The sequence below is a fragment of the uncultured Pseudoalteromonas sp. genome (genome assembly GCF_963922945.1).
Taxonomy (GTDB): domain Bacteria; phylum Pseudomonadota; class Gammaproteobacteria; order Enterobacterales; family Alteromonadaceae; genus Pseudoalteromonas.
This window is the reverse complement of sequence record NZ_CAWUKC010000029.1, coordinates 1-40921: the sequence shown is the minus strand read 5'-3', so window position 1 is coordinate 40921 and position 40921 is coordinate 1. Positions and strand designations below refer to the sequence as shown.

General features: G+C 40.9%; 39 protein-coding genes. 17 read left to right on the top strand and 22 right to left on the bottom strand.

Annotated features, from left to right (window positions below):
- On the top strand, positions 1 to 572 hold a 572-nt coding region (locus tag AABI99_RS08470), incomplete at its 5' end, for a HAMP domain-containing sensor histidine kinase (RefSeq protein WP_338365215.1).
- A gap of 337 nt (positions 573 to 909) precedes the next feature.
- On the opposite strand, the gene AABI99_RS08465 is transcribed toward AABI99_RS08470, so the two are convergent.
- Positions 910 to 1779, bottom strand: coding sequence for a DMT family transporter (locus AABI99_RS08465; protein ID WP_338365214.1), 870 nt, complete (start codon positions 1777 to 1779; stop codon positions 910 to 912).
- Positions 1780 to 2032: 253 nt separating this feature from the next.
- Between AABI99_RS08465 and AABI99_RS08460 the strand changes: the two genes are divergently transcribed.
- Positions 2033 to 2416 carry an MAPEG family protein gene (locus tag AABI99_RS08460; protein WP_338365213.1) on the top strand — a complete coding sequence of 128 codons (384 nt, stop codon included), beginning with the start codon at positions 2033 to 2035 and terminating at the stop codon, positions 2414 to 2416.
- Positions 2417 to 2489: 73 nt separating this feature from the next.
- Here AABI99_RS08460 and AABI99_RS08455 read toward each other — a convergent pair whose 3' ends face one another.
- From AABI99_RS08455 to AABI99_RS08445, 3 genes are all read right to left on the bottom strand, one after another.
- Positions 2490 to 3701: a TonB family protein gene (locus AABI99_RS08455; protein ID WP_338365212.1), complete on the bottom strand. Its 1212-nt coding sequence runs from the start codon at positions 3699 to 3701 to the stop codon at positions 2490 to 2492.
- 9 nt (positions 3702 to 3710) lie between these two features.
- Positions 3711 to 4085, bottom strand: coding sequence for a BlaI/MecI/CopY family transcriptional regulator (locus AABI99_RS08450; RefSeq protein ID WP_338365211.1), 375 nt, complete (start codon positions 4083 to 4085; stop codon positions 3711 to 3713).
- Between the two features lie 99 nt (positions 4086 to 4184).
- Positions 4185 to 4877 carry a pseudouridine synthase gene (locus AABI99_RS08445; protein WP_338365210.1) on the bottom strand — a complete coding sequence of 231 codons (693 nt, stop codon included), beginning with the start codon at positions 4875 to 4877 and terminating at the stop codon, positions 4185 to 4187.
- Positions 4878 to 4968: 91 nt separating this feature from the next.
- Here AABI99_RS08445 and AABI99_RS08440 point away from each other — a divergent pair, with 91 nt between their 5' ends.
- Both AABI99_RS08440 and AABI99_RS08435 read left to right on the top strand, forming a co-directional pair.
- Positions 4969 to 5274: a DUF6482 family protein gene (locus AABI99_RS08440; protein ID WP_338365209.1), complete on the top strand. Its 306-nt coding sequence runs from the start codon at positions 4969 to 4971 to the stop codon at positions 5272 to 5274.
- A gap of 41 nt (positions 5275 to 5315) precedes the next feature.
- Positions 5316 to 5723 (top strand): GNAT family N-acetyltransferase, encoded by a 408-nt coding sequence (locus tag AABI99_RS08435; RefSeq protein ID WP_338365208.1) that lies wholly within the window; start codon positions 5316 to 5318, stop codon positions 5721 to 5723.
- Positions 5724 to 5738: 15 nt separating this feature from the next.
- On the opposite strand, the gene AABI99_RS08430 is transcribed toward AABI99_RS08435, so the two are convergent.
- From AABI99_RS08430 to AABI99_RS08395, 8 genes are all read right to left on the bottom strand, one after another.
- Positions 5739 to 6095: a HopJ type III effector protein gene (locus AABI99_RS08430; RefSeq protein ID WP_338365206.1), complete on the bottom strand. Its 357-nt coding sequence runs from the start codon at positions 6093 to 6095 to the stop codon at positions 5739 to 5741.
- A 19-nt stretch (positions 6096 to 6114) separates the two neighbouring features.
- Positions 6115 to 7221, bottom strand: a complete 1107-nt coding sequence (locus AABI99_RS08425; protein ID WP_338365205.1) for a retropepsin-like aspartic protease — start codon at positions 7219 to 7221, stop codon at positions 6115 to 6117.
- Between the two features lie 24 nt (positions 7222 to 7245).
- Complete coding sequence (locus AABI99_RS08420) at positions 7246 to 7953, bottom strand: HAD-IA family hydrolase (protein ID WP_338365203.1); 708 nt, start codon at positions 7951 to 7953, stop codon at positions 7246 to 7248.
- Between the two features lie 10 nt (positions 7954 to 7963).
- Positions 7964 to 8908, bottom strand: coding sequence for a tyrosine recombinase XerC (locus AABI99_RS08415; protein WP_338365202.1), 945 nt, complete (start codon positions 8906 to 8908; stop codon positions 7964 to 7966).
- Entirely contained in the window at positions 8905 to 9516 is a 612-nt protein-coding gene (locus tag AABI99_RS08410; RefSeq protein ID WP_338365201.1) for a DUF484 family protein, read from the bottom strand. The genes AABI99_RS08415 and AABI99_RS08410 overlap by 4 nt, the downstream gene beginning before the upstream one ends.
- A complete protein-coding gene (gene dapF / locus AABI99_RS08405; RefSeq protein WP_338365199.1) occupies positions 9513 to 10343 on the bottom strand; it encodes a diaminopimelate epimerase in 831 nt (276 codons plus the stop codon). Before dapF ends, AABI99_RS08410 begins: the two co-directional genes overlap by 4 nt.
- Before the next feature lie 64 nt (positions 10344 to 10407).
- On the bottom strand, positions 10408 to 11661 hold the full coding sequence (gene lysA / locus AABI99_RS08400) for a diaminopimelate decarboxylase (protein ID WP_338365198.1): 1254 nt from the start codon (positions 11659 to 11661) through the stop codon (positions 10408 to 10410).
- Positions 11662 to 11853 carry a lipoprotein gene (locus AABI99_RS08395; RefSeq protein ID WP_338365196.1) on the bottom strand — a complete coding sequence of 64 codons (192 nt, stop codon included), beginning with the start codon at positions 11851 to 11853 and terminating at the stop codon, positions 11662 to 11664.
- Between the two features lie 148 nt (positions 11854 to 12001).
- On the opposite strand from AABI99_RS08395, the gene cyaY reads away from it, so the two are divergent.
- The 8 genes from cyaY to add all read left to right on the top strand — a co-directional run bounded on the left by cyaY (position 12002) and on the right by add (position 21730).
- Positions 12002 to 12325 (top strand): iron donor protein CyaY, encoded by a 324-nt coding sequence (gene cyaY / locus AABI99_RS08390; protein WP_055015887.1) that lies wholly within the window; start codon positions 12002 to 12004, stop codon positions 12323 to 12325.
- Entirely contained in the window at positions 12322 to 12978 is a 657-nt protein-coding gene (locus AABI99_RS08385; RefSeq protein ID WP_338365194.1) for an alpha/beta fold hydrolase, read from the top strand. The genes cyaY and AABI99_RS08385 overlap by 4 nt, the downstream gene beginning before the upstream one ends.
- Before the next feature lie 21 nt (positions 12979 to 12999).
- A complete protein-coding gene (locus AABI99_RS08380) occupies positions 13000 to 13944 on the top strand; it encodes a DUF2914 domain-containing protein (protein ID WP_338365193.1) in 945 nt (314 codons plus the stop codon).
- Positions 13945 to 13978: 34 nt separating this feature from the next.
- Entirely contained in the window at positions 13979 to 14917 is a 939-nt protein-coding gene (gene hemC, locus AABI99_RS08375; RefSeq protein WP_338365192.1) for a hydroxymethylbilane synthase, read from the top strand.
- A complete protein-coding gene (locus AABI99_RS08370) occupies positions 14918 to 16747 on the top strand; it encodes a uroporphyrinogen-III synthase (RefSeq protein ID WP_338365191.1) in 1830 nt (609 codons plus the stop codon).
- Positions 16744 to 17853 carry a heme biosynthesis HemY N-terminal domain-containing protein gene (locus AABI99_RS08365; protein WP_338365190.1) on the top strand — a complete coding sequence of 370 codons (1110 nt, stop codon included), beginning with the start codon at positions 16744 to 16746 and terminating at the stop codon, positions 17851 to 17853. Before AABI99_RS08370 ends, AABI99_RS08365 begins: the two co-directional genes overlap by 4 nt.
- Positions 17854 to 17899: 46 nt before the next feature.
- Positions 17900 to 20590: a CHASE domain-containing protein gene (locus AABI99_RS08360; RefSeq protein ID WP_338365189.1), complete on the top strand. Its 2691-nt coding sequence runs from the start codon at positions 17900 to 17902 to the stop codon at positions 20588 to 20590.
- Between the two features lie 138 nt (positions 20591 to 20728).
- Complete coding sequence (gene add / locus AABI99_RS08355; RefSeq protein WP_338365188.1) at positions 20729 to 21730, top strand: adenosine deaminase; 1002 nt, start codon at positions 20729 to 20731, stop codon at positions 21728 to 21730.
- Between the two features lie 55 nt (positions 21731 to 21785).
- Here the strand turns inward: add and AABI99_RS08350 are convergent, their stop codons facing one another.
- The 4 genes from AABI99_RS08350 to AABI99_RS08335 form a co-directional block, all read right to left on the bottom strand.
- Positions 21786 to 22202, bottom strand: coding sequence for a CBS domain-containing protein (locus AABI99_RS08350; protein ID WP_338365187.1), 417 nt, complete (start codon positions 22200 to 22202; stop codon positions 21786 to 21788).
- A gap of 161 nt (positions 22203 to 22363) precedes the next feature.
- The gene (gene fre / locus AABI99_RS08345; protein WP_338365186.1) at positions 22364 to 23077 is read right to left on the bottom strand and encodes an NAD(P)H-flavin reductase; all 714 of its coding nucleotides are present in this window, start codon (positions 23075 to 23077) and stop codon (positions 22364 to 22366) included.
- 103 nt (positions 23078 to 23180) lie between these two features.
- Positions 23181 to 24647 carry a 4-hydroxy-3-polyprenylbenzoate decarboxylase gene (gene ubiD, locus AABI99_RS08340; protein ID WP_338365185.1) on the bottom strand — a complete coding sequence of 489 codons (1467 nt, stop codon included), beginning with the start codon at positions 24645 to 24647 and terminating at the stop codon, positions 23181 to 23183.
- A 146-nt stretch (positions 24648 to 24793) separates the two neighbouring features.
- The gene (locus tag AABI99_RS08335; protein WP_338365184.1) at positions 24794 to 25087 is read right to left on the bottom strand and encodes an MliC family protein; all 294 of its coding nucleotides are present in this window, start codon (positions 25085 to 25087) and stop codon (positions 24794 to 24796) included.
- 133 nt (positions 25088 to 25220) lie between these two features.
- Between AABI99_RS08335 and AABI99_RS08330 the strand changes: the two genes are divergently transcribed.
- Positions 25221 to 26126 (top strand): DUF808 domain-containing protein, encoded by a 906-nt coding sequence (locus AABI99_RS08330; protein WP_338365183.1) that lies wholly within the window; start codon positions 25221 to 25223, stop codon positions 26124 to 26126.
- A 74-nt stretch (positions 26127 to 26200) separates the two neighbouring features.
- On the opposite strand, the gene AABI99_RS08325 is transcribed toward AABI99_RS08330, so the two are convergent.
- From AABI99_RS08325 to AABI99_RS08315, 3 genes are all read right to left on the bottom strand, one after another.
- Positions 26201 to 27142: a tetratricopeptide repeat protein gene (locus AABI99_RS08325; RefSeq protein ID WP_338365182.1), complete on the bottom strand. Its 942-nt coding sequence runs from the start codon at positions 27140 to 27142 to the stop codon at positions 26201 to 26203.
- A gap of 88 nt (positions 27143 to 27230) precedes the next feature.
- On the bottom strand, positions 27231 to 28631 hold the full coding sequence (locus AABI99_RS08320; protein ID WP_338365181.1) for a M20/M25/M40 family metallo-hydrolase: 1401 nt from the start codon (positions 28629 to 28631) through the stop codon (positions 27231 to 27233).
- 150 nt (positions 28632 to 28781) lie between these two features.
- Positions 28782 to 30860, bottom strand: coding sequence for a TonB-dependent receptor (locus tag AABI99_RS08315; protein ID WP_338365180.1), 2079 nt, complete (start codon positions 30858 to 30860; stop codon positions 28782 to 28784).
- 206 nt (positions 30861 to 31066) lie between these two features.
- Here AABI99_RS08315 and dbpA point away from each other — a divergent pair, with 206 nt between their 5' ends.
- Complete coding sequence (dbpA, locus tag AABI99_RS08310; protein ID WP_338365179.1) at positions 31067 to 32455, top strand: ATP-dependent RNA helicase DbpA; 1389 nt, start codon at positions 31067 to 31069, stop codon at positions 32453 to 32455.
- Here the strand turns inward: dbpA and AABI99_RS08305 are convergent, their stop codons facing one another.
- A complete protein-coding gene (locus AABI99_RS08305) occupies positions 32456 to 33019 on the bottom strand; it encodes a DNA-J related domain-containing protein (protein WP_338365178.1) in 564 nt (187 codons plus the stop codon).
- Between the two features lie 75 nt (positions 33020 to 33094).
- Here AABI99_RS08305 and AABI99_RS08300 point away from each other — a divergent pair, with 75 nt between their 5' ends.
- The gene (locus AABI99_RS08300) at positions 33095 to 35911 is read left to right on the top strand and encodes an ATP-binding protein (protein ID WP_338365177.1); all 2817 of its coding nucleotides are present in this window, start codon (positions 33095 to 33097) and stop codon (positions 35909 to 35911) included.
- Between the two features lie 219 nt (positions 35912 to 36130).
- Here AABI99_RS08300 and rho read toward each other — a convergent pair whose 3' ends face one another.
- Positions 36131 to 37390: a transcription termination factor Rho gene (gene rho, locus AABI99_RS08295; protein ID WP_338365176.1), complete on the bottom strand. Its 1260-nt coding sequence runs from the start codon at positions 37388 to 37390 to the stop codon at positions 36131 to 36133.
- A gap of 183 nt (positions 37391 to 37573) precedes the next feature.
- A complete protein-coding gene (gene trxA, locus AABI99_RS08290) occupies positions 37574 to 37900 on the bottom strand; it encodes a thioredoxin TrxA (protein ID WP_055015906.1) in 327 nt (108 codons plus the stop codon).
- A gap of 91 nt (positions 37901 to 37991) precedes the next feature.
- Here trxA and rhlB point away from each other — a divergent pair, with 91 nt between their 5' ends.
- Positions 37992 to 39266 (top strand): ATP-dependent RNA helicase RhlB, encoded by a 1275-nt coding sequence (rhlB, locus tag AABI99_RS08285; RefSeq protein WP_338365175.1) that lies wholly within the window; start codon positions 37992 to 37994, stop codon positions 39264 to 39266.
- 45 nt (positions 39267 to 39311) lie between these two features.
- Complete coding sequence (gppA, locus tag AABI99_RS08280) at positions 39312 to 40805, top strand: guanosine-5'-triphosphate,3'-diphosphate diphosphatase (protein WP_338365174.1); 1494 nt, start codon at positions 39312 to 39314, stop codon at positions 40803 to 40805.
- Positions 40806 to 40921 lie beyond the last annotated feature (116 nt).

Below are 40921 nucleotides of genomic sequence, written 5' to 3'. Positions count from 1 at the left end.
AGCTATTAAGCAAAACAATAGATAAATCATCACAAGAGCATTTTAGTGGTTTAGAGAAACAGATTTTTGTTATGGAGGAAATGGTAGAAGAGTTACTGCAGTATGCTCAAATGGAAAGAGCAGAACTAAAGTTAGAACAAAAAACTATAGAGGTAGGGGGCTTTTTAGCATTAAATTGCGAAAAGTTTCAACAGGAGTGCAAGAGTAAAGTCCACCTCAAAGTTGAGTCGCCTTGTAATCTAATAGCGGATAGCTCTTTACTGTCAAGAGCAATAAGAAATCTAGTGATAAATGCCGACAAATATGGCAAAGATAATATATATATAACCGTCCAAAAACAAAATAAAAAGATTAATATCTTTATAGAAGATGATGGGCAGGGAATAAAAAAGGAAAATAGCGAACGAGTTTTTCAACCATATTTTCGACAAGAAGTTCATTCAGACAGGGCTGGATTTGGGCTCGGTTTGTCTATTGTGAAAGAAATAGTTGATCTTCACGGGGCGAATATTTCATTGTCGCATAGTATTTATGGCGGGGCTAAATTTACACTTATATTCGAATTGGAATAATACGCAGAAGTTTTGCAGTAGTATAATGATCAAGGTAGACAATAAGGTAGCGCTGGCCATCTCACCTTCATAAGGAAATATAATCTTGTATTTTCGATGAAGCCGTGCAGGGAGCTGTCGTGATAATGTGGGTGCTGAAAGCTTTTTTGCGATAATTATAAAACGAATAATTAAGCATAAAATATATTCGCCACGTGAATGTATGAAAGCTGAAATATTTTATAGAGATGTTTTACGGTACAAAAAAGTGCTAGCCACGCACAGACGGCGTTTCATTTGCTTAGTGTGAAGAGACTACTATCCTGAGTAAAAGCAGCCTGGTGAAGGCTTTGCAATTTCACATTACCAATATCGCGGCCACTGCAATCAATAATAGCCCTGCGCTGTCTTGGCGTTTTAGCGGTTGTTTTAACCATAAAACAGCGATTAGCATGGTAAAAAATACCTCTACCTGACCAAGCGTTTTAACATACGCCACGTGCTGTAAACTCATTGCACTAAACCAGCCAATAGAGCCTACACAGCTAAAAATACTAATTGCTGTTGTAATGCCCTTATATTGCCAAAGTTTACTAAGCGTTTGTGGCTCTTTAAGTAATAAATAGCCAAGTAATATAAGTGTTTGTAGGCTTATTACAAACAGTAAAACCCATGCAGCTGAGTGTGGGAACAATAGCCCTGAGTTTAAACTTGCTTCGCGTACCCACAGCGATGTAAGGGCAAAGCTGGTACCACAGGCAAGGCCAATCAATGCCGTTTTTGCATCAAAGCGTTTTACGCTGGTTATACCGCTCAGTAACAGTACTGCTATGGCGCCTAAAAATACACCCAGCCAACCAAGCAGGCTAAGCGCAGAGCCAAAAAACAATACCCCTAAAATAGCGGCTACTAGCGCCTCACTTTTAGCAAGGCCTGCACCTATGGCGTAATTATTCATTTTAAACAGTTTTACCATTAAGCCAGTGGCAAGTATTTGCATAACGCTTGCGCCAATAATAAAACCCCAAAAGGCATTATTAAAGCTAGGCATGGCTGTGTCTTGATATTGATAGAGGCCATATAAATACACTGCAGCAATAGGGCCGGCTAAAACAAAACGCGAAAGGGTTACGCCAGCTACACTTGCATGTGTGCTTAATTTACTTTGCAGGGCATTTCGCCAGGCTTGCATAAAGGCGGCTAAAAAAGTGAAAAAGATCCAAGTCATGGTATTAGTCGATAAAAAATAAAGTCTTTAAGTTAACAAGCTTTAGTGATTAATGCGATGCATTAAGGGTGATAGTGAATATTCATCACCTGCGACATTATGCCGCACGGCTTTATAGGTAAACTTAGCTATAGTCAATGTGATGTTATTGTTTAGCCGCCAGCGTAAGTCATAAAACGTTTGGGCGGCTTTTTTGTGTATGTGTGTTATATGTATTGGTCAAATAACTAGATTTATAAAAAGAGAATACATTATGACAATATTAGTAGTATGCGCATTACTTGCTGTATTAATGCCTTATTTTGCAAAAGTACCGGTGGCCATTGCGATGGCAAAGCTTGGCCAATACGATAATAAACATCCGCGTTCTCAACAGGCAAAATTAACGGGCTTTGGTGCGCGTGCGCTCGCTGCCCATCAAAATTGTTTTGAATCACTTGCAGTGTTTGCCGTTGCGATTGCGGTGGTATTGGGTACTAACTCGGTAAATGCAGTAACCGAAACCTTGGCGGTGACCCATATAGTTTCGCGTACTTTATACTGCACTTTTTATTGGCTGAACTTAGATATTATCCGTTCGCTAGTATGGTTTATTGGCTTAGGCACGGCCATTGCCATGATTGTAGTGAGTATTTAATTTTATTATTAAAACCACAAAGCAAGCGGCCTAAAAGGGCGCTTGCTTTGTGCTCTTGCATAGCTAAATAGTATTAATGTGATACTTTAATTCGCTCTATTAAATCAGTATTAGCAACCTCGCTGTTTATGGCAAAATCGAGCTGTACGAGCACATCATTAAAGCCTGTCTCAGAGATTTTATATTCCCATTTTGCTAGCGCTTCTTTAGCAGATTTATCAAAAATACCGGTCGGCTTTGATTGAATAACACTAATATTTTTTGTTCTGCCATTGGCAGCAATATCGTATTTTAATACCACTGAGCCACTTATACCTTGTTGGGCGGCTTTAGTAGGGTAGTGTGGCTCAATGCGAATTATGGGTGAAATATGATCTTGTTTGGCACCCTCTGTTTGCGGCTGCTTTGCAATAGCGAGCGTGCTTAACATACTTGCTGCAACAAGCAGTAAGCCACCTTTGGCCAGGGATGAGTGACTGCCACTGTACTTTATATTGGTAAGTCGTTGTAACATGGTTTTTTTATCTCCGTAGTGTGAATAAGCCATTAGGCCTGCGGGCGTTTTTGCCGCGCAGTTAACTAAGGCTTTGCTGTATAAAATATGTTGGTGTGTGGTTTTATTGGCAAGTACCCGTTTATCACAAGTCAGCTCCTGTAAGCGCCTACAACTTGCATATGCCATCCAAGCGAGCGGATTAAACCATAATAAAATAGTAGCCAGTAACAGCAGGGCATTTATTAAGTTATCTTTGCGTTTTATGTGCACAGTTTCATGCTCTAAAATAAGCGCTAAAGAGGCTTTATCAAACTGGGTTTTGTAATTACTAGGCAGTATGAGCTTGCTTTGCAAAATACCCACCACCATTGGCGTGGCTACATATTGGCTGGTATAGGTTTTAATACCAGTGGCAAGAGTGTGCTCTAGGTGCGTTAGCTCAGTTAGCTGCAGGCTTTTAACAAAACGAGTATGTGTAATAAAACTGGCTATTAATAACCCCATAGTAATAAGTACATACATGAGTGCCCAGCTAATCCCCATTTCATGAGAAAAGGGCTGGTTAGGGGTAATTAAGTAATGACTAATATTGCTATTTTGCAGCGGTTTTATTGCATTGGGTAAATTAGCGAAAACTAATGCGACAGGTATTAACCACGCTGACTTGTATACAAAGCCTGAGCCGAGGGTTTTTAAACCAAATCGCTCTAGTAAAATAAACCCACAAAACAAAATACTTAATAGAAGTTGTTGTTCAATCACCCAATTAAACCCAGTTTGAATAACCATGTTAATCCCTTACTTTTGGTTTTTTTCCCAATCATCAATAACTTTTTTAAGCTCGTTTATATCTTGCTGAGAAAGCTGCTCCGATTTAGCAAACCCGCTTACCAGTGGCGCTATACGGCCACTAAAAAAGCGCTCAATAAAGTTTTTACTCTCTTTTAATGTGTAGTCGGCGCGCTCCATACAAGGGGTATAAATATATTGGCGGCCGTCTTTTTCAAAGGTCAGAGCGCCTTTTTTTACTAATCGGCCCAGTAGGGTTTTAATGGTTTTTTCGTGCCATTTTTTGTCATCGCTTAAGCGCTCAATTATTTGACTGGCGGTTGCTGGGTAATTAATCCAGAGTGCATCAAGCACGTCGAATTCTGCTTTTGATAATTCAATCACTTTATTGCCTACAAATGTAATCTTTAAATTAAGACTACACCTGTAATCTATTTTTGCAAGGTTATTTTTTAACTTTTTTGTGTGCTATTTAAACTAAGGTTAGATTTTTGAAATATCAGTTTTACTAATTTTTATGTAGTGGTTTTCTGGTAGGTTTAGGTTTGAAAGAGCAAGTTCGCTAAATTGCACTCTAAATAAATCAATTACTTTAAAGCCGCAGTAATGCGCCATTTTACGTATTTGCCTGTTAAGCCCTTGCTTTAAAATAATACTAAATTGATAGTCAGTTATTTTAGTGACTTCACACGGTAAGGTTACTTGTTTATCAACAGGGACGCCTGCAGCCATTTTTTTACAAAACGCGTTGTTAATCGGTTTATCTACCGTGACTAAATAACGTTTAGGCTGGTGGAAGTCGGGGTGAATAAGCTGATTACAAAAATCACCGTCGTTGGTCAAAATAAGCAAGCCCCGAGAGTCTTTATCTAATCGGCCAATGGGGTAAACACGAGTAAACGTAGGCAAATGGTGAATAAGACTAGCAGGGTCATTTTTATTTAATTTACAGTCAATACCTACAGGTTTGTGGTACGCAAAATAAACTAAATCGGCTGCGCCTTTAACATGTTGGCCGTTAACTATTACCTCATCTTGCTCGTTAACGTGATCAATATGATTAGCAGGGCGACTATTTACCGTTACTCTCCCATCATCTATTAAGCGTGATGCTTGCTTGCGAGAGCACACACCAGCGTGAGCAATGTATTTAGCGAGTCGAATTTTATTGCTCATAAGATTAAAAAGGCAGTGATGTAATAATTTGATCGCGATTATAGCAAAGGCGCGTATTGATAAAGTTACTTTTTATTAAAAGGCGATTGTTATGGGTATGAAATTTTCAGAGTTAAAAAAACACGAACCATTACAAAAAGTGGTAGCCCACTCTCTTGAAATGGCGCTCTATCAGGTGTCTGTCATTATAAATAACGTAGAGTATTACGTTACTGAAGAAAATGGTGAATTTGTAAAAGCGCTCAGCCCGCTACATATTCAAAAACGGTTTGAAAACATAGCTTACGCCGAAATGGTACTGCGCCATACTAGCGCCTACGATGAAATGTGCGGCCAACCCGAAAAAACAACCAGTAATTTATTAGAAGTACCTTATGGAAAAAATAACCTGTTTTGATAAAGCCAGTTTGCTAGTATCTGCTCTTTTAAGGGCGGCACATGTATCAATTAAAAGCAGATAATACCGATGCGTTAAATTCAGCGCTTCGAACCAAAATAGTTGAATTTAACGCGCAACATTTTGATGCGCCTAAAGTACCCTTAGGCTATAAATTTGTAGATGAAAAAGGCGGCTTAATTGCCGGCGTGAGCGGTTACGTATTTGGTAATTGGCTAATGATTAATTGGCTTTGGTGCAGCGCTGAAGCGCGTGGCAAGGGGTTAGCTGGCAAGCTTTTAACTGCACTCGAGCTTGCTGCTATTAAACGCGGGGCTGCTACCGCACAGCTTGATACACTCGATTTTCAGGCCAAGCCATTTTACGAAAAACGCGGATATGTGGTTAAGTATCAGCTTAACAACTATCCGCGCTCTGGTACGCGTTATTTTATGGAAAAAACGCTTTAATTTAGCAGTTTAGTGCTATTTCGCTTTTAGTGGCTCGCCTTCAAAAGTAACGCCTAAAAATGGCGTTGCTTCTGGCGCTAACATAAACGTACGAATGTTCATGTGATCATCGCCTTTAGGGTTTTGTAGCACGTCTTCGCGGTAAAACTTACCAAAACAATCTAATGTATTTTGTTTGCTTAAATCGTTTAATTTAGCAAACGCAAAAATTTTACATGAGCCGTTGTTCTCACTTGCAGAGCTAAGTAACCCGTGGTTATTAAATCCACACGCGGTAAAATTATAATTAGCTTCTATTACCGCCATAGTGTCGCTAAATTGTATGCTTTTAGGGTTGTCTGCAAGTTGCTGTAAAAAAGCGTTTAAAGCCATGTACTTTCCTTTATTTTAGCTATTTAGCACTCAACTCTAACTCATCTGTTTGTTGATTTATATTGAATTTAAATCGTGATAAAAAATTCATCCCTAATAAGCCTTGGCCGCGGATGTTTTCAATACTGAGCACTTCAAAGTCATAAATAGTTTGCATCCCTACTTTAAACGACTCAATTTGGTAGCGTTTTACGCTAATTTGCCCGTTGGCGGTGTTTACGGTTACATCGCCTAAATACAGTGGTCTGGGTGAGAGTTGGTTAAGCACGTCACTCGAAAGAGAGGTAATACTTGCGCCAGTATCTAGCATGAGCTTTGTTTGGATTGACTCATTTAGCTCGGCGCTAATTGTGTAATGTGCGCCGTAGGGGGTAAGCGCAATAAAGTCATCTTGCGATTGAGCTTTCTTTATCATTGCATGTAAATCAGCGACTTTGTTTTGTAGTGGGTGATTTGATGGCATGCGTTCAATCGTTGTTAAGGCGCTAATAAAGTTTTCGAGCTGATAATAAGCATAAGCAAGTGCGTATAAAAAATGACTATTGTCGTTTTGATAATCGAGCCAAATTTGAGTTTGTTCAATAATTGTTTGCCAGTTTTTTTGCTCACTTAAACTATAAAGCTCGTTTTTAGTCAGATTTTCCAACCGCGCATTTGCTGCGCTTTGCTGTTGCTCATTTAACAACGGGTATAGTTCAAATAAAGCAATAATTGCATTTTGTATTTGCCCACTATTTATTAAGTAATCGACCTGCAGTGTAAGTAGCTCTGTATTGTAAGGGTCTTGATCTAATAGTGTGTTTAACAATGGCTCGCTAAGAGATAAGTTAGTATTTAGCCATGTTTTTAATTGCAAAACCCACGAAGAGTAAAGAGTGCGCGCAAGGGGAGGTGAGTGTTGCTTTAGTTGCTGGTAAGTATTAAACGCCTCGTCAAACTGGTGTTGCTCAAATTGTTGTTTAGCCTTAGTAAGCAGCTCATTATTAGGCGCTTTAATTGGTTTTTCAGAGGTTTTTTGAATTTCTTGCTTGTCAACAACCGCGACTTGTTCTGGCCATAGCAGGTAAGCATTGAGGCTAAGTGAGCCTATTAATAGCAAGGTTATTAGCTTGGTATAATGGCTCATTGCAACCTCTTAGGTGTATTTAGGCTATTTAATAAAATGCGCTAAGGCATGAATATTTGCAATTTCAACATCGGCTAGGCCTTTGTAGGCATAAGTAACGCCTTGGTCGTTTAACCAAACTGATTGGCAGCCAGCATTATTGGCGCCTTGTACGTCGGTATCTAAGCTATCACCAATGTGTAAAATTTCACTTTTAGCCACGTTTAAGTGCTCGGCGGCTTTATCAAACAGGGTGCCGTGGGGCTTGGCTTTACCGTGCATACCGGCTTGCAGTACTAGCTCAAATTTATCGCGTAAGTTAAAGCGCTCAATTTCAACATTGCCATTGGTTATTGCAATCAGCTTAAAGTGCTGGGCTAAATCATCTAGCAGCTTTAGTACGTCGTCGGTTACCACTATTTTACTGCGTGCATCGGCAAAGGCGTTATAGGCAGCATTGGCATGGTGTTCTACTTCTTGATCGCTTAAATCCAGCTTTGAAAGGGCTAAGCGTAGCGTATGTTGGCGCCATTTAGTTACATTATCAGCAAGCTCTGGTAACTGTATTACGGCCTCATTGCGGCATTGTTGCCAGTATTTCGGGCCTTGTTGTAAGTAGCTAGGAAGCGCGTTTAAATAATCTTGCTGGGCTTTAACCGCGGCTTTTATTATTGGGTGGTTGTTATACAGGGTGTCGTCTAAATCAAAGCTCATAACTGAAAAAGGGCGAGGAGCACGATTAAATCGGATCATAATTACATTCCTAATCGGTTTGTTTTTTAGCGCGTGGATGAGTGTTGTCGTACACTTTAGCTAAATGCTGAAAATCTAAATGGGTATATACTTGCGTAGCCGATAAACTGCTGTGCCCCAACAACTCTTGTACAGCACGTAAATCGCCAGATGATTCTAAAATATGAGAGGCAAACGAGTGACGCAGTTTATGCGGGTGTACCTGTGAGCTAATACCTTGTTTTATGCCCCACTCTTGCATGCGCAGGCGAACTTGGCGAACCGAAATACGATTTTTTTTACTACTTAAAAACACTGCCATTTCATCAGGCTTTGCAAATTGCCCTCGAATATTGAGCCAATTTTTTAGTGCTGTGAGCGCCTTACTGCCCACCGGAATAATGCGCTCTTTATTACCTTTACCTTTGACTAATATTTCACCGCTAACAGCGTTGATATCACGTAAGTTGGTGCCAACTAACTCGCTAATGCGCAACCCAGATGAGTACATAAGCTCCATCATTGCCTTGTCGCGAATGGCTAATGGGTCGTCATCGTTAATCTCAAGCAGGCTTGCCATCTGATCTACATCGAGATTTTTAGGCAGAGGTTTAGAAAATTTAGGGCCTTTAATACCCTGCGCTGGGTTATGATAATGCGCGTGCTGAGCAATATTCTTCGCTTTTAAAAATTTATATAAGCTACGAATGCAGCTTAACTTTAAGCTAATGGTACGCCCACTTAATTGTTTTGTACGAAGCGCCATACTGTAGCGACGAATATGCTCTCCTTGTACGCCAAACCAGTCGTCACATAGTTTACTAAAATACAGGGCGGCAAAGTTTAGCTGGCTGACATACTGATTTACCGTATGCTCTGAATACTGCCTTTCGTATTTTAAATAGTCACTAAATAAATAAATGGGTGTACGCCAATGCTCACTTAATTGCTCAGTGTTAGGCGTCTCGTCGCTCATGCCAATTCCAACAGCCTAAGTTGCAATGCATGCACAAAATCAAGCACAAACAGGTTATCTTGCGCGGGTTCAAAATGGTTTTCATCATGGCTGCCAAAGGCCAATATTGCGACGGGGTTTTCTGTCGAACCAATTAAGTAGATTGCAGAAGATTGCGTGTTTTCGCAAAATAATAGCTCGCGCTCTTGCTGATTAACGCGTCCTAAGTAGTGTCCAAATTGGCTTAGGCGATGCTCAATAAGCGCATCATACGTGCTGTGATATTTAACTAACCGACACTCGCTAATGTGCGGGCTGGTGCAAATAATATTGCGCAAATTTGCGGCAAGCGTATTAAAGTCGTAGTTTGTCCACAGTTGGCGATGGCACTGGCTAAATAAACGATATACCAGCTCGTTTTGCGTCGCGTGTTCGCTCATACGCTGTATTTGATTTTTTAATAACGTATTGTGCTCACGTAGCTGGCGCTGCTGAATATGGACCAGTGAAGTAGCACCTTGCTCTTTGTGTTGTAGCTCAAGCTTTGCAAGTAAGTGTGGCTGCTCTATTAAAAAATTGGGATGTTGCGTTAAATATTCAGCAACTTGTTCTTTTGTTAATTCACTCATAGCGCAACTTGTCCATCAAAAACATGCTCGGCTGGGCCGGTCATGCGAACAGGGTGACCTTCGCCGCTCCAACGTACTTGTAAAGTACCACCGGGTAAATCAACTTGTACTGTGTTGTTAAGCTTACTTTGCACATGGCCAATCACCATTGCTGCGCAAGCTCCCGTACCACAGGCGAGGGTTTCACTAACGCCGCGCTCCCACACTCTGAGCTTAATATGATCTTGCGATAACACTTGCATAAAACCAATATTGGCACGATTTGGAAAGCGTTCGTGGTTTTCAAGCAGTGGGCCAAGTACATCAACTTGTGCGGTTGCTATATCGTCAACTTCTAATACACAGTGCGGGTTACCCATCGACACCGCGCCACTAAACACCGTGTGCTCTTGCGCTCTTATTATATAGGTAAGTTCTCGCTTACTAGCTTTAAGCGGGATTTTAGCAGGCTCAAAATTAGGATGGCCCATGTTAACCGTCACTTGGCCATCTTTTTCTATGTATAGCGTGAGGTTGCCCGACTTAGTTGAAACACTAATTTTGTGTTTGTTAGTTAAGCCTTTCATACGCACAAAGCGAGCAAAACAACGGGCACCGTTTCCGCATTGTTCTACTTCATTGCCATCGGCGTTAAATATTCGATAATGGAAGTCGAGGTCGGGGGAGTAAGGGGCTTCAACCATAAGTAATTGGTCAAAGCCAATACCAAAGTGGCGATCAGCCAGTTTTTTTATTTGATCGCGAGACAAAAACACATTTTGTGTAATGTTATCAATTACAACAAAGTCGTTGCCTAAGCCGTGCATTTTGGAAAAATTAACTAACATAGCGCTCTAATTCGGGGTTGCTCTGCGCTAATCATGCCACAGAGCAGCGCCTTAACAAAAACGTTTATGGTAAAATTTTCTCACCTTGATAAAGGCTCTCGATTGTTTCACGTTCACGAATAAGGTGGTGTTGCTCACCATCTACCATTATTTCGGCCACGCGTGGGCGAGAGTTGTAGTTTGAACTCATTGTAAAACCATAGGCACCGGCACTTCGTTGTGCTAATAAGTCGCCTTGTTTAAGCGCAAGTTCGCGGTTTTTTCCTAAAAAGTCACCGGTTTCGCACACAGGACCCACAATATCAAAGTTATGTGTTGGGGTGTCGTCACTGCGCACCGATACCGGAATAATTTTTTGCCATGCCTGATAAAGCGAAGGGCGAAGCATGTCGTTCATGCCAGCATCAACAATAGCAAAAAATTTCTCTTGGTTTTGCTTAATAAACTCAACCTGCGTTACTAAAATGCCGGCGTTAGCAGCTATAGCGCGCCCAGGCTCAAAAATTAGCTCAAGGTGTTTGTAATTGGCTAAGCGCTCGGTAACTTGCGCAGCATATTCACTTGGGTGAGGCGGCTGTTCATTATTATAAGGAACGCCTAATCCACCACCAATGTCTAAATGCGTAAGCTCAATACCATTTGTTTTAAGCTCATCAATTAATGCCATTAGCTTATCAAGCGCTTCTAAAAAAGGCTTAACTTCTGTTAATTGCGAGCCTATGTGGCAATCTACGCCTGTTACTTTTAGGCCAGGCAAAGACGCCGCATGCTGATAAACACTCACAGCCGTTTGAATATCAATCCCAAACTTATTTTCTTTTAAGCCGGTAGAAATATACGGATGTGTTTTTGCATCTATATCGGGGTTAACGCGAATAGAAATAGGCGCTTCTAAATTTAGCTCACATGCTACCTCTGATATGCGTTCAAGCTCAGAAATTGATTCTACATTAAAGCATTTAATCCCTAATTTTAGTGCATACGCAATTTCGTCAGCGGTTTTAGCTACGCCCGAAAAGACCACTTTACTAGCGTCACCGCCGGCTTTTATTACACGTGCTAGTTCACCTTTCGATACTATGTCAAAACCGGCCCCCAAACGCGCTAAAATATTTAACACTGCAATATTTGAGTTAGCTTTAACCGCATAGCACACTAAGCTTTTATGGTTTTTGGTGGCGTTTGCAAAAGCTAAATAATGACGCTCAAACGTGGCTCTAGAGTACACGTAACACGGCGTACCATATTGCTGAGCAATAGCAGCAACACTCACATCTTCGGCAAATAATTGATTGTTTTGATAATTAAAATAATCCATTTATTGCTCCTGTACTTGTTCAGTATTGGCGTTTTCTACGGGGGTTGGCTGCACTGTATTTTGAGGTTTACTTTGCTCGCGTGGTTGCTCTGGCAAATACAAAGGCCCACTTTGGCCGCAGCCAGCTAATGCACTTAGCAGTAAAGTACTTATAAATAGTCGTTTTAATTGTGAGGTATGTGTCGCTTTCATTAGATTAATACGGTTGCTGGCTTTATAATCGCAGAGTAACAGAATATCTAAAAAATGCAGCTATTCGCGGATGATTTTATTCCTGTTACACTAGCTGCATACAAACCGTACCCAATATTACGCAGCTCGCCTGCAAAGGAAAGTTACTATGACCGAAAGTGAATATCACCAATTAGCCGAAGCGCTCATGTACACAATTGAAGAGCAAGTTGATGATTGTGAAGCAGATTTAGATTACGAGTCGGCTGAGGGTATTTTAGAAATCATTTTCCCTGATAAAAGTAAGATTGTAATTAACAAACAAGCGCCTTTGCATCAAGTATGGGTTGCGACTAAATTTAATGGTCACCACTTTGAAATGCGTGACGGCCAATGGATTGATAACCGCTCGGGGGCAGAGTTTTGGGAGTTTATGAACCAAGCGTCTACTCGCCAAGCTGGCCAAGAAATTAAGTGGCAATCGAGCTTATGAGTTTAGCATTTGCAGAATATCCGGCTCAAGGTGAGCATAAAGCCACGGTTATTTGGCTGCATGGTTTGGGCGACTCTGGTGATGGCTTTGCCCCTGTGGCACCGCAGCTAAATTTACCGAGTGAGCTTGGTGTGCGCTTTGTTTTTCCGCATGCGCCTATTCAACCGGTCACCATAAATGGTGGCATGGAAATGCGCTCGTGGTACGACATAAAATCTATAGAATTAGATAAGCGTGCCGATGAACAAGGCGTGAGAGATTCAGCCGAAAAAGTGCAAGCCCTGATCAATCAAGAAATTAAAAACGGCATACCGGCCAATAAAATTATTTTGGCGGGCTTCTCACAAGGTGGCGTTGTGTCTTTACATTTGGCACCGCGATTTGAGCACAAACTGGCAGGTGTTATGGCATTGTCTACTTATATATGCGTGCCTGAAAAACTAGCACAAGAAGCAAAACATACCGATTTAAATGTATTTATGGCACATGGTAGCCAAGATAATGTTGTGCCGCATAGTGCCGGCAGGCATGCATTTGAAATATTAACAGCACATAACATGGATGTAAGCTGGCAAGAATACCCTATGGCTCATCAAGTTTGCGCAGAAGAACTGCAAGCTATTCGCCAATGGTTAATTGCCCGTTTAAGCTAATTTGGAGCCGCTGAGGTCAATATGAGTCAAAAAATAGTTATTAAAGCAAATGTAAAACGCGAACCACAAAATAGTGTACCGAATGTAAGTTACGAGTGGCATTGGCGTCGTATTGTGAGTGTTTCTATGTTGGTAGCAATGACCTCGGCCGCGGTTGTATACGGCTTAACTAGCTCAGTAAATGCTGAGCAGGGCGAGCAACCTAATGAGCAAGAGTTGCATGTTGATAATAGCCTGCAAGATAATAACGCGCGCATTAGTGAGACCCAGCAGAGCGACGACGCCGCCAATGCTAACAAGCATATAAGTGCAAGCGAAATAGCACACACAGCTCCCTCTACAGATTCATTGCAAGCAGTCGATGATGTGCCTGTAGAGAATGCTCTACTAGCTACAAATGAAGCGTCAACAGCATTGCTTGAGAAGCGAGATACTAATACTGAAACTATGAGTAGTCAGCAAAGTGATAGCGCTGATGAGTTAATTAGTGTGCAACCTAGTAATCGAGCAGTAAGTCACTCTTTGAGTGATCCACTTTCTGAAATAAAAAGTGAGGATGGTGCGCTGGCAAGTAGCGAAAAGTTTGCAGCGAATGCGCATATTGCAAGTGTTGCACTAGGGGCGCAAATTGATACAAGTAAAATTAGCCGTGCAGTACTGACTCGAAAAGTAAGTAAGCGCGAGCCCACCAATGTATTTGCTGCTGATATTCGTTTGAATCAGTTTGAAGACGCGCTTTCGTTTTTTAGTGAACTTAAAAACCTACAAGGCCAACAAGTAAAGCATGTATGGCTTTATGAAGGCGAGGTGATGGCTGAGATTTCGTTAGACGTTACTTCACCGCGCTACCGGACCTACTCAACCAAAAACATTATGACTACGCAAACTGGCCATTGGCGCGTAGATGTGGTTGATGAACAAGGTAATTTAATTGCTCAAAAAGAATTTAGAATTTTAGCCAATTAAGCTTGGCTTTTTGCTGTAACTATTTGGATACCCTATGACAGAAAAAACAAAGTTAGTACGCATTGCAACCCGTAAAAGTGCTCTAGCACTGTGGCAGGCAGAGTTTGTGAAAGCACAGCTTGAGCATTTTCATAGCGATGTACGCGTAGAATTAGTCCCTATGTCTACTCAAGGGGATATTATTTTAGATACACCACTGGCAAAAATTGGTGGTAAAGGTTTGTTCGTTAAAGAACTTGAGCAAGCAATGTTAGATGGCCGAGCTGATATTGCCGTTCACTCGATGAAAGATGTACCTGTTGAGTTTCCACAGGGCTTAGCACTGCACACAATTTGTGAACGTGAAGACCCACGCGATGCATTTGTATCAAATAACTATGCCACGTTGAGTGACTTACCAAAAGGTGCTGTAGTCGGTACTTCTAGCCTTCGTCGTCAGTGCCAAATTAGAGCTATGCGTCCTGATCTAGTAATTAAAGATTTGCGTGGCAACGTGAATACGCGTTTGGCCAAATTAGATGATGGCCAGTACGATGCAATTATTTTAGCTGCAGCCGGGCTGCTACGTTTAAAAATGGATGAACGTATTGCTGATTATATTGAGCCAGAGGTTTCGCTACCTGCTAACGGTCAAGGTGCTGTAGGTATTGAGTGTCGCGTTGATGATGAAGTAACAAAAGCTTTACTGGCCCCGCTTGAGCATAATCAAACGCGCATTCGCGTAAATGCAGAGCGTGCTATGAATCGCCATTTAGAAGGTGGCTGCCAAGTACCTATTGGTGCGTATGCATTAGTTGATGGCGAACAAGTGCATTTACGTGGCTTAGTGGGCGCGGTTGACGGGAGTGAAATTTTATATGACGAAGTAACCGGTCATATAAATGATGCAGAAGCTATTGGTGTTGAGCTTGCTAAAAAGCTATTAGCACAAGGTGCCGACAAAATATTAGCCGAAGTATATAGAGACGCATAAATGACACATATCCTGATAACTCGGCCCGAAGGAAAAGGCGCAGCCCTTGCTCAGCAACTTGAGCAAGCGGGTTATCAGGCGTCATTATTCCCTGTTTTAAAACTATCATACCTTACCCCTTCCACTGGCGAACTTAGCCCGCTAATTAACGCTGATAAAATAATTTTTATCTCCCAAGATGCGGTTACTGCGCTTGCGCAATTAAAGCCAACAATTAATACCAAAGCGCAATTTTACGCAGTAGGTCAACAAACCGCGGATACTATTTATGACGTGTTCGGTGTTCGAGCTGCACTGCCTAAACAGTATGATTCAGAAGGCTTATTAGCACTAAAGTCTTTAGCTGAGGTTGATGGCTGCAATATTGTTTTAGTTAAAGGCCACGCTGGCCGCCCAGATATTGCCAAAACCCTCAAAGCGCGTGGAGCATTTTTAAACAGTTGCGTTGTTTATAAGCGTGAGCCAATAAGTGCTGAAAAAACCAACTGGACAGACCACTGGCAAAGCCTGAAAGTACAAGGTATAGTCATAACTAGTAATGCAGCAGTTGATGCAATATTTAATAACCTAACTGACAAACAGTTACAGTGGTTACAACAGTGCCGATTTTACGTTGCTAGCGAGCGTATAGCCGCCTATTTACAGCAGCAACAAATAAGTTTGGCTAATATAAACATTGCTGCAGGGGCAAGCGATAACGCTATGTTTTCCTGCATAAACCAGCAAGGTAGCAAAATGAGCGAACAGTCAAAGCCAGTAACGGCAGATAACAAAAAAACAGCTAAGCCAGCTGCGCCTTTAAATAAAAAAGAACCTGTAAGTGCAACAGGTGCGGCAAGTAATAAGCAAAAAGTAAGTAAAGTAGCGGTTCTTGCGCTTGTTATTTCACTTATTGTGGCAAGTGGTGTTGGTTACGAGTTTTACCAAAAGTTAAATGCAGGTAAAACGCAAAATACAGCCCTTAATGAGCTGAATGAGCAAAATAAACTTCTCGCTCAAGAGCTACAAGCGCTTAAATCGGCACAAGCTAATTTGCAGCAAGCTTTGTTTAATAGTGAGCAGAAAGTGGCTGCGGCGCTCTCTGAAAGTGCTGAAAATAACCAGCAACAATTAAAAGCGGCATTGCAACAAGCGCAGCAGCAAGGCGCTTCGCTCAACCCGCAAGAGGTAACCAGCTTACAGCGCATGGCTGAATTTAAACTGTGGGCAGAAAGAGATTATCAAGGTGCAAGCGCTGTGCTTAAACGCTTAGATGCACTACTTAGCGAATACCCAGGTACCGTTGCTGTTCGCCAAGCGATAACACAAGACATTCAAACGTTAGATAGCCTACAACCTATTCCGACTGAGGCCATTTACTTAAAACTTAATAGTGTTTTAGCTACTATTGATAACTTAGCTTTTAATGCGGTAAACATTCCTGAAGAAGCAGAGCAAGTTAACGAGAATGCATTAAGCGAAGATGTCAGTGATTGGCAGCAAAATCTAAGTAACAGCTGGAGTAAGCTAGTTGATAGCTTTATTACTATTCGTCAGCACGAAGGGGTTGCGATAGAACCCCTGTTAACCGATCAGGAGCGCCACCTAATAAATCAGCGTATTAAATTAAATGTCACTCAAGCGCAGGATGCATTAATGAGCAAGCAAGCGAGCATTTACTTTAGTGCTATAAGTGAAGCAAAGCGTTTGGTTAATGAGTACTTTAAGCAAGGTGATGAGGCGACAAAAGCAGTTATAAACGCGTTGACCAGCCTAGAAAAAGAGCCGCTAAATTTTAACCCTGAAGTAAATTTACAAAGTACACAGCAGGTTAAGGAGTGGGCGCAATGATAGGGCTGATAGTATTAATTGTTGCTATTGTTTTAGTTTTAGCGATTACGCCATTTGTGCTAGATGAAAAAGGCTATGTGCTGATCTCATTTAATAACACCACAATTGAAGGCACGATTGTTTCGTTTTGTATTATGGCAGCAATTACCGCAGCCATATTGTATTTAACTTATAAACTTGTGCGCTATTTATTGTCGATTTACCACAAAACGAAGCACGGTTTTTTTGCGCGTAGTGAAGAGCGTAAACAAGCTGCGATAGAGCAGGCTCTGTGGAGTGCCATAAACGATGATTATGAATTCGTAGAAAAAGCGTTGTCTGGAAATAGTGTACCCAGTAAGTTTGAAGATATACGATTAGCGTTATTAGCAAAAGCGGCGCTTGCTAATAATCAAGCAGATAAAGCACTCGAACGCTTATTTGAAATTAGTCCAGAGCAACAGCTCAAGGTTGCTAAACTTTGGATAGCCAGCGGTGACAGTAGTGCAATAGAATCGCAAATGCGCGCTAACGTAGATTCAAAAAAAGCCACGGCGCTTGAGCTAAAGCTATATGCCGAAATACTTGTACAACAACAGCACTTTAGTGCACTTGAAGAGTTTTTACCGCGCTTGCTTCGTAAAAAAGTCCTCAACGATGTACAGTGGACTCAGCTGTTTACTGCCTATTTCAACGCACAAGCTAGCGATAAAATTACTGAAAAATATAAACAGCTTCCTAAAAAGCTACAAGCTCATGCTAATACAGCTTACTTAATGCAAATGGCTAAAGTAGGCCAGTTAAGTACTATTGAAAGCGACTTAATTAAAATGGTTAAGCACGACGAGCAACATGCTTTACTTGCCAATATATTAAGTAATGCCACATCAGCAGACGCTGTAAAACTACAAACCAGTATTCAAGAGCGTCTAAAAAAAGATGACGCGAATAACGCATTATTGCTCTCTCTTGCGTGTTTAGCTAATGCCCAAGGCGATTATGAGTTAGCTGCAAAAGTTTTTGATAAAGCTTTAAATATCGAAAATAAAGAGCAATTTGCTCAGCAAGCAACTATTAGCTACAAAAATACAGCGCAAGCCGATAAAGCACTCGTTTTGTATCAATAAAGGCTACACTTATACTTTTTCAGCTTTGATATTCGGGAGCATTGGGTTGAAACACTTTTTAATTGTCACTGTAAGTTTAGCGTGCGCTTACTTTTTTACCGGATATCTCAGCAATTTACTATTAGCAATAGAAGGTTATGCAGTCGCTGTGTGGCCGCCCTCAGGGATTGCGCTTGCTGGCTTTTTAATTTGGGGCAGAAAGAGCTTACTAGGTATTGTTTTAGGCGCTTTTTGTACTAACTTAATTCATTTAGAAAATGCCACAGCGATATTTCAGCTAAGTGTATTTACACATGCGGCGGCTGTTACTTTAGCATCTACGTTTCAAGCATGGTTAGGTAGCCAGTTAGTCACTAAAGTGATTAAAGCGCCGCTTGACTTATCCTCTTTAAAGCACTGTATTCAAAGCCTCGTTGTAGCAGGCCCTTTATGCTGCGTTATAGCTGCAGGTGTGGGGACGAGCCTGTTAATTTTTAATAGCGTTATTGTATCTCAAGCTGGCTGGGATACGTTTATAGCGTGGTGGATAGGCGACAGCATTGGGGTGCTTGTCTTTACCCCGCTAATGTTGGCTACATTTAACTATTCGCAGATGAATTACCGTCTACAAGTTATATTGCCCTCATTGTTAATTTATATGGTTATAAGCATTAGTTTTTATGGTGCAGCCAGTGTAAAAAAAGAAAAAAATATTCAAAAAGAAGAGTTGAAAATATTAGCCACGCAAGATGCTATCAATAATAAAATTAACGAAATAACAGCCCACCTTGCCTTATTGGGAACCTTTTTTTCGAGTAGTGACAGTGTGAGTTTTACTGAGTTTAAGCAGTTTACTTCTAAGCAGCTTAGTTACAGCCAAGAAATTTTAGCATTTGAGTGGGTGCCTTATTTACCTAGCGAAAGTGTTGCTCAGTATATAGAAGCTAATAACCACACAGAGTTGGCTAAGTATAGCTTAAAAGAAAAAGCAAATGACGGCACTTGGCAGGCCGCTCCCCCACGAGATTTTTACTACCCTGTCCAATACGCATACCCGCTATCGGGAAATGAAGATGTAATTGGCTTTGACCTTGCCTCAAATGAGGTAAGGCGAGCTGCGCTAATAAAGGCAAAAGTGTTAAATGAGTTGGTAATTAGTGAGCCAATAAATTTAGTACAAAACGAAGCTGAGCGCGGCGTGTTGTTTTTTCATCCGGTGTTTGGCAACAACATTACCGAAGACGATTTTAAAGGTTTTGTGGTCGCTGTGGTTAGTTTGGAGAGGCTATCAAACGCGGTGTTATTTGATCAAAACAACGGTGTTGCGGTGAGCTTTACAGATACCACGACAGAGAATAATGTCCAGCCTATTTTTATTGCCGACCATCAGCAACTATTGCCGTTAAAAGACTACAAGTTATTGGTTGGTAAGCGGGTGTGGCAGGTAGAGTTGCACCAGCCAATGCAAAGGGGGTCATGGTTAGTTTATTGGCTTGCGCAAATAGCCGGTATGTTATTTGTTTGGTTGCTGATAACTTTTTTAATATCGGTAACGGGTACCAATATACGTATACGTGAGCAAGTTGCTAAGCAAACTAAAACTTTACGCTTAGAAAAGCAAAAGGCTGATGAAGCCAATGAAACTAAAAGCCAGTTTTTAGCAAATATGAGCCACGAAGTTCGCACGCCTATTAATGGCATCAAGGGGCTGCATTATTTAGCCTTGCAGCAAAAAGAGTGGCAGCAAGCACGCAGTTATATTGAACAAGCCGATGGTGCACTGGGTGTATTGTTAAGAGTGTTAAATGACGTACTTGATTTTTCAAAAATGGAAGCGGGCAAACTCGATTTAATTCAAGAGCCTATAAATGTAAACGCATTATGTGAAGAGGTCGCTAATTTACTGCAGTTTGATGTAGATGCAAAGTCGCTCAAACTGATACTTGATTACGATAAATCGAGTAATTTAGTAATAAACACCGACCCTATACGTTTAAAGCAGGTTTTACTTAACCTAATTAACAATGCCATTAAGTTCACTGCAAAAGGCAGTGTAACGCTTAAAGTATGGCAGTCTAAAAAAATGACTTACTTTAGTGTTAACGATACTGGCATTGGTATAAGTGAAGACGCACAAAAGCAACTTTTTAAACCGTTTTCACAGGCTGATAGCTCTACTTCGCGTCAGTATGGTGGCACCGGTTTAGGGCTAAGTATTTGTAAAAAGCTTGTGCAATTAATGGGTGGAGATATTGATTTAATAAGCCATGAAGGGCATGGCTCTACGTTTACCTTTAGCTTACCCATTTATTCGCCGCTCCCTAAGGCTGAGCAAATAAAGCAACAATATGACGAAATAGACGTAAGCGAGCTTTCTTTTACTGATTATAAGTTACTACTTGTTGAAGATAATCCTTTAAACCAGCATGTTGCTAGTGCCATTTTAAAAACTAAAGGCTGTATTGCGGATATTGCTAACGACGGATTTGAGGCGATTGAAAAACTGACTGAGAATACTTACGACCTTGTGCTCATGGATATACAAATGCCAAAAATGGATGGCCTAGAAGCCACGCGAGTTATTCGTAATGAGCTTGGTCTGCTTGACCTACCAATTATTGGCTTATCTGCTAATGCACACGATGATGATGTGAAAAAAGCCGTTGCCAGCGGTATGGATAATTATATTACTAAACCTATTGAGGCAAATACCTTATTTAAAACACTCTGGCACCATTTATCCCATCAAAATAAGTGAACAAAAATCTAAATTTGTTCACTTATTGAGTAAAAAGCAGACATATGACCGCTAATATTTACTTTAACTGCTCTACACTTGAAAAATAACTGTACCTGCGTATCATGCGCGCAATTTTAACCTAACCGAGTCGCTATTATGATTAATAAAAAATTACCTCTGCTAGATATTCATCGCCATCTCGATGGCAATGTACGTGCGCAAACCATACTAGAGCTTGGTCGACAGTTTAATATTACGCTACCTGCCGATAACGTAGAGGCGCTAATTCCTCATGTACAAGTTATTGATCCTGAGCCTGATTTAATGGCTTTTTTACAAAAGCTTGACTGGGGTGTAACGGTACTGGGCGATTACGATGCCTGTAGGCGTATTGCGGTTGAAAATATTGAAGATGCGCAAGCGCAAGGGCTTGATTATGTAGAGCTACGCTTTAGCCCTTACTATATGGCACAAAGCCAAGGCTTGCACCCACAAGGAGTGGTTGAGGCGGTTGTTGATGGAATTAAATCAGCGACTCAAGGCGCAAACATTAAAGCAAATTTAATTGGAATTATGTCGCGTACTTATGGGGTTAAAACCTGTCAGCACGAGCTTGATGCACTACTTGCCTTTAAAAATGATTTGGTGGCGGTTGATTTAGCCGGTGACGAAATAGGCTTTCCGGGAGAGCTTTTTAAAGACCACTTTAAGCAAGTAAGAGATGTATATTTGGCTGCCACTATTCATGCTGGTGAAGCACTTGGCGCTGCGAGTATATGGCAAGCTATTAACGAATTAGGGGCTAGCCGAATAGGGCACGGGGTAAAAGCAATTGAAGATTCTAAATTAATGGATTACCTACGTGATAACCGCATTGGTATTGAATCATGCCTAACCAGTAATATTCAAACGAGTACTGTAAGCGATTTAGCTAAACATCCACTTAAGCAATTTTTAGATCATGGTATTTTAGCGTGTATTAATACCGACGATCCGGCTGTAGAAGGTATCGAAATTGAGCATGAGTACTCAGTGGCTGCACCAAAGGCCGGTTTAACACAAGCCGATATACAAAAAGCGCAAGCAAATGCGCTAGAGATCGCATTTTTAAGCGATAGCGATAAAGCCGCGTTAACCACGCTTGCTGCAACACGTTAAACACGTTTGATATATTTGATATAAAAAATGCCGCTTATTCGCGGCATTTTTTGTGTTAGCTCACTTTTGTTTGGCAGCTCACGTAATTATCAAACAGTGCTTTTAATATATCACTTCGGCCAATCAGCCCTATCACGGTATCCCCTTCAACAACGGGGTAGTTTTTTGGCTTTCCTGTTTTCATTTGCTCGGCAAGTTCAATAATATTGGTATCGGCGTTGACGGTAACAACATTGGTTTGCATAAGCTGAGCAACTTTTACAACGCCGTCGCAAAAATAGCTGCTTTGCATTAGTGGTTTTAAAAGCTCTTGCTCAGAGATAAAGCCCACTAATGATTTATTGTCATCGAATACGGGCGCACCTAATAGCTTAAACTTTTGTAGCTCACTAATAGCGGTGGTCATTTCGGTATTTGGGGTAATGTGTGGCAACTTACGTTGCATAAAATCTTTTACTTTTGTATTTAACATTTGGGTCTCTCCCGCTGATGTTCTATACAAAGTATGGTTTATAGATAAGAATTTAGGAAATTGTTTATATTGATTAGTTTAATAGGCTATACCAATCAATGTATTAAATTCGATAGAAATAATAAAGGCGCCAGAAGGCGCCTTAGTACTGTACATAAAATTTATTTAATAAATGCAAATGCATCAGCGTACATGTTCTCACGAACAGCGCCATGAGCAATGAAGTCATCACGCACAATGCCAATCATGTCAAAACGACCAGCCATATAAATGTCGTAAGGTTCTAACGACACAATATCTTGCATTACTGCCTTGTGTACAAAACCAGTGTGGCCTTGCCAATTAGCTGATGGGTTTTCTACAACAGGGATAAACTTAAAGTGCTCGTTACTTTGCGCCCATGCTTGCATTTCGCTGTGAGCATACAATGCTGACTCTTCTTTAACACCCCAGTAAAATAACACAGGACGATCGCAGTTTATTTCTGCTAAGTGATCAGCCATTGATTTTGCATAAGAAAAACCTGTGCCACCGGCTAATAAAATAATAGGGCGTTCACATTGTAAGCGCAGTTGCGATACACCCAAACCGGCCTCTATATCAACCAGTGTGTTATTTTGATGCGCAGTACGTAAATGCTCAAGCGATTGCATTGCGTATGAATCGGCTTTAGATGCGCCAATATGAAGCTCTATTTCATCACATTGCGATGGACGACTTGCAATCGAAAATGCGCGCTTGTCTTTTTCGCCAAGTACAAGTTGCATGTACTGACCAGCTTCAAACGTAACAGGTTGTTGAGGCTTTAAAATTACTTTGTGTACAAATTCTGTAAGTGGGCTGATGGCAACAACTTCAGCTTTTAATGTTTGCATTTTATACCTTTTAGCAGCGTTTACGCAGATATGCAGTTAAGTACGGTGATGTTAACATATCTGCGGGGTTATTTTATAGCCTGTTTATATTTAGTCAGCGTGCTTAAAGTATATCGAGGCTTTGCCAAATTTCGTCAACACGGTCTTTTGTTGCTTTATCCATAACGATTGGCTCGCCCCATTCGCGGTCGGTTTCACCTGGCCACTTATTTGTTGCATCCATGCCCATTTTTGAACCAAGCCCAGATACTGGCGATGCAAAGTCGAGGTAATCTATTGGTGTATTCTCAATTAAGGTAGTGTCTCGAGCTGGGTCCATACGGGTGGTGATGGCCCAAATAACATCGTTCCAGTCACGGGCATTTACATCATCATCGCAAACAATAACAAACTTAGTGTACATAAACTGACGTAAAAACGACCATACGCCCATCATTACGCGTTTAGCATGACCAGGGTATTGTTTTTTCATGGTTACCACGGCCATACGGTATGAGCAGCCTTCAGGTGGTAAGTAAAAGTCGACGATTTCTGGAAACTGCTTTTGCAATATAGGTACAAACACTTCGTTTAATGCTACACCTAAAATTGCCGGTTCATCAGGCGGACGGCCTGTAAAAGTGCTGTGATAAATCGGGTTTTTACGATGTGTTATATGGGTCACCGTCATTACGGGGAAGTCATCGACTTCATTATAATAACCTGTGTGATCGCCATACGGCCCTTCAGGCGCCATTTCGCCTGGCATAATGTAGCCTTCAAGTACTATTTCGGCACTGGCAGGAACTTGTAAGTCATTTGAAATAGACTTTACAACCTCCGTTTTACTACCGCGCAGTAAGCCAGCAAAGGCATATTCGCTTAACGTATCTGGCACAGGTGTAACGGCACCTAAAATAGTGGCGGGATCAGCCCCTAATGCAACCGAAACAGGGTAAGGTTCGCCGGGGTTTTCTTTGCACCACTCTTGAAAATCAAGTGCACCACCGCGGTGTGATAACCAGCGCATAATAATTTTATTTTTACCTAAGAGCTGCTGGCGGTAAATACCCAGATTCTGACGTTTTTTATATGGCCCTTTTGTTACGGTTAAACCCCACGTAATTAAAGGGGCTGCATCGCCTGGCCAACAATGTTGTATTGGTAGCTTAGTTAAATCAACCTCGTCGCCTTCTAGAATAACTTGTTGGCAAGGGGCTTTTTTGACTTCTTTAGCGGGCATATTGAGCACTTGTTTAAAAACAGGTAGCTGGCCTAGTGCTTCTTTAATGCCTTTTGGTGGCTCGGGCTCTTTTAAAAAGGCAAGTAGCTTGCCAACTTCACGTAGCTCGCTTACATCCTCTTGGCCCATGCCCATAGCAACGCGTTTGGGTGTGCCAAATAAGTTTGTAAGCACAGGCATACTGTGACCTTTTGGGTTTTCAAACAATAATGCGGGGCCTTTAGCACGTAATGTACGGTCGGCAATTTCGGTCATTTCAAGATACGGGTCGATTTCTTGAGTAATACGTTTAAGTTCGCCTTTTTTTTCAAGCAAATCGATAAAATCACGTAAATCTTTATATTTCATGGTAGGCCGCTACTAAGCAAAAAAGTGAAAGTATTATACCCAACTAAACAACAAATGCATGTGCAGTTGTTAAGGGTCTGATAGTGTAAAACAGGTTAGTTATTACGATGAGAAAAAAGAAAAAGTTTAAATCGCGAAGGACAAAGTTATAAGGTGTCCGCTTGTTGAAGCTGGCAGTGGTATTTTTTACCCGAAACAATCAACATCGCTTCATCGGCTTTTGACCAAAATAGCACTTGCTCATTAATATACTTAACCCCTGATGCGCTAGGCTCTTTATTAAGCGCATACGTTTGCCCAAGTAAAGTAAGAATTGCAATATCACCTTGGTGGGCTAATTTTACTGCATGATCGTTGCATACATAGTGGCTATTTTTGGGTGCATCATTACAGGCTGATAAAGTCAGCATGCTTGTAAAAATAACCACCAATGCTTTCATTAATTTCCCCTAAGTAAGTTTACCACTGCTAAAAATCACTGCGTTTAATCAGCATAACAAAGCAAAATTAACCGTTGGTGAAAATTACGGATTAAGCTATGTTGATAGCATTATTTTTTAGCTAGGAAGCAACATGGCAGGCATTAACCTTTTAACATTACTTGATGATATAACCACCTTACTTGATGACATTGCCACGATGAGTAAAGTCGCCACTAAAAAAACGGCCGGTGTACTGGGTGATGACTTAGCACTTAATGCTCAACAAGTGACAGGCGTGACAGCTGATCGCGAATTACCCGTGGTTTGGGCGGTGGCAAAAGGCTCGTTTTTAAATAAAGCTATTTTGGTACCCGCTGCATTGCTCATAAGTGTATGGCTGCCTTGGCTGATAACCCCACTGCTAATAATCGGTGGCTTATTTTTATGTTTTGAAGGGGCTGAAAAAGTATTTGCTAAGTTTTTACCTCATCATGAAGAAGTAACTAACGAAGGTGAGAAGCTTGTTTTAGTTGAGTATGAAAAGCAAAAAGTAAAGGGAGCTATACGTACCGACTTTATTCTCTCAGCCGAAATTATAGTGATCACCTTAGGAACGGTTGCAGGTGCCTCGCTCGTAAATCAGGCACTTGTACTGTGTGTTATAGCCGTTTTAATGACCATAGGTGTATACGGGCTCGTAGCCGGTATTGTAAAGCTTGATGACGCGGGATTGTATTTGCTCAATCAATCAAAGACGTCGGCTAATAAATTTAAAGAGTGGCTTGGTAAAGGCTTATTAGCTGCAGCGCCAAGGCTTATGCAATTTTTAGCCTTTGCTGGCACGGTGGCCATGTTTTTAGTCGGTGGTGGCATTTTATCTCACGGTATTGAGTTACTTCATCATTGGCAATTAGAAGTAACAAATATAGGTAAGTCGTTACTAAATGGCACTGGTGAAACATTAGCCCCCCTTATATTTGACGGATTACTAGGGGTAGTCGCGGGGCTGTGCATTGTTATTCTGCACTTAGCTTATACAAAAATATTTAATAAATAACTGTTGTGTGAATTTTTAGGCTGCGCTTTGTTTTATATTTTCATTAAAGCGCAGCCTAATCTTTATTTTAAATACTATTTACATTGGTTGCTTTTACAAAGCTGTTCTAACTCGTATTTCGCTTTACTATTACCTTGCGCTATTGCTTGCTCATACCAATGCTTAGCTGTTTGCACATTTTTAGTGACGCCTTGGCCGTCTCGGTACATTTGTGCAAGGTTTAGTTGTCCCCATTGCGAGCCGGCATGTGCGGCAAGCTTAAAACTTTCTGCAGCTTCTTTGTACAGCCCACTTTTAAAATAAGTAATGCCTTGTTGGTTATTTTTATCAAGCTTTAAACCTTTATATAGCGGTTTAGGTTTCGGCGGAAACATTACAAACCCCCCATATAAACTATTTGCTGAGGGGCGCAGTACGTCGTAAATCACTTCGTCATTGTAAAGCCTTTTTACTTCACTACGAGGCAAAGTGATTTTGTCAGTTGAGAAATAACCGTTTTGTACCAACAAGCTAGTACGCATTGCAGTTGTAATACCGTTGTTACGTTTATAGCTGTAGTTACTTACCTGAAAAGTTATAAACTGCTCGTCAAAATTTAAAACTTGGGCCACTTTTAAGTTGCTAGGAGTCCATGGTTCATGTGTAAATTTATCGGCGTGTACTAAATACGTATCGTAAGCTTTAGGATTCGTTAAGTAGCGCTGCTTTTGCGCTTGCGCTGCAACGTGTTGTTGGTAAAAAAATAGTCCCACCCATAACGCTAAAAACACCCCTATAAAGTATTTAGGTAGAGTGACAATTTCAAAAAAAGGTAACTGCTTTAACTTTACAGGCGCATTATGGCCGCATTGATAGCATTCGTATTTATAGTTTAGCGCTAAAGGTATAACAGGAATAACCGTAAAGCGTAAAAAACGACTTTGGTTTATTAGGTGGTAGGCGCGGCTATGACATTTAGGACAGCACTTCGTTTGTGCAAAGTAAGGAAACGACTGACTCGTATTGAAAAGCAACATACCTATACACTCCTTGTTTTATTTATATAAAGGTAAAACAAGGAGTGCATTTATCAAAGCGACAAACTGTAAGTAAGTATGTCAGTTATTATTTTGTGTCTGATTTAGGCTTAATAGTGGTCTTTGCATCGGCCGCCATTAGCGCAAATACAGCATACGCAGCGGTGTTTTGGCGCAGTTTAGCTGGCGCTACTTTATCGAGCGTGTCATCAGCGGTGTGATGGTAATCAAAGTAATCGGTACCATCTTGAGCCAACTCAAATATAGGTGCCGACACCGCTTTTTTAAATGGAATTAAATCAGGCCCGCCGTTAGCCCGATTTTTACCAATGTACTCAATGTTTAATGGCGCCAGTTCTTTTGCTATGGCACGTACTACGGGGAGAGAAGCTGCATCTACATTCGACTCAAATCCATATACTACATCGGCTCCAAAGTCCGACTCAGCAGCTGCCACTATATTATGTAAATCGTTTTTATGTTGTGCAAAGTAGGCTTTTGCGCCCCAAAGGCCCAGCTCTTCTGCTGCAAAAAGTACAACGCGAATACTGCGTTTAGGGCGTTTAACATCGCTAATGTGTTTAGCGGCAGCCATTGTTAGCGCAACACCAGCACCATCATCTAATGCGCCGGTGCCTAAATCCCACGAGTCTAAATGGCCGCCAATTAACACATATTGTTCTGGATTTTCGGTGCCATTAAATTGGCCTATTACGTTATAGCTTGTGCCTTCTCCTAGGCTTTGTGTTTGTATATTTATATTAACTGTTACCTCTTTATCTAAAGCCACTAAGCGCGCTATTTGATCTGCATCGGGGTTGGCAATAGTGACGTTAGGTATTTTTTTAACGCCTTCTTTATAGTGGCTGCCACCTGTGTGAGCAAAGCGGTGGTGAGCTGTACTCACCGAGCGCATCATGTAAGCAACAGCCCCTTTTTTTGCTGCCTCAACGGCGCCTGTGCTGCGTGCTTTAACGGCTGGGCCGTAACCATTGCCATCGATATGGCGATTCATTCGGTAATTAATATACGCAATTTTCCCCTTTAAGCTATTTGCGGGGGCTGCAATTAGCTCATCCAATGTTTCAAACAATACTACAGGCGCACTAATACCACTTTTTGGGGTGCTTACACTGTTACCTAGCGCCGTTAAATGCAGTGGTTGCTCACTTGGGGTGAGTATTTTTCCGCTTTCGCTAAAACGGCGCCAGCTTGGAAAGGTTGCTTTTTCTAGCCATACCTTATCAAAACCCAATTCGTTAAATTTTGCCTTGGCCCATGCCACGGCTTTTTTATCATTTTCAGTGCCGGGTAAGCGAGGGCCAACTTCTGTAGTGAGTGATTCGAGTAGCTCGTAGCTTAAAGAGCTGTTAAGCGCAGTAGTGCGTACTTCATCAACCTGTTGCAATTGTTCAGTGGTGAATTCTGCACTTGTTGCATGAGCAGTTAAGCTGCCAGTTAGTAAAAGTGCTGTAATAATTTTTTTCATATTGGGTAAGCCTTTTTATAATTAAGTGTATTAGAGCACTTTTTGAAGGCTTTAAAAAATAGATGAGATGAATGCAGTGAGGTTTTTAACAGGCAATAAAAAGCCCGCACAATAATAATTGCGGGGGCTCGATAGGTTAAGTTTTATAACTTAAAAACTAAATTGGGCTGCTAGGCGTACATTAGTACCTTCGCCTACGGTAACGTTGTTTAAGCCACCGCCACCTAAGTAGTCTTCGTCTAATAGGTTTTCAACATTTAAACGAAGGTTTACATCGGTTTTGCTTACTTTAAGTTTGTAAGTTGCACCTACATCTACACGTGTGTAAGCATCTTTTACTACCGTGTTTGCACTATCGGCAAAGCGCTCACCTTCATAAAATGCACCGGCATTAAATGCAATGGTGTCATTAAGCTCGTAACGTGTCCAAAGTGAGGCAGACCATTTAGGAGCATCTGCTGGGCGCTTACCTTCTAGCGCTTCGTCACGCTCATAATTTGCATCTAAGTACATAGTTGATGCCATTACAAATAAGCGGTCAGTTGCAGCACCTTGTGCGCTTAGCTCTAGTCCTTTATGGCGTTGTTCGCCTATTTGGTTTGTTTCTGTGGTAAATTCGCCAACGGGTACTTCAAGTTGCTCGGTAACCAAAGTCCCTTTTTTGCTAATATCAAATAACGCACCGCTTAACATTAGGCGATCGTCAAATAGCTGCCATTTAACACCAATTTCTTTTTGCTCAGAGGTTACAGCATCAAGCTTCATACCATTGTTGATATCAGTTTCATCTATAAGTGTATCGCTACCTTGTGGCTCAAAGCCTTCTGAATAGCTAGCATAAATAGTCGCAGAAGGGTTAGGGTGATAAAGTACACCTACTTTTGGTACAAACGACTCGTTATCTGCGCCTTCTCTATTTTGCTCATCATAACGTCCACCTAACGATACTTGCCACTGTGGTGAGAAAGTAATTAAGTCTTGAACGTAGATGCCGTAGTAGTCGTATTCAGTTTCGCTAATAGTGTCATCGTTTTTGTAGCTTACTGTTGGGCGGCTTGGCTCATTTTGCCCAGCGGCAAAATTAAAGCGATCTGCAGATGTACGAAGTTGCCCATAGTAGTAATCAAGCGAGTTAGCACCGATTAAAAATTGATGTTGTAAGCTACCTGTTTTAAATTCACCTACAAAATCAATAAATGCAGTTTTAAATTGCCAATCGTCAAAACGGTCGTAAGGGCGTGACTCATAACTATCGCCTTCTACAAATGTGCTTGGCTTACGAGGCGCAGACTCAAAACGCTGGCGCTCAAATGTTTGCTCGTTGTAACCAAGCTTAACTTGCCAGTGATCGTTTAAGTACACTTCAAAATCTACACCTAGGTTTTCTACCGTTATGTCGGTAAACGCCCAAGACATATCGCGAATAGTTTTGTCATCGCCAATCACATTAGCGTTGTCGTCTATCCACGCGCCTGTATCTAAGCCTGCTTCATCGTCTGTACGGTCGTAATGCACGCGTACTAATGCATTATCGCTAATATCATAGTCAACAACTAAAGCGCCTAAAAAGCGGTCGCGTTCACGGTTTTCGCCGTTTTGGTATTCACGCCAGTAATCAACGTCTTGCTTAACTAAAATACCGCGTGCACGTAAATCTTCAGCGTCGGTAAGTGCGCCTGCAGCGTCTAGCATAAAGCGAGTAGAGCCATGTTGGTCTACATCTGCACTAGCATCAAATAGTGTGGTAGCGGTAGGCTTTTTAGTCACCATGTTTACCAAGCCACCTGGGCCAGATTGGCCGTATAGAATACTTGAAGGGCCTTTAATAACTTCTACTTGTTGCAGTATTTCAATCGGTTGCTGGTAATGCGACCAGTGTTGGTGACCATCACGTAAGTAGCCTGTTGACGAGCTTAGTGTAAAGCCACGTAAATTAAATACTTCGCGGTTACGCTGCTGAGAACCCGCAGTTAAACTTGCATCGTTTGTTAACACCTCACCAAGGGTCGTTGCAAGTTGCTCGTTTACTATGGTGTCTGGAATAACGGTGACCGATTGCGCAGTTTCTAACAATGATGCTGATGTTCTCATTGCTCCGTTGGCGTTGTCGACTTTATAGTCGTTAAAATAGCTACCTTTAACTTCAATTCGTTCTAAATCGTTAGGGGCGGCAAAGGTGCTTGTGCTAATGGCGCCAATAAGTGCTACGTACAGTGAGTTTAGTTTCATCAATTACATCCAATGTCAGGGTGTTAAAATTTTGGTGGATCTTAATGAAAACTAGTATCATTTTCAACTCTTTTATTAACAACAATTAATACAGCGTAACATAATGGTGGTTGGGTATTAATGGTTGCCTAATATGAATTCTGCTATCATACAACTCATATTTTGGGGCTCAGCCCTGTGTTGTTTTTATTATTTTGGAATTAATTGTGACATCTACTGCATTTTCATCTTTGGCTTTACCTACTGGTTTAGTTGATAATTTATCAACACTTGGCTACTCACAAATGACGCCTGTACAAGCGCAAAGCCTGCCGCCTGTACTGTCAGGTAAAGATATTATTGCGCAAGCAAAAACGGGGTCAGGTAAAACGGCGGCTTTTAGTTTAGGTGTGTTAGCTAAACTCAATGTAAAACGTTTTCGAGTTCAATCGCTGGTACTTTGCCCAACGCGTGAATTAGCCGAGCAGGTGGCGGTAGAAATGCGTAAATTGGCCCGCGGAATTCACAATATTAAAATTTTAACCTTGTGTGGCGGTGTTTCTATTGGTCCACAAATAGGCTCGCTTGAGCATGGTGCGCACATTATTGTAGGTACACCTGGGCGGGTAGACGATCATATTCGTAAAGGCACTCTGCGTTTAGACGATGTTGAAACGTTAGTACTTGATGAGGCAGATCAAATGCTTGATATGGGTTTTCAAGATACCCTTGATGCCATTATTGAGTGCATACCGCAAAATCGTCAAACATTGCTATTTAGTGCAACGTTCCCGCGTGCAATAGAAGCTATAGCAAAACGCGTATTAAAAACCCCAGAAACGATAAAAGTAGAAGAAGAGCAAGCTAAGAGCACAATAAAGCAATACTTTTATAAAATGGATAACAATAAGCAGCGTTACTCAACGCTTAAGTTATTGCTCCATAAATTTACACCGCAAAGCTGTGTTGTATTTTGTAACACCAAGGTAGAAACACAGCAAGTTTGCGATGATTTAGCAAGTGAAGGCTTTAGTGCTGTAGCTTTACATGGTGACCTAGAGCAACGAGAGCGCGAGCGTACGTTAATTCACTTTGCTAATAAAAGTGCTTCAATACTAGTGGCTACCGATGTTGCTGCGCGTGGCTTAGATATTGACGACATGGACATGGTAATAAACTATCACTTAGCACACGACCCACAAACCCATGTGCACCGCGTAGGACGAACAGGCCGAGCGGGGAAAAAAGGTATAGCGTGCTCTATTTATGGTGAGGCTGAGCAGTTTAAAGTGGCGCAAATTGGCGATTACTACGAACGAGACTTTTTGCCTGAGCCAATGCCGGCTTTTAGCTTATTAGAAAAACCACCTTATAAACCTGAGATGGTGACCCTGATGATTGACTCGGGTAAAAAACAAAAAGTGCGTGCAGGAGATATTTTAGGCGCACTCACAGGTAAAGAGGGAATAGCAGGGCGCCAAGTAGGTAAAATAAATGTACTCGATAACGTTGCCTTTGTAGCCGTTGAACGCAATGCATCAAAACCGGCTCTACGTAAATTAACCGAGGGCAATATCAAAGGTCGCAAAATTCGCGCTCGCCGCCTTACTCGTTAATTATACTTTATGAGCAGCGCGCTTTAGCTGCTCATACTGTGCTCTTATTTGTTTAAACTTACATGCACTTCCAGTTTGCTTATCGGGATGATGCTTTAATGCTTGTTGCCGCCAGCGCTTTTGTAGCATAGCCATGCTAAAGTTTGCTGGCAATTGCCACGCTTTTAGTAGTGGTTCTATATTTTCGGCTGGTTGCTGTGTGAGTGAATTAAATTGTTGCCAAAAACTATCTAACAAATCCTCTATCTCTTTGGCGCTGGTGTCGTAGTTTTGCCAGTTTAAATAGTAATTTTTTAAATGAGATGGCGTTGCTACATTGCTACTTGGCTCTGCAAGTTCAATATGTAAGGACGATATAATTAAGTGCTTAGGTAATAGCTGTGTTTGTAGCTCAAATAACGCATTCATAATTAAAAAATTTTTTTTAAATAAATTTTGCTCAGGGTTTGCATCTAAGCTTGGTAACCCCCCTTGCTCGGCCAGCGTTGCAGCTAAGGTATGAACTTTCCAAACTCGCTTAGTTAAAAGTAGCTCAAAAATCTCATCAATCAGGGGGTTAAGCATTGTTTGCACTCGTGTTGTTGTGTATCTTCAATAAAGATTACACTGACTAAAGCTAAAGTTTGAAGGAATAATATTATGTTAGGCAAATTGAAGTGCCTTTTATTTGTTTTATGTTGTTTGTTCATACTGCCAAGCTTTGCTCAAAATAGTGTATCTTTATTTGATGAATTTAAAAAAGAGCAGCAGTGGGACTTAAAACTCACGCTCGGTAATGCGCTGCTTGAAGCTAAAAATATTACCGAATCTCAGAAAGTCAGTGTTTATTCTGAACTTGCCGATTTGGCTTTCTCCTCAGATGATTTTGAAAATGCCCTACTGTATTTTCAAAAATTAGAGCAACACACCTCTTTAGATTACTTACCGGATATGCATTTTAGAGCCATAAAAATGCAAGGCGTTGTGTTTTATTTTCAGGGGTATTTTCAGCAAGCCATTGTCGAATATAGCCGCGCTATGGTTATTGTTGAAAAAAACAATAAGCAAGTAGAGCTTGCCAATCTGCTTAGTAATATTGGTTTAGCGTACTTTGAAATGAATAATATGGAGCTAACGCTCGAATATTACTTAAAAGCAAAAGAAATTTATGAAAAAAAGGGCAGTGCGCAAGATCAAGCTGATATATTGCTAAATATAGCAGGGGTGCATATTCGGTTATCGCGTTACGACAGCGCTATTTTATTTTATAAAGAAGTACTTAAAGTATATCAAAAATTAGGTGATACCAGCGGAATAGCGCAAGTTAACAACAACTTAGGCGTTGCTTATTACGAGAGTTCGCAATTTGATTTAGCGCTGCATTATTACCAAATGGCATTGCGCTATTATATTTCTACCAATGACTTTAATAAGCTATCTACGCAATATACAAATTTAGCAAATATTAACTTAATTCTTAATAATGTGGATGTTGCTTTTGAACAAGCAAAATTGGGTGTGGCCAATGCCCTCAAAATAGCCAACCACAGCTTAGAGCTGAACGCTTTACATGCACTGGCTAAAATACAATTTGTGAGAGGTGAGCTTACTGATTCGCAAATAAGCTTAGATAAAGCAACCGATTTAGCCAATCAATACAACAGTGAACGCATAAAACGTGACGCGTTTGGCACGCGCTCACTTTTAGAGGCGAGTAAGGGTAATTACGCTGAAGCACTAACATTACACGAAAAGTTTGTTGCAGAGCAACGCGGTATAAATAGCGAAACAATTACCAGCGCTCTAGCTGTACTGCAAAATCAATTTAAAGCTACTCAGCTAAACCAAGAAATTCAAAAGCTCAAGCAAGAAAGAAAGGTGCAAAAATTAAAAATGAGTCAGCGCTCGCAGCTCACCGTTTTCATTTTTGTTTTACTATTTTTAGTAATTGTAACGGGTACCGCGCTTTATCGACGTGGTGCCGAAAAGCGCGCTAAACATTTACTAAAAGAGCAAGTCGCGCAACGTACCGCAGAGCTGCAAGCTATTGCTCAAGAGTTGCGAGAAGCAAATGACGTTAAAAGTCAGTTTTTAGCCAATATTAGCCACGAGATCAGAACTCCGCTTACTGCTATTTTAGGGCAAACAGATGATTTAATTAATGGTTTGTACGAGCCAGAAAACCTGCAAGATGAGCTAAAAATAATTCAACGCCACAGTGACCACTTAAAAAGTTTAATTAATGATGTACTCGATTTAAGCAAAATAGAAGCAAACAGATTAGAGCTTAATGTTTCTTGCTTTGACATAGTGCAGCTAGTTAGCGATGTGCATGCCATGTTTATCACGCAGGCTAAAGCAAAGCATTTAGAGATTCGCTTTGATAACCATGTCGGCAAGGAGTTTTATACCAACTTAGATTTTATGCGTGTAAAACAAATATTAATTAACCTATGTGCTAACGCAGTTAAGTTTACTCAAGCCGGGCAAGTCATTGTGTCGTTAAATAAAAGTGAGCAAGGGCTTGTTTTTATAGTTAAAGACACTGGAATTGGCATGAATTCATCGCAGCTAAAACAAATATTTGAATGCTTTAGTCAAGCCGATAATAGTATTAGCCGTCGTTTTGGCGGGACTGGGTTAGGGCTTAGTTTGTCACAACAGCTAGCAACTATGATGGGCGGGTACATCAGTGTAGAAAGTGAGTTTAAGCGCGGTAGTCAGTTTTCACTATTTTTGCCCTGTGTAGAGACAGAAAAAACCGAAGATAGTTTTGATGCTTTAAACACCCCTAAACAAATTAAACAATTAGCTGGGCGGGTTGTATTAGCTGAGGATCACCCTGATAATCGAAGACTTATAAGTCGCTACTTACGCTCTATTGGATTGGAAGTTACGGCGGTGGAAAATGGTGAGCAGGCGGTTGAAAAATGTCTGCAGATATACCCAGATTTAGTACTACTAGATATACAAATGCCTATTATGGATGGCCGTGCCGCGTTTTTACTATTGCAAAAGTGTGGTTTCCAGGCGCCTATTTTTGCTTTAACAGCAAACGCAATGAGTCATGAAGTTGATGATTATCTTGCCCTTGGTTTTACAGGCTACTTAGCTAAACCGTTAGATAAAGATGCATTTTATCAGACCCTTTCTGGTTATTTAGATGAGGCTACTCAACAAAACTCAGAATACACTGCGCAGATAGACATGAGCGATTTAGTTAGCAGTTTTAAGCAAAGCTTCACGCTTGAAAGCGAAACGATAACTCAGCATCACAACAGCAATGATTTAGAAGCACTACAAAAAGACAGTCACCGTATTTTAGGTGCCGCACAAATGTTTGCCTTAGATGAGATTGCTAAAGCCGCTAAAAACCTTGATATGGCTTTACTTAACAAACACAGCCAAAGCAAAGAGCATATTCAAAGACTCGTTGATGAATTGCAGCAAGTGCTGCAAAAATATAACGAGAGTTAAGTGACTTATATACATAAAAAAAGCGCCCTAGGCGCTTTTTTTGCAACGAAATACACTTATACCAGTCCGCATTAATACTTAATCATTTTCAGGGGCTAAACGTGTCGCTATCTGCGTTAAAAAATTCTCATTTAGAATGACTAAATAGCGAATTTTTTGCCTTGCTATCAACACGTTTATCCATCCTCAAAATAGATCACTTAATTATGTTGATTGGTATTATTTGCGTTTCATAGAGTCGAAAAACTCATCGTTGGTTTTGCTCATAGAAAGCTTATCTATTAAGAATTCCATAGCATCAATCTCTGACATTTCATGAACAATTTTACGCAAAATCCATAGCTTTTGTAGCTCATCTGGCTTGGTAAGTAGTTCTTCGCGACGCGTACCTGAGCGGTTAAAGTCGATAGCAGGGAATACGCGTTTTTCAGCAATCTTACGATTTAAGTGTAGTTCCATGTTACCAGTCCCTTTAAACTCTTCGTAGATAACTTCATCCATTTTAGAGCCTGTATCGATTAGGGCTGTAGCAATAATGGTTAAACTGCCACCTTCTTCAACGTTACGTGCTGCACCAAAGAAACGTTTAGGTTTGTGTAGTGCGTTAGCATCAACACCACCGGTAAGTACTTTACCCGATGAAGGGATTACGGTGTTGTAAGCACGGGCTAAACGGGTGATTGAGTCAAGCAAGATAACGACGTCTTTTTTATGCTCAACTAAGCGTTTTGCTTTTTCAATCACCATTTCTGCTACTTGTACATGGCGAGAAGCGGGTTCATCAAATGTTGATGCAACAACTTCACCTTTAACAAGGCGTTGCATCTCGGTTACTTCCTCAGGACGTTCATCAATAAGTAAAACCATTAATGTAACATCTGGGTGATTGTGTGTAATTGACTGTGCAATGTTTTGCAGTAGCATTGTTTTACCTGCTTTAGGTGGTGCTACTAACAAACCACGTTGGCCGCGGCCAATTGGAGAAGCTAAATCAAGTACACGGGCGGTAATGTCTTCTTTACTGCCATTACCACGTTCCATGCGAAAGCGTTCGTTTGCATGAAGTGGGGTGAGGTTTTCAAAAAGAATTTTAGTGCGAGAGTTTTCAGGTCTATCAAAGTTAACTTCATTTACTTTTAATAAAGCAAAGTATCGTTCACCATCTTTAGGTGGACGAATAAGGCCTGAAATAGTATCGCCAGTACGCATACTGAAACGGCGAATTTGGCTCGGAGATACATAAATATCGTCTGGGCCAGCTAAGTAAGATGCTTCTGATGATCTTAAAAAACCAAAACCATCTTGTAAAATCTCTAGTACACCGCCACCGAAGATGTTTTCTCCGCCTTTGGCGTGTGCTTTAAGAATAGCAAATATGATGTCTTGCTTTCTTAAGCGGGCTACGTTTTCGAGCCCCATGGACTCAGCTAAGTTTACAAGTTCTTTTATAGACTTGTCTTTTAATTCGCGTAAATGCATATTGGTGGGTTCTTTATTACAATTGTCATACTCAAAATCGCTTTGATAGTTGAGTGAGGTTTGTTGAATATAACTAAGGATTAGTTGGCTTTATAAACTAGCAGTTCACTGGCATAGCGTCCAGTCTTTATACAAAATAAACACAAAAAAAGGGCAAAAATGCCCTTTTTTCTCATTTTTTTCTTAGATATTGTTTTCTAAGAACTCAATAAGTTGAGTTTTTGAAAGCGCACCTACTTTCGTTGCAGCTACTTGGCCGTCTTTAAAAAGAAGCAGAGTAGGGATGCCACGAATACCAAATTTAGGTGGTGTACCTGCGTTTTGGTCGATGTTTAATTTAGCAACGGTTACGCGGCTGTCATATTCATCAGCTACTTCATTAAGGATAGGGGCGATCATTTTACAAGGTCCACACCACTCAGCCCAAAAATCCACTAGTACAGGCTTGTCTGATTGTAGTACGTCAGCTTCAAAGCTATCGTCAGTAATTTGGATAATTTTCTCGCTCATTGCGCTCTCCGATTTAGTTAGGCGAAATATTTAGTGCGTATTTAAACACTCTTGTTTCTTATTGCAAGTTTAAACGTTATGCTTAAACGCTATGACTAAGACACATTTGACCGATAAAAAGTTTTCAGACTTTGCTATCGCACCGGAAGTGGTTGCCGGTTTAACCGAAAGTGGGTTTGAGTATTGCACTCCCATTCAAGCTAAATGCCTACCTTTTATTTGTGATGGACGCGATATTGCGGGCCAAGCACAAACGGGTACGGGCAAAACGTTGGCGTTTTTAACCGCCACGTGCCATCGGTTATTACAATCTAGCAAAGCACCTAGTAAACATCCAAGAGCCCTGATCATGGCCCCGACTCGGGAGCTTGCGATTCAGATACACAAAGATGCTAAAATTTTAGCGCCGCACTGTAATCTTAACTTAGGTTTAGTATATGGTGGCGAAGATTACGAAAAACAACGTGCACAATTAGAAAAAGGCGTTGATATTTTAATTGGCACTACAGGTCGACTTATCGATTTGTACAAGCAAGGCTGTTACACCCTTAATGAAATAGAGGTAGTTGTGCTTGATGAAGCCGATCGTATGTTCGATTTAGGCTTTATAAAAGATATCCGTTATATGTTCCGCCGCATGCCAGATACAGCCGATAGATTAAATCTATTATTTTCTGCCACCCTTTCTTATCGTGTACAAGAACTTGCTTTTGAACATATGACTAACCCTGAACACGTTCAAATTGAGCCAGACGTAAAAACGGGTAAGCGAATTAAAGAAGAGTTATTTCATCCATCGCAAGAAGATAAAATTAAGCTGTTATTAACGTTAATTGAAGAAGAATGGCCAGATAAAGCAATTGTATTTGCTAATACAAAACATAGCTGTGAAACAGTATATGCTTGGTTAAAAGCAGATGGCCATCGCGTTGGGTTACTAACAGGTGATGTTAACCAGAAAAAACGCCAATCTATATTAGCGCAATTTACCAAAGGTGAATTGGACTTTTTAGTAGCAACCGATGTCGCAGCACGTGGATTGCACATCCCAGAAGTAAGTCATGTATTTAATTTTGATTTACCGGATGATTGCGAAGACTACGTTCACCGTATTGGCCGTACAGGCCGTGCAGGTGCATCAGGTCATGCAATTAGTTTTGCCTGTGAGCAGTACGCTTATAATTTGCATGAAATTGAAGAATATATAGAGCACAGCATTCCTTTATCACATTATGATAAAACCGCATTGCTAGATGATTTAACAAAGCCTACTATTCAAAGAAAGCGCAACTATTCAACAGGCCCACGTAATCGTAGTAATAACGGACGTCGCCCAAATAATAGTTACCAAAAAGGACGGTCGTAACACGGCCGTTACTAAAATGTAGTAGTAACTAGAGGTTTTTGAACGGTGGGGCAATTTAAACCGCAAAAAAATGTTTATGCAGTCATTGATTTAGGCTCAAATAGTTTTCATATGCTAATTGCTAAATCAATTGCTGGCGGCCTACAAACTATAGGCCGCGTTAAACGTAAAGTAAGACTTGCAGCAGGACTTGATAAAGATAACGTATTAAGCACTGAAGCGATGCAGCGAGGCTGGGAGTGCCTTGCGCTTTTTGCTGAGCGACTGCAAGACATACCAAAACAAAATATCACCATAGTCGCAACAGCCACATTACGCCTAGCAACGAATGCTGATATTTTTAAAACACAAGCTGAAAAAATCTTAGGCCATACCATTAATGTGATTAGTGGTGAACTTGAAGCACGCACAATATACAAAGGTGTTGCGCACACCTCGTCATGCTCTGGTAAGCAACTCGTTATTGATATTGGCGGGGCGAGTACCGAAGTAGTGATAGGTAAAGGTTTTGAAGCATTGCACTATAAAAGCTTGAATATGGGCTGTGTCACTTACTTGGAGCGCTACTTTAAAGATTGCCAATTAAATGATGCAAACTTTAATGCTGCCATCAAAGCTGCCCGCGAAGTCATTGATGAAATTGCCCTTGAATATAAGCAAGCAGGTTGGAAAATTGCATCAGGTGCTTCTGGCACGGTGCAAGCCATTCAAGAAATCATGGTTGCACAAAACTTAGATGACTTACTCACGCTTGAAAGATTATACAAAATAAAAGAGCAATCAATCACTTTTAGCACTATCGCTGCATTAGACTTACCTGGTTTGAGCGAAGAACGCAGATTAGTTTTTGTGTCTGGTCTTGCTATCTTAATTGCGTTATTCGAATCGCTTGGAATAGAAAAAATGGGGTTAGCTGGCGGTGCGCTACGCGAAGGTGTGCTTTACAGTATGGTGCCAGAGCTGCATAACAACGATATCCGTAAACGTACAGTCGATGGATTTATGGATCGTTACCATGTTGATCAAAAGCAAGCTAATCGGGTATCGAGCCTCGTTACTTTATTAGCAGAACAAGTCGGTGAAAGCTGGCCGCAAGTGAGTGAAAATGCACTGTCTCTTCTAAAAACCGCAGCACAGTTGCACGAAATTGGTTTACTTATAGAATACAAGCAATATCACAAGCACACAGCCTATATAATAGAAAACACAGAGATGCCTGGTTTTTCACAATCGGAGCAAAAAGTAATAGCAGCGGTTGCAAATGCACATCGCTCTGATATTCAAATAAGCAGCTTTGATCCACTAGGCGCGCATAGCATACTCAGCCAATACTTAGTCAGGCTATTGAGGATTGCAGTTATTTTATCTATGCGCCGACAAGACGACGTACTTCCTAAAATAGAGTTATCTGTTAAAAACGACACTTTAGATTTAAAATTTGCTAATAACTGGTTAAAAGAACATCCACTCATGGCCAGTGAGTTACAACAAGAGTCTAAATTGCAAAGTAAACTCGGTTGGAAACTCATCGTAAACTAATATTCAAGGCCCATAAGGGCCTTTTTAGTGTCTAAAGTAACCATTTTGCTTTAATTTCGCGCGAACAGTCATTTATTTTAAGTTTTCTTCAAAAAAGGGTTGATCTGTTTTCGGAT

Bases quoted from the DNA above. Each gene is read 5' to 3' on its own strand.
- AABI99_RS08440 (WP_338365209.1), top strand. From the start codon at position 4,969: ATGGGTATGAAATTTTCAGAGTTAAAAAAACACGAACCATTACAAAAA.
- cyaY (WP_055015887.1), top strand. From the start codon at position 12,002: ATGACCGAAAGTGAATATCACCAATTAGCCGAAGCGCTCATGTACACA.
- AABI99_RS08385 (WP_338365194.1), top strand. From the start codon at position 12,322: ATGAGTTTAGCATTTGCAGAATATCCGGCTCAAGGTGAGCATAAAGCC.
- AABI99_RS08410 (WP_338365201.1), bottom strand. From the start codon at position 9,516: ATGAGTGAATTAACAAAAGAACAAGTTGCTGAATATTTAACGCAACAT.
- AABI99_RS08300 (WP_338365177.1), top strand. From the start codon at position 33,095: ATGTTAGGCAAATTGAAGTGCCTTTTATTTGTTTTATGTTGTTTGTTC.
- AABI99_RS08350 (WP_338365187.1), bottom strand. From the start codon at position 22,202: ATGTTAAATACAAAAGTAAAAGATTTTATGCAACGTAAGTTGCCACAC.
- AABI99_RS08315 (WP_338365180.1), bottom strand. From the start codon at position 30,860: ATGAAACTAAACTCACTGTACGTAGCACTTATTGGCGCCATTAGCACA.
- fre (WP_338365186.1), bottom strand. From the start codon at position 23,077: ATGCAAACATTAAAAGCTGAAGTTGTTGCCATCAGCCCACTTACAGAA.
- AABI99_RS08320 (WP_338365181.1), bottom strand. From the start codon at position 28,631: ATGAAAAAAATTATTACAGCACTTTTACTAACTGGCAGCTTAACTGCT.
- AABI99_RS08460 (WP_338365213.1), top strand. From the start codon at position 2,033: ATGACAATATTAGTAGTATGCGCATTACTTGCTGTATTAATGCCTTAT.
- lysA (WP_338365198.1), bottom strand. From the start codon at position 11,661: ATGGATTATTTTAATTATCAAAACAATCAATTATTTGCCGAAGATGTG.
- rho (WP_338365176.1), bottom strand. From the start codon at position 37,390: ATGCATTTACGCGAATTAAAAGACAAGTCTATAAAAGAACTTGTAAAC.
- AABI99_RS08305 (WP_338365178.1), bottom strand. From the start codon at position 33,019: ATGCTTAACCCCCTGATTGATGAGATTTTTGAGCTACTTTTAACTAAG.
- dapF (WP_338365199.1), bottom strand. From the start codon at position 10,343: ATGTTAGTTAATTTTTCCAAAATGCACGGCTTAGGCAACGACTTTGTT.
- AABI99_RS08395 (WP_338365196.1), bottom strand. From the start codon at position 11,853: ATGAAAGCGACACATACCTCACAATTAAAACGACTATTTATAAGTACT.
- AABI99_RS08335 (WP_338365184.1), bottom strand. From the start codon at position 25,087: ATGAAAGCATTGGTGGTTATTTTTACAAGCATGCTGACTTTATCAGCC.
- rhlB (WP_338365175.1), top strand. From the start codon at position 37,992: ATGACTAAGACACATTTGACCGATAAAAAGTTTTCAGACTTTGCTATC.
- AABI99_RS08425 (WP_338365205.1), bottom strand. From the start codon at position 7,221: ATGAGCCATTATACCAAGCTAATAACCTTGCTATTAATAGGCTCACTT.
- add (WP_338365188.1), top strand. From the start codon at position 20,729: ATGATTAATAAAAAATTACCTCTGCTAGATATTCATCGCCATCTCGAT.
- AABI99_RS08445 (WP_338365210.1), bottom strand. From the start codon at position 4,877: ATGAGCAATAAAATTCGACTCGCTAAATACATTGCTCACGCTGGTGTG.
- trxA (WP_055015906.1), bottom strand. From the start codon at position 37,900: ATGAGCGAGAAAATTATCCAAATTACTGACGATAGCTTTGAAGCTGAC.
- AABI99_RS08330 (WP_338365183.1), top strand. From the start codon at position 25,221: ATGGCAGGCATTAACCTTTTAACATTACTTGATGATATAACCACCTTA.
- AABI99_RS08430 (WP_338365206.1), bottom strand. From the start codon at position 6,095: ATGGCTTTAAACGCTTTTTTACAGCAACTTGCAGACAACCCTAAAAGC.
- hemC (WP_338365192.1), top strand. From the start codon at position 13,979: ATGACAGAAAAAACAAAGTTAGTACGCATTGCAACCCGTAAAAGTGCT.
- AABI99_RS08455 (WP_338365212.1), bottom strand. From the start codon at position 3,701: ATGGTTATTCAAACTGGGTTTAATTGGGTGATTGAACAACAACTTCTA.
- ubiD (WP_338365185.1), bottom strand. From the start codon at position 24,647: ATGAAATATAAAGATTTACGTGATTTTATCGATTTGCTTGAAAAAAAA.
- AABI99_RS08420 (WP_338365203.1), bottom strand. From the start codon at position 7,953: ATGATCCGATTTAATCGTGCTCCTCGCCCTTTTTCAGTTATGAGCTTT.
- AABI99_RS08415 (WP_338365202.1), bottom strand. From the start codon at position 8,908: ATGAGCGACGAGACGCCTAACACTGAGCAATTAAGTGAGCATTGGCGT.
- AABI99_RS08435 (WP_338365208.1), top strand. From the start codon at position 5,316: ATGTATCAATTAAAAGCAGATAATACCGATGCGTTAAATTCAGCGCTT.
- AABI99_RS08465 (WP_338365214.1), bottom strand. From the start codon at position 1,779: ATGACTTGGATCTTTTTCACTTTTTTAGCCGCCTTTATGCAAGCCTGG.
- AABI99_RS08325 (WP_338365182.1), bottom strand. From the start codon at position 27,142: ATGTTGCTTTTCAATACGAGTCAGTCGTTTCCTTACTTTGCACAAACG.
- AABI99_RS08370 (WP_338365191.1), top strand. From the start codon at position 14,918: ATGACACATATCCTGATAACTCGGCCCGAAGGAAAAGGCGCAGCCCTT.
- AABI99_RS08380 (WP_338365193.1), top strand. From the start codon at position 13,000: ATGAGTCAAAAAATAGTTATTAAAGCAAATGTAAAACGCGAACCACAA.
- AABI99_RS08365 (WP_338365190.1), top strand. From the start codon at position 16,744: ATGATAGGGCTGATAGTATTAATTGTTGCTATTGTTTTAGTTTTAGCG.